This is a genomic window from Synechococcus sp. L2F, from assembly GCF_024345695.1.
In the GTDB taxonomy this organism is placed as follows: Bacteria; Cyanobacteriota; Cyanobacteriia; order PCC-6307; family Cyanobiaceae; genus MW101C3.
This window is the reverse complement of sequence record NZ_JAGQBP010000001.1, coordinates 613,985-667,388: the sequence shown is the minus strand read 5'-3', so window position 1 is coordinate 667,388 and position 53,404 is coordinate 613,985. Positions and strand designations below refer to the sequence as shown.

Below are 53,404 nucleotides of genomic sequence, written 5' to 3'. Positions count from 1 at the left end.
CACCGGATCCCCGCAGGGGAGTCCGGTTTTTTTCTGCCCATCCGCGCAGGCCGCCGCCGCTTCCGCCTCCCCCAACAGCGCCGTGTTGAGCGCTACGGCCCGCACCCGCACCGGCGGCAGGCCGCCCGGACGGCCCAGCGCCGCCAACTGCTCCACCGCCGCGATCAGCTGAGGCAGCGGGGGGATGGGGATGGTCGGATGCCGCGAGATCGCCCGCTGACCGGCGCGATGCACCAACAGCAGACCGGTGGGCTGGCTGCCGCGCAGCAGCGGCAGGGTGGCGGTGGAGCCCGGATGACAGAGCGAGCCCTGGCCTTCCACCAGCACCAGGGTGGCGTCGTTGCAGGCCGCCACGGCCGGGTCGCCGCCCCCACCGGCCTGGCAGGCCTCCAGCACCGCCCCCTCCACGGCCCCGGCGGCGTAATCCACGCGCACGGCATCGAGCGGCACCCCGCCGCCGCTGATCAGGATGCCCGCCTGGCCGGTGCCCACGAAGCGGGCGTCGAGGCCTTGGCGGCGGGCGGCGGCCACCAGCTCCAGGCAGGCGCTCATCTTGCCCACGGCCATGTCGGTGCCCACAGCGAGCAGACGCTGGCCGGGCAGGGCTGCGCAGCGTGCCGCAGCCACCTGCAGTCCTGGCGGCTCCTGCCGCAGGTCCCAGATCCACTGCTGGGGACCGCGCAGGGCCGCCAGCGCGGGGTCGTCGGCCAGGCGAGTGTGCAGCCCGCTAGCCACATGCAGACCGGCCTGCAGGGCGGCGGCCACATCGCGGCGCAGTGCTTCCGGCAGCAGGCCGCCCGAAGGCGCCAGCCCCACCACGGCCACCTCCGGGCCGTAGGGGAGAGCCTCCGCCAGGCTGGCCACCACCGGAATGGCGCGGGGGATGCCGGTGACCTGCTCCAGCGGCAGACCTGCCTGCGCCGGATCGATCACCGCCACGATCGGCCCGCTGCGGTAGCGCAACAGCGCCAGGCCCGTCTTGCCGGACAGATTGTCGAGGCCATCGTGCTGCAGCAGCACCACCCGGGCCGAGGCGCTCAGCACCGTGGCGGCTCCGGCGGGGAAGGGCCGGCGGCGGTCCCATCGGGGACGGCACCCTCTGAGGGGGGCTGACCCAGGCCCGGCCGGGAGCTGGGGCGCAGGATGTCGCCATCCCGCTCCGGCTCGCTGAAGGGGTCGTCCACCAGATTGAGGTGGCTGTCCAGATCGGGCCAGCGCACCAGCGGCAGCAGCTGGGCGGCGGCCCCGTTGAGCAGGGCGCTGTCCGAGTAGCAGCCGAGCATCAGATCGAGGCCGAGGCGTCGGGCGGTCTGCGCCATCAGCCAGGCCTCCGACAGCCCGCCCGTCTTGAGCAGCTTCAGGTTCACCCCATCGACATGGGGAGCCAGCCGCAGCAGGTCCTGCAGATCCCAGCAGCTCTCGTCGGCCACGAGCGGGATCGGGCAGTGCAGGTCGAGAGCGGCGAAGGCGGCGGCATCGGCCTCCGGATCCTGCAGGGCGGGCAGCGGCTGCTCCACCAGCACCACCCCCTGCTGCGCCAGCCAGGGAATCAGCTGGCGCGCCGTGGGCAGGTCCCAGCCGCCGTTGGCATCCACCTGCAGCTCGGCGCCGGGGAACCCTGTGAGAGTGGTGGCCACCGCCTGCACCAGGGCCCGGTCGTGGTCGGCACCATCAGGGCTGCCGAGCTTGAGCTTCACCCGCCGCGGCCTGACACCGAGCCGCTCCTGCCAGCCCACCAGCCGGGCGCGCACCTGCTCCACCGTGCCCAGCCCCAGGGTGACGCTCGTGGGGGTACAGGCCTGGCGATCGAGACCCCAGAGGCGCCAGAGCGGCTCGCCCAGACGGCGGCCCCACCAGTCGTGCAGAGCCAGATCGACGGCGCAGCGGGCCGGCGGCGAAAGCCCCGCGAGCAGGGGCTGAAGGGCCTGCCGCTCGCTCGGATCGCGGGGGCGGCCGAGGGCGTCGGGGCTTTCCAGGCGCGGCAACAGGGCGTCCAGTTCCGCCGCCACGTCATCGGTGCTGAACCGTCGATGGCCGGTGTCGAAGCCGCCGGCCTCGCCCTGGCCGATGGTGCCGTCGTGCTCGATCTCCACCAGCACACGCTCCACCCCACGCGAGGTGCCGCGGCTGATCGTGAGCGGCACGGCCTTGGTAAGGGAAAAGCGGCGAAGACGAGCGTGCATGCTCGGAAAGGGGCGTGCATCGGTTCCCCCCACCGGCAGTCTCCGCCATGGCCGGTGGTTTGCGCCATCCCCGGCTCCTCGCGCCGTGATCCGCAGACGCACCCTGCCCAGGGATCCATGCCATGGCCGAAACTGGTGCGATGAGCGCGACCCCACCCACCAAAGGCAGCTACTGGATCACCACCTTCGGCTGCCAGATGAACAAGGCCGATTCCGAGCGCATGGCCGGAATCCTCGAAGCCATGGGCTACGCCGCAGGCAGCGATGAACATTCCGCTGATCTGGTGCTCTACAACACCTGCACGATCCGCGACAACGCAGAACAGAAGGTCTACAGCTATCTGGGCCGCCAGGCCCAGCGCAAACGCACCAATCCCCACCTGACCCTGGTGGTGGCGGGCTGCGTGGCCCAGCAGGAGGGAGCGGCGCTGCTGAGGCGCGTGCCCGAGCTTGATCTGGTGATGGGCCCCCAGCACGCCAACCGGCTCGGCACCCTGCTGGAGCAGGTGGCCAGCGGTCAGCAGGTGGTCGCCACCGACGACCACCACATCCTCGAAGACATCACCACCGCCCGCCGCGACAGCGCCGTCTGCGGCTGGGTCAACGTGATCTACGGCTGCAACGAGCGCTGCACTTACTGCGTGGTGCCCGCGGTGCGGGGCCAGGAGCAGAGCCGCACCCCGCAGGCCATCCGGCTGGAGATCGAGGGGCTGGCGGCACGGGGCTTCAAGGAGATCACCCTGCTGGGCCAGAACATCGATGCCTATGGCCGCGATCTGCCCGGCATCACCCCGGAGGGCCGCCGCGCGCACACCCTCACCGACTTGCTGCACGCGGTGCACGACGTGGAGGGGATCGAGCGGATCCGCTTCGCCACCAGCCACCCCCGCTACTTCACCGAACGGTTGATCGAGGCCTGTGCCGTGCTGCCCAAGGTGTGCGAGCACTTCCACATCCCCTTCCAGAGCGGCGACGACGACGTGCTCAAGGCGATGGCGCGGGGCTACACGGTGGAGCGCTACCGCCGCATCCTTGAGCGCATACGGGAACGCATGCCCGATGCGGCGATCAGTGCCGACGTGATCGTGGCCTTCCCCGGCGAAACCGATGCCCAGTTCCGCCGCACCCTGGCCCTGATCGAGGAGATCGGCTTCGACCAGGTCAACACCGCCGCTTACTCGCCCCGCCCCGGCACCCCCGCCGCTGACTGGCCCGGCCAGCTGAGTGAAGGCGTGAAGGTGGAACGGCTCCAGGAGATCAATGCCCTGGTGGAGACCACCGCCCGGGCGCGGAGCCTGCGTTATCTGGGCCGCACCGAAGAGGTGCTGGTGGAGGGGCGCAACCCCAGGCATCCCGATCAGTGGATGGGCCGCACCCGCACCAATCGGCTCACCTTTTTCCCCGCCGCTGCGGCTGACCCTGCGGCAGCCCGGGCACAGCAGGGAGCAGCACCGGGGGCAGGGACGATCCAACCGGGGTCGCTGGTGCCGGTCAAGATTGAGTCGGTGCGGGCGTTTTCGCTCTCCGGCCTGCCGCGTGTGCCGGCACTGAGCTGTTGAGCCGGCGGGCCGCGTCTTCCCAGCACTGATACGTTTGGCCTCTCGCTTTCGGCCCTGCGGCCTGACTGACGCCATGCCCTCAGCCCCGTGCACGATCGGACTGGTGTTCGGAGGGGTCTCCGGGGAGCACGCGGTCTCGATCCGCTCGGCGGTCACGGTGGCCGGTGCCCTGCGCCGTGGCGCCAACGTCGGCCGTTACCGCCTCTGCTGCTTCTACATCGACCTGCAGGGCCACTGGTGGCCGCCGGCGGTGGCCGATGCGGTGCTGGCCCAGGGCGTGCCACCGGCGGCCGACCAGTTGCCGGCCACCCCGGTGCGCGCCGGCTTCCAGGGCCTGCCCACCGGCGCCGCTGATATGGAGGTGTGGTTTCCGGTGCTGCATGGCCCCAACGGCGAGGACGGCACCATCCAGGGGCTGTTCAGCCTTATGCAGGTGCCCTTCGTGGGATCCGGCGTGCTCGGCTCCGCCGTGGGCATGGACAAGCTGGCGATGAAGGCCGCCTTCGCCGCCGCCGGTCTGCCCCAGGTGGCTTACCAGGGCGTGGATGCCGCAGAACTGGAGGGCCAGGGTGTTCCCCTGAAGCTGCTCGAGCGACTGGAGCACCATCTTGGCTACCCCTGCTTCATCAAACCGGCCAACCTCGGCTCTTCCGTGGGCATCAGCAAGGCGATCGACCGTCCCAGCCTGCTGGCCGGGCTGCGGGAAGCGGCCCGCCATGACCACCGCCTGGTGGTGGAACGGGGCGTGAAGGTGCGGGAGCTGGAGTGCGCCGTGCTGGGCAAACGCCAGCTGCGCGCCTCGGTGGTGGGCGAGATCCGCTTCGACGCCGACTGGTACGACTACACCGCCAAGTACAGCGAAGGGCTCAGCCACACCCTGATCCCGGCGCCGGTGGCGGAGCCGGTGAGCGAGCGGGCGCGGGCCATGGCCATCGAGGCCTGCCGGGCGGTGGCGGCCGAGGGGCTCGCCCGGGTGGATTTCTTCTACGACGAGGCCAGCGGCGATCTCTGGCTCAACGAGATCAACACGCTGCCGGGCTTCACCTCCCAGAGCATGTATCCGATGCTCTGGGAGGCCACTGACCTTCCACTGGAGGGTCTGGTGCACGAGTTGGTTCAGTTGGCGAGAGAATCACGCCGTGATCTGCAGGCAGGAGCTCAGGCGGCATGACGCACGGATTGCTCTGGCTCCCGCTGCTGCTGGTGTTTGTATTGCTCACGGCGCTGGGCTGGCTGGAGCGCCGGCGGCAGCGTCTCTTCCGCGACTGGGCCTTGGGGGCGGAGCTGGCCAAGCTCGATGGCTGTGGGGCGGCGCTCCTGCGCGACGGCCAGCTGATCTGGAGCACGTTTGAAGCGGGGCAACTCAAGCCCCAGGGCGAGTTCCAGATCAGCAAGCTGGAATTGCTTGAGCTGATGGCGCTTGGATCCGGTGATGCGCCGCTCACCGAAGAAAGCCAGGGCAGCTGCCGGCTCAGGCTGGTGGGCAACGGGGTGCAGAAGGATGTGCCCTTCTCCGATGCCGAGCGTGCACGCCGCTGGATGCACGACCTGATGGCCCGCTCCCGTTGCGAGCTGTGAGCCAGGCCCCTCTGCCTCCTGGGGTGGAGCGGCGCCGCCAGTTGCGCCTTCAGCGCCGCAATGAACGCCTGCGCAATGTCTGGCGTCTGCTGCTGCTCTCCGCTGGTGCCGCCGGTCTGGGGTACGGGCTGCTGCGCCAGGGCTGGTCGTTGCGGGGGCCGGATCAGGTGCTGGTGATCGGCAGTGAGCAGGTGAGCCGCGAGGAGGTGATCCGCGCCGCCCAGCTGCGCTTTCCACTCACCCTGTTGAGCCTGCAGCCACGGGAGCTCAAGGACCGGCTGGCGGCGACGTTGCCGGTGGAGCAGGTGGGCGTCCAGCGCCTGATGCTGCCGCCCCGTCTGCGCATCGATCTGGTCGATCGCCAGGCGGTGGCCATGGCTGAACGGCGCACCCCTGCCGGCCTCCAGCGGGGCTGTGTGGACCGGCTCGGCAACTGGATGAACTGCGGCCCCCACCAGCTGACGGCCAAATCCGGCGGCGTCTCACCCAGCAGCCTGCTGGTGCTGGGCTGGCAGCCGGCCTACCGAGCGCCCCTGGCCCAGGTGTTGGCTGAACGGGAACAGCTGGGTGGAAACCTCAGCCAGATCCGCTTCGAGCCCACCGGCACAATCGTGCTGCTCACCCGCAACCTGGGCGAGGTGCGCCTGGGGCCCCCAGATGGCCAGCTCACCCGTCGCCTCGAGGTGCTGGAGCATCTGGAAGAGGAGCTTCCCGCCCGGGTGAAGGGCAAGCCGGTGAACACGATCGATCTGAGCGATCCCGACCGACCGGAACTGGGCCTCAGCGTGCGCACGCCTGCGTCTGCCGCCCCTCGCCGTACCCCACCCACTACCAACTGAGACCACCGATGCCGTTGCAGCTGCCAGCCCGTGCGCTCAGGCCTTTCTCCTCACCTGACGGGCTCGGTTGCGAGAATGGAAGATTCGGGCGAATGTGTGGGATCAGACAATCCTTTTCCCGCACCTGAAGGACATAATGCTGTCCGAGATGAACGGTTCAGCGCGCTTGATGGAGACTGCACCGGAAGGCCTCCCCCTCGTCGACCACGTTGGCTCCAACGGACACGCCGTGACTTCTTCTCATCCCAGCAGCAACGGCATCGTTCCCAGCCAGACGGCCCGCATCGAGGTGATCGGCGTCGGTGGTGGAGGAAGCAACGCCGTGAACCGGATGATCGCTTCCGATCTGCAGGGGGTGGGCTTCCGAGTGCTCAACACCGACGCCCAGGCCCTGCTCCTCTCCCAGGCCCAGAACCGGCTGCAGCTCGGCCAGAAACTCACCCGCGGCCTCGGTGCCGGTGGCAACCCTGCCATCGGTCAGAAAGCGGCGGAAGAGTCCCGCAATGAGCTCCAGGAAGCGATGCAGGGTGCCGATCTGGTGTTCATCGCCGCAGGCATGGGGGGTGGCACGGGCACCGGTGCGGCACCGATCCTTGCCGAGGTGGCCAAGGAGTGCGGCGCCCTCACCGTGGGGATCGTCACCAAGCCATTCAGTTTCGAGGGTCGCAAGCGGCTGCGCCAGGCTGAGGAGGGCATTGCCCGTCTGGCGGAGCACGTCGACACCCTGATCGTCATCCCCAACGACCGCCTGCGCGATGCCATTGCCGGCGCTCCCCTTCAGGAAGCCTTCCGTCACGCCGACGACGTCCTGCGCCAGGGCGTCAAGGGCATCAGCGACATCATCACCAAACCGGGCCTGGTGAACGTCGACTTCGCTGACGTGCGCTCGGTGATGACCCTTGCGGGCACCGCTCTGCTGGGCATCGGCGTGGGCTCGGGGCGCTCCCGCGCGATCGAGGCCGCTCAGGCGGCGATGAGCAGCCCGCTGCTGGAATCGGCCCGCATCGACGGCGCCAAGGGCTGTGTCATCAATGTGAGCGGCGGCAAGGACATGACCCTTGAGGACATGACCACCGCGGCGGAGGTCATCTACGACATGGTCGACCCCGACGCCAACATCATCATCGGTGCCGTCGTCGACGACCTCCTCGAGGGCGAGATCCACGTGACCGTGATCGCCACTGGCTTTGAGAGTGGTGCTCCTTACCGCTCAGAACGCTCCACCCCCTCCTTCGCCACGCCGCCAGCCGCCGAATCCCCCGCCGATCACCGCGGCGCCAAGATTCCTCCCTTCCTGCTCAACCGCCAGTCCCACCTCCGCGAGGAGTGAAGCGTCAGCCAGCTCGAGGGTTCCTTAGGGCGTCTGGCGATGAGCTACGGCCTGTGCGCGGATCTCAGTCGAGCTGATCCCGTTCTATCGAGAGCTAGCGGCGTAGCAGCTTGGCCGGCGGGTCTCAGCGGCGGAAGGCCTGCGTTGAAAGCCGAAAAGCCTGTGTTGAAGAGGGTGACCCGGAGACCACGCCTGCCTGGAGCATCCCGTGTGGCTGCTCCCTTCCAGGCCTGACCAGATTTGGGCGTCCGGGCCGCGTGGGTCCGAGTCGTGGCGATGCTAGCAAGGGGGTGCCTGCGCCCTAGCTCGCGTGCCCCTGCGCCCTGCAGATCTGATCCAACGCAAGCAGGCCGGTCTGCCGATCCGGGTGCTCACTGCCTGGGATGCCCTCTCGGCGGCGCTGGTGCAGGCCGCCGGCGTGGAAGCGGTGCTTGTGGGCGATTCGCTGGCGATGGTGGTGCTCGGCCACGCCACCACCTTGCCGGTCACGCTGGAGGAAATGATCCACCACACCAAGGCGGTGGGCCGCGGCTTACAGGGCGCTGCGGCGGAGCGGCCCATGGTGATCTGTGATCTGCCCTTTCTCAGTTATCAGTGCGGCGGTGATCTGGCCATGGCTGCCGCCGGCCGGGTGCTGAAGGAAACCGAGGCGGCGGCGGTGAAGCTGGAAGGCGGTGAGGCGGAAACCGTGCAGGTGGTGGACCGGCTGGTGCGCAGTGGCGTGCCGGTGATGGGGCACCTCGGTCTCACCCCCCAGTCGGTGCACCAGCTGGGCTACCGGCGCCAGGCGAACGATCCGATCAGCCAGGAACGGTTGCGGCGCCAGGCCAGGGATCTGGAGGCGGCCGGCTGCTTCGCCCTGGTGCTGGAGCATGTGCCTGCCCCGCTGGCTTCCAGCCTGCGGAGCCAGCTCGCGATTCCTGTGATCGGCATCGGTGCCGGCGACGACTGCGACGGCCAGGTGCGGGTCACGGCCGATCTGCTCGGACTGACCAGCCGGCAGCCGCCGTTCAGTCCGCCACTGATCGATGGGCGCCAGCTGGCGGTGCAGGCCCTGCGCCAATGGACGGAAGACTGGACGCCCGCTGCTCCCACCATTCGACCATCACCCGCAGCACCGCATTGCTGAGGGCGAGGCCGGCGGGATCGCTGAGCCGCCAGCGCCCCCCCTCGATCCGCAACAGTTCGCGGCAGTGGGCGCCTGAGAGCTGGGCCAGCAGATCCTCGAGGTCGGCGTTGCTGAGGCCATGGCGGCTGGCCAGCTCGGCCATGGCCACCCCCTCGCGCCGCCGCAGCCCCACGATCATCAGTTCATCGAACGCCATGCCGCCACCGCTGGGCTCAGTTGCCGGCTGGTCTGTTTCTGTGGCTTTGGGCTGTTCCATCCCCTCTGTCAACCAGGCGGCATAGGCCGCGCGGGTACGGGGCCGGGCCAGCCGCAGGCCGTAAGGCGCCGAGGTGGCACCCATGCCGAAGCCCCACCAGCCCGCGCCGCTCCAGTACACGCGGTTATGGCGGGAAGCGTGGCCAGGCCTGGCGTAGTTGGAGATCTCGTAGTGGCCGTAGCCAGCCGCGCGCAGGCGCTCCCCGGTGAGATCCATCAGGTCGGCGCCCAGATCCGGCTCCGGCAGCTCCAGCTGGCCCTGCTGTTGCCGCCGGGCGAACACGGTGCCGGGCTCCACGATCAGGTCGTAGACCGAGAGGTGGGGCGGGCTCAGGGCGAGGGCCTGCTCCAGTTGCCCGCGCCAGTGGGCCAGGTCCTGCTGCGGCAGGCCCTGAATCAGATCCAGGCTCCAGCTGCGCAGGTCACCGTGCTGGCGCGCCTGCTGCAACCAGCTGGCCGCTTCCAAAAGATCCCGGCGCCGGTGGCGCCGCCCCAGCCGCTCCAGCACCCCGTCATCGAAGCTCTGGCCCCCCAGGCTGACGCGGTTCACCCCCGCCGCCAGCACACCATCGAGCCGAGGGTGATCAAAACTGGCGGGATCCATCTCCAGGGTGATCTCGGCCCCGGCGGCGATGCCGTAGCGCTGCTTCAACGCCTCCAGCACGGTGCGGATCTGGCCAGGGGTGAGCAGCGAAGGTGTGCCACCCCCCAGATACACCGTGGAGAGCGGCGGGCCGGCGGGGCTGGCGGCGATTTCGCTCAGCAGCAGCTTCAGGTAGGCCTGGATCGAGCCGGAGCTGGCACCATCGGCCCGATCGCCGAGCGGCACCACGGCGAAGTCGCAGTAGAAGCAGCGCCGCTGACAGAACGGGATATGCACATAGGCGCTGCGCGGCCCCCGGGATTCACCTGTGGTGGGGATGTCCATCGCCAAATGGTCGGTTACGACGCCCGGTCAAAGCGACCGGAATCGGGCATGCTGCAGGTCCTGAGCCGAGGGACCCCACAACCGAACCCATGGTGGATCCGCTCATCCTGCTGCTGTTTCTGATCTCCGGCGCCGCCACCGGCTGGCTGGGGGTGGATCTGCTGCCGGAAAACCTGCTGATCCAGGTCACCAATCTGGAGGGCCTGCGCTGGGTGCTGGGCGGTTTCGGTGCCTTCTTCGGTCTGTTGGCGGGCTTCTTCTTCCAGCTGCTGCGCCGCCGGCTGATGCGGCAGGTGCGCACCATGCCCACCGACCTGCTGGTGAGCCGGGCGGTGGGCTTGATCCTGGGGCTGCTGGTGGCCAACCTGCTGCTGGCGCCGATCCTGCTGCTGCCGCTTCCCTGGGAGGTGGTGTTCGTCAAGCCGTTGGCGGCGATCCTCAGCAACGTGTTCTTCGGCGTGCTGGGCTACAACCTGGCCGAGGTGCACGGCCGCACCCTGCTGCGCCTGTTCAACCCCTCCAGCGCCGAGGCGTTGCTGGTGGCCGAAGGGGTGCTGCAGCCCGCCACCGCCAAGATCCTCGACACCAGCGTGATCATCGACGGCCGCATCCGGGGGCTGCTGGAGTCGGGATTGCTGGAGGGCCAGGTGATCGTGGCCCAGGCGGTGATCGACGAACTGCAGCAACTGGCCGATTCCGGCAACGCCGAGAAACGGGGCAAGGGCCGGCGCGGCCTCAACCTGCTGGCGGCGCTGCGGGAAACCTACGGCCGCCGCCTGGTGGTGAACAGCACCCGCTACGAGGGCAGCGGCGCCGACGAGAAGCTGCTCAAGCTCACCGCCGACACCGGCGGCACCCTGCTCACCGCCGACTACAACCTGGCCAAGGTGGCCCAGGTGCAGGAGCTCAAGGTGATGAACCTCAGCGCCCTGGTGGTGGCCCTGCGGCCTGAGGTGCAACCAGGCGATGCCCTGCAGCTCAAGATCGTGCGTGAAGGCAAGGAGGCCGACCAGGGCGTGGGTTACCTGGAAGACGGCACCATGGTGGTGGTGGAGGCTGCCCGCAAGCGCATCGGCCAGCGGCTGCCGGTCACCGTCACGGGCGCCCTGCAGACGCCCACCGGCCGCATGGTGTTCGCCCGCTGCGACCATGAGGATCCCCGACCTGCCGCCGAGGTCCGTCAGCCCGCAGGCCCCCGCTAGGCTCCCAAGAGGTTTTCCGGGCGTTCCCTGATGTCGGTGTCGGCTCCCTACTACGGCGATTCCGCCGTGATGCGCACACCGCCGCCCGACCTGCCGTCGCTGCTGCTCAAGGAACGCATCGTTTACCTGGGCCTGCCCCTCTTCTCCGACGACGACGCCAAGCGCCAGATGGGCGTGGACGTGACTGAGCTGATCATCGCCCAGATGCTTTATCTGGAGTTCGATAATCCCGAGAAGCCGATCTTCTTCTATATCAATTCCACCGGCACCAGCTGGTATTCCGGTGACGCGATCGGCTTTGAAACCGAGGCCTTCGCTATCTGCGACACGATCCGCTACGTGAAGCCGCCGGTGCACACGATCTGCATCGGCCAGGCGATGGGCACCGCCGCGATGATCCTCTCGGCTGGGGCCAAGGGGCACCGGGCGGCCCTGCCCCATGCTTCGATCGTGCTGCACCAGCCCCGCTCCGGCGCCCGCGGCCAGGCCAGCGACATCCAGATCCGTGCCCAGGAAGTGCTCACCAACAAGCGCACCATGCTGGAGATGCTTTCGGAAACCACCGGCCGCAGCGTGGAGCAGCTCAGCAAGGACTCCGACCGCATGACCTACCTCACCCCCCGCGAGGCCCTGGAATACGGCCTGATCGACCGCATCCTCACCACCCAGAAGGTGCCGGTGCCGCTGGCTGGCGCCGTCTGATGCCGCGCGGGCCGGCCACTTCTGCCTGCTTGTTTCCGCCTTCCTGTTCCCGCAACGTTTTCCGCACCCTCACCACTCTCTCGCCATGCCCATCGGCACCCCCAGCGTTCCTTACCGTCTCCCCGGCAGCCAGTACGAGCGCTGGGTGGACATCTACACGCGGCTCGGCGTGGAGCGCATTCTCTTTCTGGGCTCGGAGGTGAACGACGGCATCGCCAACAGCCTGGTGGCGCAGATGCTCTACCTCGATTCCGACGACAACAGCAAACCGATCTACCTCTACATCAACTCGCCGGGTGGCTCGGTCACGGCGGGTCTGGCGATCTTCGACACCATCCAGTATGTGAAGTCGGAGGTGATCACCATCTGCGTGGGTCTGGCGGCCAGTATGGGCGCCTTCCTGTTGGCGGCAGGCACCAAGGGCAAACGGCTCGCCCTGCCGCACGCGCGGATCATGATCCACCAGCCCCTTGGCGGCACCAGCCAGCGCCAGGCCAGCGACATCGAGATCGAGGCGCGCGAGATCCTGCGCATCAAGGACATGCTCAACCAGAGTCTGGCGGACATGTCCGGCCAGAGCCTGGAGAAGATCGCCAAAGACACCGACCGCGACTACTTCCTCAGTGCCGCCGAGGCCAAGGCTTACGGGCTGATCGATCGGGTGATCGACCACCCCAGCGAGGTCTGAGCCCAAGGTCGGGTGGGGCGCGACCGTAAAGTCGCTGTTTGCCCTGCCCGATTCGCCGGATGGCCCAGCTTTTCTACGACCCCGACGCCGATCTGAGCCTGCTTGACGGCAAAACGGTGGCCATCATCGGCTATGGCTCCCAGGGCCACGCCCATGCCCTGAACCTCAAGGACAGTGGGGTGAATGTGGTGGTGGGCCTTTATGAAGGCAGCCGCTCGGCCGAGAAGGCCAAAGCCGATGGCTTGGAAGTGCTCAGGGTGGCCGAGGCGGCCGAGCGGGCCGACTGGATCATGGTGCTCCTGCCCGACGAAACCCAGAAGAAGGTCTACGACGCCGAAATCGCGCCCCATCTGAGCGCCGGCAAGATCCTCAGCTTCGCCCACGGCTTCAACATCCGCTTCGGCCTGGTGGTGCCTCCCAAGGACGTTGACGTGGTGATGATCGCCCCCAAGGGTCCCGGCCACACCGTGCGCTGGGAATACCAGAACGGCCAGGGCGTGCCCGCCCTGTTCGCGATCGAGCAGGACGCCAGCGGCCAGGCCCGGCCCCTGGCCATGGCCTACGCCAAGGCGATCGGCGGCACCCGCGCCGGCATCCTTGAAACCAACTTCAAGGAGGAAACCGAAACCGACCTGTTCGGCGAACAGGCCGTGCTCTGCGGTGGCCTCAGCGAACTGGTGAAAGCAGGCTTCGAAACCCTGGTGGATGCCGGCTATCAGCCCGAGCTGGCCTATTTCGAGTGCCTGCACGAAGTGAAGCTGATCGTGGATCTGATGGTGAAGGGCGGTCTCACCGCCATGCGCGATTCGATCTCCAATACCGCCGAATACGGCGATTACGTGAGCGGCCCGCGCCTGATCACCGACGACACCAAAGCGGAGATGAAGCGCATCCTCGCCGACATCCAGGACGGCACCTTCGCCCGCAATTTCGTGGCCGAATGTGAGGCGGGCAAGCCCGCCATGACCGCCGCCCGCGAGCGCGATGCCCACCATCCGATCGAGAAGGTCGGCAAGGGGCTGCGCGCCATGTTCAGCTGGCTCAAAGTGGCCTGATCCTGAGCAGCCAGCCATGCGCCGCGGCCTGCTTTCCCTGGCCTGGGGAAGTGCCCAGGCAAGCGCCAGCCTCACCCTGGCGTCCGCGGCCTGGCTGGTGAGCGGCCTCACGGCCTCGCCGCTGATCAACAGCCTCCTGCCCGTGCTGGCCACGGCGGCGGCACTTATGCCGTTACCGCAGCAGCCGTTGCTGGGCAGCCTGTTGCAGCTGCTCGCCACCCTGCTGCTGCTGGCCATCGGGCTGCACGGCCAGAACCTCGACCCTGCCACGGCTACTGCCTCAGCCACTGGCGCAGCCTCTGCTGCGGTCGGCGGCGGTGTTGTCCTGCCCCTGGCGCTGGCCTTGCTGGCGGTGCTGCTGTTCGGACTGGGCCTGCAGATCGGCCAGCTGCCGCTGCAGCGGTTCCTGGTGGGAGTCCAGGGGATTTCCATGCGGCGTCTGCGCTCCGGCTCCGAGCTCGGCGCCCTGCTGGGCCACCTGCTCACGGCCCTGCTGTTTCCGATCGGCAAGGCGGTGCTGCAGTTCTCGCAGGCACTCGTGCTGCTGCTGCCGCTGCTGCCTGCTGCCCTGCTCTCGCGCCGCCCGGGTCGTCGCCACCTCCCCCCTCGCTCAGGCCCAGATCTCGCCTCAGTAGGATCCTCTACGGCCTTAACAGCTTCCGCCGTAGCCGCTTCCACCGCAGTGGCGGCGGCCGCTGGGGCCAACCCTGGCGGCGGCGTGTCCTTGAACTGGCGCTGCTGCCTGCAGGGGATTCTGTTCGGCAGCCTGTTCGGCTTGCTGCCCCTCTGGGTGCGTCAGCTCGGGGGGGGCAGCTGCTTCGATTTCGGCATGGTGCTCACCGCCTACGGGCTGGGACGCCTCCTCGCCGCCGCAGGACCCGCTGGCTCCCTGCCGTCCCCGCCTGCCCTCGTTGCCGCAGCGGCGCACCCCGGGCCGTGGCGGCTGCATCCGGCCCGGGGCCTTCCCTACCTCCTGCTGGCCTTCACGCTGGCGGCCACCCAGTGGCTGCCGGGCTGGGGCCCCCTGGTGCTGTTCCTGCCGATGGGGGCCCTGGCCGCTTTGAGCGATGCCCGGCTGGTGGCCACGCTGGACACTCATCCAGATGACTCCGCCACGGACGAGCCGCTGCGGTGGCAGATCCTGGCGCGCTCCAGTGGTGTCGGAGCCCTGGCCGGCAGCCTGCTGATGGGCGGCACCGCCCAGTTGCTTGGTCTGCCTCTGGCGCTGCCCCTGCAGGTGCTGGCGTTCGCCGCCGCCGCCTTGCCCCTGTCACTGGCGGGCCGCCGCCGAGGACTGGCTTGAGCAGCAGCGGTGCAGCTGCTGCCCTGCTGGCCTGGCTGACCGTGGCAGCGGCCTGCGGCCTTGACCGCTGGCTCGGCGATCCCGCCGGCTGGCTGCATCCGGTGCAGGTGATGGGTTGGTGGATCAGCGTCTTGCGCCGGAGCGCCGAAGCCTGGGCCGGCGATCGGCCTGGGCGGCTTCGCCTGGCCGGTGCCTGCATCACCGTGCTCTTGGTGGGCGGCAGTGCTGGAGCCGGTTGGCTGCTGGAGGCGCTGGCCTGGCGCCAGCCGGCGCTGGGTCTGCCGTTGCTCTGGCTGGGCCTGACCAGCTGCCTGGCGGGAGCAAGCCTGGAGCAGGCGGTGCGGGCGGCGGTGGCGCCGCTGGAGCGGCATCCGGCCGAGGCCCCGCCCTCTCCCGAGGCACTGGCGGAGGCCAGGGGTCGCCTGGCGTGGATCGTGGGCCGTGACGTCGACCAGCTGGACGAGGCCGGCATCCTGCGGGCAGCCGCAGAAACCGCCGCCGAAAACAGCGTGGACGGGCTGTTTGCCCCGCTCTTCTGGCTGCTTGTGGGCGCCGGCCTCTGGCTGACGGCTGGATTGATGCCGCCCGCAGCGGGCCTGATGGTCTCCGCAGACGGTCTGATCGTGACTGGGCACACCCTGGCCCACGGTGTGCCCCCTGTGCCCGGGCCGCTGGCGCTCGGCTGGGCCTTCAAGGCCAGCAGCACGCTGGATTCGATGCTGGGGTACCGGCGTGGGCGGCTGCGCTGGCTGGGCACCGCCGGCGCCCGGCTCGACGACCTGCTCACCTGGTTGCCCTGCCGTCTGGTGGCACTCACCCTCCCGCTGTTGCAGGCCGGCCGTTCGCAGGCCGTGGCCCAGCTGCGGCTGGCCTTGCGGGAGGGCGGCCCCGACCCGTCGCCGAATGCGGGCGTGTCGCAGGCGGCCTTCGCTGCCGCCGCCCACCTGCGCCTTGGCGGCGCCAATCACTACGGCGGTGTGCGGATCGACAAACCGTTGCTCGGGGCGGGCTGGCCGGCAGCAGACCAGGCAGGCGTGGAGCGCCTGTTGCGGCTGTCCCGGCAACTGGAGCTGCTGTGGCTGCTCGTGGCGTTGCCGCTGCTGGTGCTCATCGCGGACCTGAGACCGCGTTGACTCCTGGTTGTCCACGCGCGGCTTGACTCTGGCTGCCTGCGACTGATTGGCTTCCAATGCCGTCAGACGCGGCTGGCTGCGCTCGGAAAACTCGGTTTGCCGAACGCCAACCAGTCTGCGTTGCTCAGTATGCGCCGCGGTCTCTCGGGAAGAGGACCACGCCCACAGTGCGCAGAATGATCGAAAGATCGGCGCGGAAGCTGCGGTGGCGGGCATAGGCCACATCCATCCGCACCCGTTCGGCGTAGCGGAGATTGTTGCGCCCCGACACCTGCCAGAGGCCGGTAATCCCGGGCCTTACTGCCAGCACCTCATTCATGCGGCGCCCGTAGCGCCTGAGCTCGTCCCTGACGATCGGCCGGGGACCCACCACGCTCATTTCACCTCGAAGCACATTGAGGAATTGGGGCAGCTCATCAAGGCTGGAGCGACGCAGAAAGCGGCCAATCGGTGTGATCCTGGGATCGGCCTTGAGTTTGAAATCCTTGCCGTATTCGCGTTTGAGTTCAGGGGATTGCTCGAGCAACGCCTGAAGCATGAGGTCAGCATCTTTACGCATGGTGCGGAATTTGATGCAACCGAAATCGCGGAAGCCCCGTCCGATGCGCCGCTGCACGTAGAACACCGGCCCAGGCGAACTCACCTTTACTAGGGCTGCCAACATCAGGAACAACGGGCTACCGAGCCCTAGCACCGCCAGCGAAAAGACGATGTCACCGGTCCGCTTGACCACCCGGGATGTGGTGCTCTGGGCTTCGATCAATTGCGCCGCGGTGGGCCGATCGCGGGAAGTCGGCACGGCAGTGAGTGCGGATCTCCTGCCTGGCAGCGGGGTGATGGCGGAGGAAGTGGCGGACAGGGCGGCGGAGTGGGAAAGGGTGGAAGGGGTCGCTGATGCGGACAGGAACGGTGGCAGGGTGGCGGGTCTGTAGGGGTTGCTGCTGGCGTTCACCATCTCGCCCCTTGGTGTTGAAACTCTAAAAATCGTTTTGTTCTCCCACAAGCCAGCAAGGTCACTCAGACCAGAGGCACAGCCAGGGCCTCTCAGCACCCTTGAGGTCCACAGTTCTGGACGCAAACTGCCGCACGACGCAGCGCCCTGCTCACCATGGGGCTCTGTTCAACTCTGAGCGATGCTTACCTTTGCGCGCTCTGGCAAGCCGCTCGGCTCCGGCAGGCTCAACTCAGAGTGTGCGTTCCCCTGGAGCCGTGGCTCAGCCCTGGGGCCATGGAAGGGGCTGACGGCCCTGACTCAGGCGGACCCCGTGCTGCTGCCAGTAGCGCTCCAGTAAGCCCAGCAGCCGCTCCCGGAAGCGCTCGGGGGCGAAGGTCTCGGCCCATGCCCGTTGCCGCTCGGGCGGGAACCGGGACCAGAGGCGTTGCTGTTCGAACTGCTCCAGGGCTGCCACGAGGCTGGAGCTGGTGGGCGCGTCGAACAACAGGCCGGTGGGGTGCGCGCTGCCGCTGTTGAGGCAACGGACACTGTCGAGCAGGCCCCCCTGCCCCAGACCGATCACTGGCGCTCCCGCCGCCATGGCCTCCACCGGCGCGATGCCGAAATCCTCCAGGCCGGCATGCAGAAATGCTCGGCAGCGACCCATCAGGCCGTTCACCTCCTCCTCCGAACAGCGCCCGAGGAAACGCACGCTCGGACCCGCCAGCTGCTCCAGGCGCTGCCGTTCCGGCCCGTCACCCACCAGCCACAACGGCAGACCGGTGCGGTTGAAGGCCTCCACCATCAGGTCCACCCGCTTGTAGGGCACCAACCGGCAGACGGAGAGATAGAAGTCGTCGCGGGGCAGATGGCAATCGAAGCGATCGACCGCCACCGGTGGGTGCAGCACCGCACTACGGCGGCCCCAGTAGCGCCGGATGCGGCGTGCGGTGAAGCGGGAGTTGGCGAGGATCCGATCGACGCGACCGGCACTGACCACGTCCCACTGACGCAGTTGGTGCAGCTGCCAGCGCAGCAGCGGCCCCAGCGGACTGCGGGCGATGGCGGAGCGCGACAGGTAGGCGTGCATCTGGTCCCAGGCGTAGCGCACCGGGGTGTGCACGTAACTGACGTGCAGCTGTTCGGGGTCGGTGAGCACGCCCTTGGCCACCAGATGGGAGCTGCTCAGCACCAGCGGATAGCCCCGCAGGTCGAGCTGTTCGATCGCCAGGGGCAGCAGGGGCAGATACTGCTGCACGTGACTGACCCCCCAGGGCAGTTGCTGGATGAAGGAGGTGCGGATCGTGCGCCTGTGCAGCCAGCTCTGGGGCCGGCGGCTTTCCCCGTCCACAAGCGCGAACAGGTGCGGATGCAGCAGGGCGTCCATTTCCTGGACCACTAGCTCCGAGCCGCCCACGGACCGGGGGGTGAACCACTCGTGAACGAGAGCGATCTGGTCGGGCACCCTGGGCATGGCGGCACGGTAGGCGCTCCGATGGCCTGCGAGGTCACGAAAGCTCTCAGTGGATTGCCATCCCTGCCGCTGGTCTGGATGCTGAACCCAGTCCATGGTCGCCATGCCGATTCGCGATCTGCTTGAAGACGCCCTCGAGGAACCCTCGATCGGCGAGACCGACTGCTTCCAGTGGCATGCCACGGCTGTAGGCATCGCCGCGCTTTGGCGAGCGGGACAACCGCCAGCTGTACCTCCCTTCGAGGTGGCACTGAAGGAAGGCCTGCTGGTGGGTCTGGATCTGAGCCGGGAGGAGCGCGAGTTTCACCAGCTCCGTAAGGGCCTGGTGCTGCTGTTCCATTCCTGAGGCCTGCGGAAAGCTACCGAGTCATTTCTCCGTCGGCGCAGCCAGCCGGATTGGTCTTAGTGCTCATAAGCCGGGGCTACCACGACACTGTTGCGTCCGCTGCGTTTTGCCGTGTAAAGCGCTTTGTCCATGCGTGCCAGGAAGGTATCCGCGTCGTCTTCCTCAAGGTGCAGCGAAGCGACTCCGAGACTCATGCTCACCGAGGTGGCAACATCTCCGCTAGAGATCCTTAGCTCCTGCACTTTGAACCGTAAAGATTCAGCGATCACCAGAGCTCGGTCCTGTGGGCAGTCAATCAACAGGATCACAAACTCCTCGCCTCCATAGCGAAAACAATAGTCAGTCGCCCGTATGCCGGTGCTGACCGCATGGGCTACGGCCTGAAGAGCTTTGTCTCCAAAGGGGTGTCCGAAGCGATCGTTAATCTCCTTGAAGTGATCGATATCAAGAAGAATCCCCGTCAAGGGATGCTGACTTCGCTTGGCTCTGGCCACTTCCTCTCCTAAACGCAAATGAAAATCACGCCGATTTCTGCAGCCAGTGAGCGCATCTGTCATGCTCAGCTCGGCCATCTGATCGCGAGAGCGAGCGAGCTCAAGCGTAAGCTGATTGATTCGTTGAATTCGCATGTTGATCAGATTGATCATTGTGGCGAATTCGCTGATTGCGGTTACCGCCAAGGTTGGCATCAGCATGCTCGATTCTCCTGAGAGTTCGGCCCGTGGCTCGGATGTCAATGGCTTCAATAGCTTCTGTATTTCATTCTCAAACATCCTGGCAAGCTGTTCGGTGATCAAGACCCCCACAAGCAACAACAAGCCAAGAAGGCCAAAAGTATGCAAGGATTCCCTCTGTAGCTTCCTGATGAGTGGGGCCGCTGGAGAGACAACGCGTGTGATCACCTCATTGGAGGCAAGGGGAGAAGTCCCTTGGGAATCCTGATTTAGCATTTGAACTTTTGTTTCCCAGTAGCTATTCAGTAGCTTCATGAGGGGAACATCGCCGTCTTGAGGGATCAAGATCGTGAGTCCATTCTGAGTGATGAATTTTGCGCTGCCATTCAGGTACTGGTGATCCAGGATGTGGAAAAGAGCTGGGTTTGAATTGACTCTGCTGACTTTGGTCTTGCTGTATTGGGTGGTGACTTTGCGTTCTCTTTCAATTGCAACGCGCTCTCTGCCAATCCAAAAATCTGATCCTTTGTCTTTCAAAAAGGAATCGGGAAGGGATCGGGAGGCATGAGCAATGTTGACCAAGTTGTTCAGTTCATCGCGTTGCGAGACTTTGACGAGTTGATTCGCAGACAGCCCCCATGTGATCAGTGAAGGCGTGAGCAAGGAGAGAAGGCCAAAGGCGAATATTGCCGTTCGTATGGAAACGCTCTGATCCGGCCTTGGTCGGATCCACAGCCGATAAACCAGGACCAGCAACACGGCCATCAAGGTATTGAGGACCCCATTGACGGCCTGTTTGAGAGCGATAAGGGTAGTAGGGGTAAGATCAACTCCCAGGAATAGGTGATAGAAAACGAATGTAAGTGGGATGCCAGCAAGAAGCCAAAACGTCAGATCGTGAAGGATGATGCGATCGTTGATAACGCGTTCCTGGGCCTTGGACTCCCTGTTTGTGGCAACCGATAGCCAGGTGATTTCAAGAACATAAATAATTGTTCCCCACGGATGCCCCCATGTGGCCCAGGTGACAAGTGCTGCGAGCCCGCCGATGGCCAATCCCCACCACTGCTGCCAGATGAGGAGTGCAAGAACGGCAAAGATCGAGCCAAAAAAGATATGAATGCCAATTGTAATTGGAACATTGATTAGGGTGCCAAAGATGGCCCCCCAGAGGAGTATGGCAAAGGCCGGGATCGTGGGATGTGGTTGGCGGGCCGGCAAAAAGTGTGTTCCGGAAGGAAATGGCTCCAAACTTAATATACATGCTTAATGATTGATGCGCCTGCCAAGTTTCGTATGGATCGTTACTGGGCCTCTTCTGCCGGCTGATTTTGTGCGCTCGCTTGCCTCCTCAGGAAGGCTTGTATGCCGTCAACAGGGCTTGTTGTTCGCCCTGTCCCCCGAAGCGCCTCTGCCCGTGAGCGCGTGCCTATGACCATTCCCTGAGAATGTGATCGGTGGCCTCCGTCAGAATGGAGAAACATGTCTCTTGGGCTTTCTGATGACCCCATCTGCCCAGTTCTGGAGCCACAAGCCCTGGTGGTGCCAGCCTTGGTCGATCGTCGGCACCGGCCTTGCTATAGGCGCGGCCAGCCTTGTGCTGCTGCCTCGTTGGTGGATCTCCGCACCGGTGGTGGCCGCCGTACTGGCGTGGTGGTGGCTGTTCCTGGTGCTGGTGCCTGCTGCTGCCGAAGATGGCCAGCTCATGGACGCTGGTGGTGTGACTGATCCGGGCGTCAATGAATCCCCGGACCTGGACCCGTGACCGGGTGTGACCAGCGGACGAACAGCTGTGGAAATGGCAACCGATCTGACAGCAGGGGAGTGCCCAGACCCTTGAATAGGGTGTCTCTCATGGCGCTAACGCAGGGACCCTGCCGATGGCGATCCGCATGAGCCCTGATCAGAGAACGACACCATGAGCTACGAACCGGGTACGAACGAGTGCCGGTTGCTGATCGACAGCAAAGCCCAGATTGAGCTGGCTCTGGCCAGCCTCGCCAAACTCGAGAACACTGATCACATCCGCCTGCAACTGCTGGCGGTGTACAACCAGCTCGAAGGCCTCCACGACCTCAGGCGGGCCAAGCGCCCGGGGCCGATTCCTGCTGGAGCTCTCCCGGATGAAACCGATTGACAAAGTCCTCCAGGGGCATCGGGCCGCAATGTCGGCTCCAAATGGACTCATCCTCGGAGCGCGACCACATCGAGATCCGCAGGGGCCAGCGGCCTGAGGCCCGGAACACGATCCGATAGCGGTAGAGGCAGCCAAGACAGTGATCAGGGGAGGGCACGGGCTCTCCTTCCCCATAGCGACGCAGAAAGCCCGTGAGCAGCCCACCGCCGCCGCCTCCTGCTCCTGGGTGTTCGGCTTCGCCGTCGAGGCTTGCCGTTTCCAACCGCAGAGCAGCGGCGGCCGGGTTGCCCGCGTGGGGCAGGTGCAGATGAAGGGCTCCCCAGCCAGGGAATCCCAGGAAGGAAAAAACGGCTCGGGTGGCCATCACGGCATGCGCAGAAGATCCACCCCTCCATTTCCCGCCCTGTCCCAGGGGATCGCGCGCCGGTGCTCCTCCTGTGCGTTCGTTCTGCTGCCGGGGGGGTTGGCAGGCCTGCTGGGTGCTGCCCTGCTCACTGGCTCGGCTCCCCCAGTTCCCTCGCCGCCGGCGTTGGCGGGTCTGCTGCGGGTGGGCTGGCCGGTATTGGCCGCCGACAGGCATCTGCGCAGGCTCGGCTGGCGCCCGGCCCCCGGGCGCCAGCCGGATGCGCTTGATCGCAAGCTGGCCGGCAACAGCCTGGCCAGCCTGAGTGACTGCTCGGGCACGGGCCTGGGTTTCTGCCGCTACGACTACCGCCGCGATGCCGTGAACCTCAGCGTGATCACGCTGCCAGAGCAGGCGATCTTGCGGCAGGTGATGCCGGCGCAGAAGCTGATCGAGGCGGGACAGGTTGAGCCGAAACCGCCAGGTGCAACAGGTGGTGCTCGCGTGGTGCGCTGGCTGCATGCCGATTCCGGGCGCACCTGGGGGCTGTGTCCCGGCAGCGAGCTGCCTCACCGGCTGGTGTCCTGCCCCGAGCCCTGAGCTCGCTCCTGCCGCATGGGCCCTGGCTTCACAGCGCCTGCGATGATCGCCTCAGTGGGGACGGCGGAGATGATTCCGGAAAACAAGCGCCGGCCGGCCTGGCTCAACTGGCTCTTCCTGCTGGCGTTCCTCTGGTCGTCGTGGCAGCTGGCCGGGCTCTGGCTGGCCCGGCTGAGCTGAGGCGGAGTCAGGCCAGAGCCCGGCCAGTCCTGTCCAGACCGGCCGCTCACGTCGATGCTCAAGTGGATTCGTCGGCAGGATCAGCCCCATCGCCCAGTGCCTGCCTCAACCGGCCCAGCAACACCTCGGTGGCCTGCTCCTGGCTGAGGCCGCGGCCACAGGCGGCATCCCGCCAGCTCCGGCTGGCCTGGATCAGTTCCTCCAGCGGACCTGCTCCAGCCCGCAGCGCTTCGAAGGCACCCAGAAGCCGTGCGCGCTCCGCCGCATCGGGGTCGCCGCAGACGATGTACTGCATTCCATCGCTGCCGGTGTAAAGCAGCGTTCCATCAGGCCCCAGTAACGGCGCGGTGGCTGGAATCGCCGGAGTGGGATCGGCCCCGTCCCGTTCCTGCAGATCGTCTTCCCATGCATCGCCATTTTGGTCATCGCCATCGGGGGCTTCGCCATCGGGGAGATCGGACGACCGGGGTGGGGACATGGGGAAGGCAGCAGGGGGACAGCGGTGCGGAGGCAGGCAGTCGATGGTCTGCCCATCATCACCGCCCCGTCACGGCCAGGAATCAGCTCGCCTGACGCGGGTTCAGCGAATGCCCCGTGAAGCGCACACAGAAACCGGTGGGCTCGCCGGTGACCAGCGACACGTCGCCGCCATGGGCGCGGGCGACCCGCTGGGCGATCGCCAGGCCCAGGCCGCAGTGCCCGTGGCCGCCGCGGGCCTGATCGAGCCGTTGGAACGGTAGGAGGGCCTGGGAGCGCTGGCTTTCGGCGATGCCCTTCCCCTGATCCCAGACCTCCATCTCGAAACCCTGCCGCGGCAAAGGGCGCAGCCGGAGCCGCACCGGCGGCTCCCCGTAGCTGAGGGCGTTGTCGATCAGATTGGCGACGGCCCGGCCCAGGGCGATCGGTTGCACCCAGGCCTGCACGGGGGTCAGGTCGAGCTCGAGCGGGCGACCGTCGTAGCGCGCCGCCAGTTCCGCCAGCAGCTCTTCGAGCGGCACCTCCACGGCCAGCTCGCTGCCGCCGCCGCCAGCGAACAGCAGGAACTGGCCAGTGATCCGCTCGAGATCGTCGAGATCCGCCTCCGCTTTGGCCCGCTCGCTACTGACCAGATCCGGTCCCTTGCCCAGCGACAGGCGCAGCCGCAGGCGGGTGAGCGGACTCTTTAGATCGTGGGCAATGCCGGCCAGCATCGTGGCCCGGTCGCGTTCGCTGTTGTCCAGCCGTTCGAGCATGGCGTTGAAGTGCCCTGCCAGCCGCCGCACCTCCGGCGCTCCCCGCTGGGAGAGACGATCCGGTTGCGTTTCCAGGCCGACGCGGCCGAGCGCCCGCTCGAGCTGCCGCAGAGGCCGCTGCACTTCGAGCAGCAGAAACAAGGCGCCCGCCATGATGCTGCCGCTCACCAGCGAGAGTGTGACCAGCTGCGGATCGGGCGGCCAACCGAGCTGGGGACGGATAGCGGCATAGAGCCACACCGGCTCCAGCGGTGAGGCCAGCTCGATCCACACCCCGCGGTTCTCGCCCTCGGTGGGTACCACCACCGGACAGCGTGGCAGGCGGCGGCAGAGTTCGAGCTGCAGTTGGGCGGCCTGGCGGTCGAGCAGGGCATCGCTGGCCTGGCCCTGCCACCAGGGCCGACGCCGCGGCCGGGGTGGTTGCCCCACCCCGAGCTGCAGGCCGCTGAGCTGGGAAACCGTGGACGGTGGAAAACGCTCCAGTGCCAGCTCCGAAAGGCGCAGATTCAGGGCCACCTGCGGACCCATCTGGTCGATCTGAGAGCGGCCGAGGGTGGAGCCGAGCAACATCTGCAGCAGCAGCAGACTGAGCCCCCAGCCGCCGAGAAAGAAGCCCCCCAGGCGCCAGAGCAGCGCCGCCGAACGCAGGGAGGCCGCCATGACTCAGCGGCCCCGCGGGGCCCCATCCGGCACGAACACGTAGCCGTAGCCCCACACCGTCTGAAGGTAGCGAGGGCGGCTGGCATCAGGTTCGATCAGGCGGCGAACACGTGACACCTGCACGTCCATGCTGCGGCTGTCGGTGTCGCTGTCTGGACCGCGGGCCAGTTCGATCAGGCGTTCACGTGACAGTGGGCGGTGGGGATGCTGCACGAAAGCGGCCAGCAGGCTGAATTCCCCGCTGGTGATCGTGATGCTCTTGCCTTCCCGTTCAAGCGTTCGCGCCGAAAGATCCAGCACGTTGTCGCCGAATTCCACCAGCTCACCGCCGGCCACCGGAGTGCCGGCCGGCAGGTTGCCGCGGCGCCGCAGCACCGCCTCGATCCGGGCGGTGAGCTCCCGCGGCAGGAACGGCTTGGCGAGGTAATCATCGGCTCCCTGTTCAAGGCCGATGATCCGGTCCACGGCCTCGCCCTTGGCCGTGAGCATCACCACCGGCAGGTCGTCCTGGTTGTCGCGCAGACGGCGCAGCAGGGTGAGCCCGTCCTCGCCCGGCAGCATCAGATCGAGCACCACCAGATCGGGGCGCTGGAATTCGAGGCGCGCGATCAGCTGGCGGCCATCGTTGAGGCAGCGCACCTCGTAACCCTGATCGGTGAGATAGCTGCTGAGCAGCTGGCGAAGTTCGGGGTCGTCATCCACCACCCAGATGGTGTGGGCTCGGCTCATGGCTGGGAGAAGTCCCGTTCTGCACCGACTGTATGGAGGAATGACCAGAGCAAGCCTGAGGACACGGGCGAGGGACATGTTCAAAGATGACCCAAGCCGGGAACGGTCGGATCCGGTCATGGCTTGCTCAGAATCAGCTGGCTCGCGGTCACCCCATGACGCCACCTTCTCCATAAGGTGCTCGCATGCCACGGCCAGGCCCTCGATCCCGCCCCCAGCGCGCCGTTGTTCTGGCGCGATGCAACCCTGCGGCGCAGTGGCCCATGGTGCGCCTGCTTTCCCTGCTTGCCTTGTGGTGCCTGGTGGTCAGCCCCGCTGCGGTGCAGTGCCAGGAGACCTTGCAACTGCTGAGGTATCAACAGAAGCTGGAAGCCTGGTTTCAGCGGCTGGATCGGGATGGCGATGGCCGCCTGACCCCGGCCGAAGTGAGGGGACATCCGTTTCTGGAAATCAATTTCAATCGGCTTGATCAGGGCCGGCGGGGGTACTTACTGCCCTCGGACTTGGCCCCGAACCAGCGTCACTTCCTCGGCAACCGCCTGCAGGACACCTTTCGGCGCGCCGACACCAACCGCGACGGCCAGCTCAGTCCTGCTGAGGCGGCGGGGTTCCCATGGCTGTGGCGGCAGTTCACCGAAGCGGATCGCAACCGCGATCGCAGCGTTTCGTTGGAGGAGCTGTGGTGGTTGCGCCGTTCACTGTCCCCAGGACATTGACGCCGGCAGGATATGAAGGCGGTTTGCGGGTTAGTGCGGCGGTCGCGTGGGCGGACGGATCGTGGTGAGCTTGGCCATGGCCCGGCCCATGCCCGGCGGTAGCCGCAGGCTGTTGCCCACACCCGGAACCAGCAGGCGCACCAGCCGGAACACTCCGTTGCCCATCAACCACAGGGCACCGACGGCCAGCGCCACCACCACCAGCAGGCCCAGCAGCTGGGCCAGCCCGGCGAGCAACTGCAGCAGGCCCAGCCCGATCTGGCCGAGGCCAGCGAGCACGGCACTGATGACCTTGCTCACCAGCAGAAGCGAATCCAGCCGAGAGGGAAGTTGCAGCAGCGCCACCAGCAACCCCAGCCCGATAGTCGCGTTGAGCAAGGCGAGCAGGCACTCGCGCAAGGTTGAACGGGTGCGTCGCTTGCGAAACACCTTGCGAACCGTCTTGGGGGTGAACCCGGGATCGGGTTTGCGGTTCATCGCCACAGGCTCAGGTGTCGAAGGAGTACCCAGCGCCTCGCATCCAGCGCTCGAACTCAATCAACACCAGTTCGTTCGGACAATCCACCAGGCTGAGCCCTTCCACGGTGCAGTCGCCCTGGCCGCCGTGGTGAAGCGACAGGTGGAAGTCCTTGCCGCTGAGGCCGCACACTTCCGGATCGCTGCGCACCACCACATCCAAGGAGGCTCCGAGGCGAATCACGCGGCGCCGCAATTCCGACCAGCTCTTTGTCATCGGGCAGTGTTCAAGGCTTGGTTCTTTCCTTCAACGGATGGGATCCCGCCGGCGGAGTGTGCCAGTTCCGGCCATGGGACCTAGCCGTCTCCCCATGTGCCGTTGATCACACATTGAAAGAGTAATGGGTGTTCTGGGGGCCAGGTGTTGGGATCGCAACGCTCGGTGCTGGTTCAGGGGGCGGTTTGGGCCGGTGGGGTCATCGGTGCACTGGTGGCGGCCGGTCGGGTCTCTCCTCCCGGGGCGACAGGCTTGGGCAGCGGCACCAGCAGGCTGAGCGAGGAGGTGATCACCAGCGCTGCCAACCCTGCCGCCGGGGAGAGCAACCGTCGCCGCAGCGGTACCCGCTCGAGGATTTCGCGGCGCTGCAGCGGCAGCTCGGTGGGAATTGTGAAGCCGAGCTGCACACGTGGATCGAGCCGCAACTGGTCGAGGCAGCGCACGAGATCTGCCAGCTCGGCGTCGTCGAAGTCGAGTTCGAGGGGAGGCGTGTCCGGCTGGCTGCTGAACAGCCGCAGGCGGTGCCGGCTCTGTTCGCCAGAGCCGAGGGGCTCGATCTGCACCGGTGAACCTTCACCACCGAAGCGGCGCGGCACCCCGCTCACCAGGTGGCGGGCATAGGGCAACACCACGCTCAGCAGGGCCTCAAGGTGGTTGCGTTTTCCCTCCAGCGACGGCCGCCCGATCAGGTCGAGTTCCCAGCCCGTCAGGATGCCGATCGCATCGCCGTCCTGGGAGGCGGACAGATCCGGAAGGCCATCAAGGCGCAGGCGGCAGCTTGTCTGCTCGTAGCGATAACTCTGTTTCATGCCGCGGCATCCATAAGGCTGGCCTTGAGACGGTCAAATCCCCCCGCGCCGGCGCCGAGGGCCAGACCCTGCACGAGCTGAAGACGGCGACGGGCACCCTCCGCGGGGTCAAGGAGCTTCTGAACCCCCCCGCGGCGGGGGTTCAGCCGTTCCCGCACCAGCTCCTCGAGGCGCTGGCGGAACAATTCCCAGCGCTGGACGCTCACCACATCCGGCTCAGACGATGACAGCAGCTGGCGGAGCATGGGATAGATGCGCTCGGCGAGGGCGCACAGCACCGAGATCAGCGCGTCGGTTTCGGTTTCGCTCAGTTCGCCCCGGCGGCAGGCCAGGCGCAGTGGGTTGTAGCAACGCCGTTTCCACAGCTCCACCCGGTTGGGGAAGAGGTCGCCGAAGCCCAGCTGGCGGGCCATGAACACCATCGCTTCCCCCCCGTTGAGATCGAGGGCTTCCACGCTCAACAGCATCAGATCCAGCCGTTCCAGTCCGCGCCGGTTGAGCCGGCTGGGGGATCGGGATTCAGTCAGGGTTGCATCGGCCATGGCTGCGATGATGCCAGCGCCTGAGCCGATCCGTCATCCGCCCCCGCCATGGCCGCCCTATCTCCTTCGCTCGAAAGGGCACAGCCGCCCGATCTGCGCCAGCTGGTGCGAGACATTCCTGACTTCCCCAAGCCAGGCATCCTGTTCCGGGATCTCACCCCGTTGATGCGTGATCCGCTCGGCTGGCAGGAGGTGATGCGCCAGCTGAGTGAGGTGTGCGAGCGGTTGCAGCCCGAACTGATCGTGGGGATCGAATCTCGCGGCTTCATCGTGGGCACTGCCCTGGCCACCGTGGTGGAGCTGGGCTTCGTGCCGGTGCGCAAACCCGGCAAATTGCCCGGGCAGGTGCGTGGCGTGGATTATGCGCTGGAGTACGGCACCGATCGCCTGGAGATCCAGCACGATGCCCTCGCCGATGGCGCTCGTGTGCTGATCGTCGATGACCTGCTCGCCACCGGTGGCACCGCCGCCGCCTGCGCTCAGTTGGTGGAGGAGGCCGGTGGGGCGCTCTGCGGCTTCGGGTTCGTGGCCGAGCTGGCCGGCCTGGAGGGCCGCCGGCGGCTGCCCGGTGGACATCCGGTGGAGTCGCTGATCATTTACAGCTGAGGGACGGCGGCAGGTCTGAACCGTCCTTAATCCTGGCTGTCCTGCCAGCCGAGCACCTGATCGAGCTGCTCCAGGCTGATCAGCCCGAACCGCCAGAGAATCACCGGCAGCGGCGCCTGCTCCAGCTGGGCCTGCTTGACACCCAGGGCCAGGGCGTTTTCGCTCAGACCCAGCTCCCGGCGCAGGTAACGCACCAGCGCGGACGACGGCACCGGTTGGGGGGAGGTGCTCTTCACCATGGCCCGGAAGGGAAGCACCGGCTGGAGTTCGCTATCACTCTGACCAGCGCGCCAGTAGCTGGCAAGGACCGAGGGTCATGGTCCGGAGACTGAGGCGCCGCAGCAGCGGCAGCCGGCCCAGCAGGCCCAGGCCGATCTGGCGCACGCTGCGCTGTGGCCACTGCCGGTTCGAGAACAGCCGCACCAGGGCGTCGGTGGCCAGCAGGGTGAGCAGCACATCGGGCCAACGGCGACGGCCGTAGGCCGCCGGCAGCCGGCTGAGGCGCAGCCTGCCCCGGGCGGTGCGGGCCGCCAGTTTGTGCAGCACGGCCACATCTCGCCAGCAGAGGTTGAGGCCCTGCCCCCCCACCGGGTGGCAGCGGTGCATGGTCTCGCCCACCAGCACGGTGTTGCCCCGGTGAAAGCCCCCGCTCAGCTCCAGGGCGGCGGGGAATGCCCGCGGCGCGTCCAGGAGAGCGTCGGCCTGCAGGCCATCGGGCAGGGCGCCGGCCAGCCGGTCGAGAAAGGCCACGGGGTCGAGGCTCTCCAGCCGCCGCATGCGCTGGGCCGGGCCGCTCCACACCAGCTGAAAGCGATCGCCGCCCAGGGGCAGCACGGCGAAGGGGCCCTCGGCGCGGAACAGCTCCCAGGCCTGATCGCTGGCGGAGCCGCGCAGGCGCACCCGCACGCTCAGACACGACTGGCTGTAAGGAAGGCGCCAGTGGGCCAGACCCAGGCCCTGACGGGTGGAGGAGGCGGCGCCCTCGGCCGCCACCAGCAGATCCACCGGTGTCTGGCTGCCGGGGCTGCCGAGCGCCAGCTGCACGCGCCCATCACCCTCCAGCCGCCTCAGCAGCAGCTCCATCAGGGGCGTGTGGCGCACCACCCAGCCCACGGCGTCGCCGCTGGAGGCTGAACATGTGGACGCCGGGGCGGTGGAGGGTGACGCTGCCCGGCGGCCGAGATCGCGGGCGGTGAAGGGCACCTGTAGGCCCAGCTCGAGGTCGTGGAGTTCCAGGGCTCGGAACGGCGCCAGCGCCGGAGCGAGCTCCTCCCACAGCTGCAGGCGCTCCAGCAGTCGGCGGCTGGAATGGGTGAGCGCGTAGGCGCGGTTGCGGGCCAGCAGCTGGCTGGCGGTGAGCGGATCCTCCAGCTCCACCTGCCAGCCGGCCTCGGCCAGGGCCAGGGCGGCCAGGGCGCCGGTGGGACCGGCGCCGCGGACCCGGGCCTGCAGCTCGCTGGTCAGATGGTCGGAATGCCGGTCCAGGGAATCGCCCATGAAAAAGCCGCAGCAGGATTCTGCTGCGGCTGGTTGAGGGGTCGTGGCCGGTGATCCCCACCGGCCCGTGCGGGCCGGCGATCAGCCGATGCCGAGCAGGCCGCGGGTGAAGGCCTCACCGCCGAGGGCGAATTCAGTGGCGAGCAGGGCGATGAAGCCGAGCATGGCCATACGGCCGTTGAGTTTCTCGGCGCGCTCATGGAAGCCCCAGCCGCTCTCGGCGCTCACCACTTCCATGCGGGGCTCGGTGGCGAAGGCATTGAGGCGGCCGCCGTCTTCGGTGGTGACGGTGGCGCCGCGAATGGTGGCGCGCTCAGTGGCGGAGACGGGGGCGGTGGTGGTGGCCTGGGCCATGGGGCTCCTCGGTGGTGATGGGATCAATGTAACAGAATATTGCGCAACGTAAACGGATGTCGCGAATGCTCAGGCGCATGCCCTCCCCAGTCCAAGCACCCCGGTGGAGGCGACCCGGTGTCTGCGCGGCCACGGCGCTGGCTGCCGGCGGGCTTCAGCGCAGGCGCCGCAGGCAGAGCTCCTCGAAGGCTGGGCGCAGCAGATAGGGGTACTCGCCGACCCAGAGCTTCAGCTGCGGCAACCAGGCGTCGGTGAGGGCGCCGATGCGCACGAAATCGGGCCGCTCGCTCAGGGCAAGGCAACGGATCACCATGCCCCGGCGGATCACCTTGTGCTTCTTTTCCATCGGGAAGCGGATCTGGCCCAGGTAACCGTCGTCGTCTTCCAGCTCCAGGCACAGCCAGGTGCGACGGTTCTCCACCAGCTCCAGCCTTCCGCGGGCATCGGCCTGCTCCTTCCGTTCCTCCACCAGCTCGCGGGTGAACAGATCGGCCACCACCCCTTCGAAGATCGCCCCTGCCGGGTAGCGGCGCAGCACGCTGTTCTTGCGCCCCGCCTCCAGGATCGGGCCCCAGAGCACATAGAGCAGGAACACGAAGCCCGCCACCAGCCACACCGGCCCGAAGCGGTAGGAGAACTGGCTCTGGGCGATCAGCAGCGAGATCACCCCACCGATCACGGCGATCAGCACCCGCTGCAGGATCTTGCGGGGGTTGCCGCTGCAGGCGTTGAACTGCGGACCGCTGGCCACCGCCGGGATCAGTTTCTGGAGCTCAGCGGGCTTGACGGGAACCAGCATGGCCTCAGAGCAGACGTTCGAGGCCGTAGACGAGCCCCTGCAGTTGCCGCACCCGGCGCACGGTGAGCAGCACGCCGGGCATGTAGGCGGAGCGGTCGATCGTGTCGTGGCGAAGGGTATAGGTTTCGCCCGCCGCGCCGAACATCACCTCCTGGTGGGCCACCAGACCGGGCAGGCGCACCGAATGGAGCCGCAGGCCGCTCACGCGCCGGCCGCCGCGGCAGCCCGCCAGGGTTTCGGTCTCCTCCACCTGGGCGGCATTGAAGGATTTCCCCAGCTCCTCGATCAGCTCGGCGGTCTTGATGCAGGTGCCGCTGGGGGCATCGGCCTTGCGGTTGTGGTGCAGTTCGGTGAGTTCGGCGAAGTCGTAGTAGCGGGCGGCGGCCGCGGCGGCCTGCTGCAGCAGCACCATGCCCACCGAGAAGTTGGGGATCACGGCACCGCCGACGCCCGCCTTGGCGGCAAAACTGGCCAGATCCTCCAGCTGCGTGGGGGAGAGGCCCGTGGTGCCGATCACCGGGTGCACCCCGTAGGCGATGGCGGCGCGGGTGTGCTCGTACACCACCTTCGGATGGGTGAAGTCCACCAGCACGGCGCCGGCGCTCTGGTGGCGGGCCGCCTGGCTGGCCTGGCAGAGGCAACCTTCCAGATCGGCCGTGACCGCCAGCTCCAGCGGCCCCAGGCCCAGCCGCTCGCCCACGTCGTCGCCCTCGGCCCCGGGGGTGGTGTCGATGGCTCCCACCAAGGCGCAATCGGGGGCGGCCAGCACGGCCCTGATCACCTCCGCGCCCATGCGGCCGAGGGCGCCGGCCACCAGCACGGGGATCGGCTCCGCCGAAGTGGCGGGCGGCATCGCAGGCGCCGGTGGTGGGGTGGCGGTCATGGGCGCAGACAGGCTCTTCGCTGGGGCGAGCCTATGGCCGTCGCGGGGCAGGCCGGCTGGGTACGGGCCTGTTACGCCTTGGCCGGAAACCCCACCTGCCGCCGCCGCTTTCCGTAGGCTCCTTCACATTGCTCAATCTGCACGCCCATGTTCACGCAGGTCCGCTCCGCCAGCCGTCGGGTCAGCCCGGCCGGATGCGCCGCCCCTGCGGGCTCGGACGGCCGCCCGGTGATGAAGGCGGTGTATGTGGTGCTCGAACCCCAGTACCAGAACGCCCTCACCACGGCCGCCACCAGCCTCAACGAACACAACCCGGCCCTGGCGGTGGAGCTGTGCGGCTACCTGATCGAGGAGCTGCGTGATCCGGAGAACTACGCCGCCTTCTGCGCCGATGTGGCGGCAGCCGACGTGTTCATCGCCTCGCTGATCTTCATCGAGGACCTGGCCCAGAAGGTGGTGGAGGCCGTGGCCCCCCACCGCGACCGGCTCAAAGCCGTGGTGGTGTTCCCCTCGATGCCCGAGGTGATGCGCCTCAACAAGCTGGGCACCTTCTCGATGGCGCAGCTGGGCCAGAGCAAGAGCGCCATCGCCAGCTTCATGAAGAAGCGGAAGGAGGCCAATGGGGCCGGCTTCCAGGACGCGATGTTGAAACTGCTCAACACCCTGCCGACGGTGCTCAAGTACCTGCCGGTGGAGAAGGCGCAGGATGCCCGCTCCTTCATGCTGAGTTTTCAGTACTGGCTGGGCGGCACGCCGGACAACCTGCGCAACTTCCTGTTGATGCTGGCCGACAAGTACGCCTTTCCCCGCGGCGAAAGCGACCGCCCGTTGCTGGAGGTGGCCGAACCGGTGGTGTTCCCCGACCTCGGCATCTGGCACCCGATGGCGCCGGGGATGTTCGAAGACCTCAAGGAATACCTCAACTGGCAGGCCAGCCGTCAGGATCTGAGCGACAAGGCCCGCAGTGGCCCGGTGATCGGCCTGGTGCTGCAGCGCAGCCATATCGTCACCGGCGACGACGCCCACTACGTGGCGGTGATTCAGGAGCTCGAATACCGCGGCGCCACCGTGATCCCGGTGTTCTGCGGTGGTCTCGACTTCTCCAAACCGGTGAAGGCCTTCTTCTACGACCCGCTCAATCCCGAGCAGCCGATCGTGGATGGGGTGGTGAGCCTCACCGGCTTCGCCCTGATCGGCGGCCCGGCCCGCCAGGACCATCCCCGCGCGATTGAGGCGCTCTCCAAGCTCAACCGGCCCTATATGGTGGCCCTGCCCCTGGTGTTCCAGACCACCCAGGAGTGGGAAGAAAGTGACCTGGGCCTGCACCCGGTCCAGGTGGCCCTGCAGATCGCCATCCCTGAACTGGATGGCGCGATCGAGCCGATCGTGCTCAGCGGCCGCGACGACGCCACTGGCAAGGCCCACACCCTGCAGGACCGGGTGGAGGCGATCGCCGAACGGGTGATCCGCTGGGCTTCGCTGCGCACCAAGCCGCGCATCGACAAGAAGCTGGCGATCACGGTGTTCAGCTTCCCGCCCGACAAGGGAAATGTGGGCACCGCCGCCTACCTCGACGTGTTCGGCTCGATTCACCGCGTGCTGGAGGAGATGAAGCGCAAGGGCTACGACGTGCAGAACCTGCCGCGGGATGCCAAGGCGCTGATGGAAGCGGTGATCAACGACCCCGAAGCGCTGCAGGGTGCTCCGGAGCTGGCGATCGCCCACCGCATGAGCGTGGAGGAGTACGAGCGCCTCACCCCCTATTCCGAGCGGCTCGAGGAGAACTGGGGCAAGCCGCCCGGCAACCTCAACTCCGATGGCACCAACCTGCTGATCTACGGCCGCCACTTCGGCAACGTGTTCGTGGGGGTGCAGCCCACCTTCGGCTACGAGGGCGATCCGATGCGGCTGCTCTATTCCCGCAGCGCCAGCCCCCATCACGGTTTTGCCGCCTACTACACCTACCTGGAGAAGGTGTGGGGCGCCGATGCGGTGCTGCACTTCGGCACCCACGGCTCGCTGGAGTTCATGCCCGGCAAGCAGATGGGCATGAGCGAAACCTGCTACCCCGATTCGTTGATCGGTGCCCTGCCCAACCTCTACTACTACGCGGCCAACAACCCTTCGGAGGCCACGATCGCCAAGCGGCGCGGCTACGCCGCCACGATCAGCTACCTCACCCCTCCAGCTGAAAACGCCGGCCTCTACAAGGGGCTCAAGGAGCTGGGCGAGCTGGTGGGTTCCTACCAGCAGCTGCGTGAGAGCTCCAGGGGTGTGCAGATCGTCAACGCGATCGTGGAAACGGCGCGTCAGTGCAACCTCGACAAGGACGTGACCCTGCCGGAGGGGGAAGCCAGCGCGCTCGATCTCGATGGCCGTGACGCCGTGGTGGGGGCGGTGTACCGCCAGCTGATGGAGATCGAGAGCCGGCTGCTACCCTGTGGCCTGCACACGATCGGCAAGCCCCCCACCGCCGAGGAGGCGATCGCCACCCTGGTGAACATCGCCGCCCTTGAGCGGGAAGAGGAGGGCTACCGCAGCCTGCCGGCCCTGCTGGCCGAAAGCCTCGGCCGCACGATCACCGATGTCTACAAAGGCAATGACGCCGGTGTGCTGGCGGATGTGGAGCTCAACCAGACGATCACCGAGGCGTGCCGCAAGGCGGTGGCCTCGATGGTGCGTTCCGTCACCGGCAGCGATGGCCGCGTCAACCTGCGCGGCAACTTCGGCTGGTTCTTCGATCTGCTGGAGCGTTTCGGAGTGCGGCTGCCCAGCCCCTGGCTGAGCGCCTGCCGGGCGGCGGGTTTTCCCGGGGTGGATGCCGCCGAGCTCGACAACCTGTTCGGCTATCTGCGCTTCTGCCTCGAGCAGATCTGCGCCGACATGGAAATGGAGAGCCTGCTGCGGGCTCTTGATGGCGAATATGTGATCCCAGGCCCCGGCGGTGATCCGATCCGCAATCCCGGCGTGCTGCCCAGTGGCAAGAACATCCACGCCCTTGATCCCCAGGCGATTCCCACCCGCGCCGCGATCGCGGCAGCCAAGGTGGTGGTCGACCGGCTGATCGAACGCCAGCGAGCCGAACAGGGAACCTGGCCGGAGACGATCGCCTGCGTGCTCTGGGGCACCGACAACATCAAGACCTACGGCGAATCGCTGGCGCAGATCCTCTGGTTCATCGGTGTGCGCCCCGTGCCCGATTCCCTCGGCCGCGTGAACAAGCTGGAGCTGATCTCGCTGGAGGAGCTGGGGCGCCCCCGCATCGATGTGGTGGTGAACTGCTCCGGGGTGTTTCGCGATCTCTTCATCAATCAGATGGGGCTGATCGATCAGGGCGTGAAGATGGCCGCCGAGGCCGATGAGCCCATGGAGATGAACTTTGTGCGCAAGCACAGCAAGGAGCAGGCTGCGGCCCAGGGCATCAGCCTGCGCGAGGCGGCCACCCGGGTGTTTTCCAATGCCAGCGGCAGCTACAGCTCCAACGTGAACCTGGCGGTGGAGAACAGCACCTGGGAGGAGGAGGGCGAGCTGCAGGAGATGTACCTCTCGCGCAAAACCTTCGCCTTCAATGCCGACAACCCCGGGGAGATGAACCAGAACCGGGAGGTGTTCGAGTCGGCGATGAAAACCGCCGACGTAACCTTCCAGAACCTGGATTCGGCGGAGATCTCGCTCACCGACGTGAGCCACTACTTCGACTCCGACCCCACCAAGCTGATCGCTGGCCTGCGCGACGACGGCAAGGCCCCCACCAGCTACATCGCCGATACCACCACCGCCAACGCCCAGGTGCGCTCCCTGAGCGAAACCATCCGCCTCGATTCACGCACCAAGCTGCTCAACCCCAAGTGGTATGAGGGCATGCTCAACTCCGGCTACGAGGGTGTGCGTGAGGTGGCGAAGCGGCTCAACTTCACCCTGGGCTGGAGTGCCACCAGCGGCGCTGTCGACAACTTCGTCTACGAGGAGGCCAACGACACCTTCATCAACGATGAGGAGATGCGCAAGCGGCTGATGGAGCTCAACCCCCACAGCTTCCGCCGCATCGTGGGCACGCTGCTGGAAGTCAACGGCCGCGGCTACTGGGAGACCAGCGATGAAAACATCGCCCAACTGCAGGAGATCTACCAGGAGATCGAAGATCGCATTGAAGGGGTCACCACCGCTTAAGGTCAACCCATCGCGGTCCTCTTTTATGTCTCCAGCCCTCAAAGGTGTGGCTTACGTGAGCGTCTGGGTGCTGCTCTGGGGCACGGCGTCTTCCCTGGCCGATTTCGTGCTGCTGGAGCGCGGCGCGTATGACGCCGGCACGGTTGCTCAGGCGATCACGTTCACCTCGTACGGGATCGCGGCGGTGGTGTTGGCGGTGCGCCTCTCCGGCCGCTTCCTCACCCCTCAAGACTGAGCCCCTGCGACCTCATGACGGCGTCCACCATGCGGGCCGTCTGGGCGATCGGGCCCACATCATGCACACGCAGCACATCGGCTCCCTGGCTGATGGCCAAGGCGCTCACCGCCGCCGTTCCCCACAGGCGTGCCCGCGGCCGTGGCTCCTCCAGGACAGCGCCGATGAAGCGTTTGCGTGAAGGGCCCACCAGCAGGGGGAAGCCTGCGGCACGCAACTGGCTCAACTCACGCACCAGGGTGAGGTTGTGTTCGGTTGTCTTGGCGAAGCCCAAGCCCGGATCCCAGATCACCTGCGCGGTGTTCACTCCGGCGGCCACGGCCCGCTCCGTGGCCCGCAGCAGCTCCTCGCCCACCTCTGCCGTCACAGCCTTGTAGGTGGCGAGCTGGTCCATGGTGCGGCTGTCGCCGCGGCTGTGCATCAGCACGTAGGGGCAGCCGGCCGCCGCCACCACCTGTAACAGCTCCGGCTCGCGCCGCCCACCGCTGACGTCGTTGATCCAGTGGGCACCGGCGGCCAGGGCCGCCTCGGCCACCGCAGCGCGAAAGGTGTCGACCGACAGCAACGGCCCTCTGCCGTCCGGAAAGGCGGCACGGATCAGCGCGAGCACCGGCAGCACCCGGGCCATTTCTTCGCTGGCGCTGATCTCGGCGGCGCCGGGGCGTGTGCTCTGACCGCCCAGGTCGAGCAGATCGGCGCCCGCCACCACCATGCGCCGGGCCTGGCGCAGCGCCGCCTCCGGCGTGGGATAGCGCCCCCCGTCGCTGAAGGAATCGGGGGTGAGGTTGAGCACCCCCATCACATAGGTGCGCGTTCCCCAGGCCAGGGCCGGAGCCGAGGACGTTGCCATTGCCGTGTTCACCGCCGCCACAAGCCCAGCCACTCATGATCGCGTGGTTGCCCGTTGCGGCCACTGGCGGAGCCCACAGCCGCTTCCCAGCAGGCCTTGGTGAAGCCTGCCTGCTCAACCTGCCGAGCCAGGGCGCCGGCCTCGGCGCCGTAGGGCGGCCCGCCCGGGCGCGGGTGACACCAGAACAGACCCAGCAGCCAGCCGCCGAGAGCCAGCAACTCCCGCACCGTGGTGAGGTAGGTGCTCCGCTGTGAAGGATCAATGGCGCAGAAGCAGGTGTGCTCCAGCACCCCTTCAAGGCTGCCGGCCGTGAGCCCTGCAGCGGCAAGCGCCGGAGGATCGAACAGGTCGGCCTGCAGCCATTGCAGCGCGGGGCTGCTGCCGTGCAGCCGCTCGGCCTCTGCCAGCGCCGCTGCGCTGAAATCGAGGCCAACCGCGGCAAAGCCGGAGGCAGCGAGCAGGGCCGCCTCGTGGCCGCGCCCACAGCCCGGCACCAGCACCCTCCCCGGAGCTTCTGGAGCCAGCGCGTGGTGCTGAAGAAACGCCTGCAGCGGTGGCGCCGGCTGACCCAGCTCCCAGGCATCGGTTCCCTCCCGGTAGCGATGGTCCCAGGCAAGGGCGCCCTGCGGTGGCTCAGGCGGGCTCATGGTTCCGGCTCCGCCAGCAAGACCTCGATCTGATCGGCGAGCTGCAGGCAGCGATCCATCTCCTCCCACAGCAACTCCCGACGCACGGCATCCACCGCGTAGGAGCGATGGTGCAGGTCGCGGGCCTGGTAGCGGAGAGCCTCACGGATGCGCCGCCATTCATCCGGATGCAAGGGGAAGGAAAGAGTGCTCATCGCGTTGTCATTCATGCCAATGGTTGTAGGAAAGGCCGCTGTTTCCATGTGAATTCTGTGTAGCGAGCCTGCGCGGTTGCTGCCGGAGTCGTGAGCTCCATGTCTGTGGGTTGTGGGTTCCACCGTTGTGGGTCGTGGGTTTGCATGAGTATTTCTGCTGGCCTGCTTCATATGTCGTGATGTAGAGCATGAAGCTTGATGTCGGGCCTCCCTGGCGACCGCAGTGGTGCGTGGGTCGCCGTAGGGTCGTGCAGGGAGCAGAACGTTCGCTTCAGCCATTGCATTGATGTTGGCGTTTCTTTCCCTCCATGTCCGCCACAAACATGCCCCGGGCCCATGGCAGGGTTGAATGAACACAGTGGCCTGCGGAGCACAATGCCGCTGAGGACAATGCCCCTACGGCCCTTGTGGTATGGCCTCCGCAAGGAGTGTTCCCCGCCTGAGTTTTTCATGAGGGATGGCCACGTGGTTGAGAGCGGTTAGTGGAGAGGCCATCCAGCCACAACGCTACGGATGGCAGGCGGTAAGTCTTTTTTCTCATCCACGCCAGTTGGCGTGAATCCCCAGGAGTTCACCACATGACCGAAGCGCGCGCGGCCAATCTCACCGTTGGCGAACTCGAAGCGAATTATCATCTCTATTGCAAGGCCCTCCGCATCCTGGTGAGAGAGGGAAAATCCCTCGTCAAGATCCAACGAACCGTCTGCTGGGATCGCCTCGAAACCATCTTTCACTGCTACCCCTCCCGCTATAAGTCGCCCGATTACCTCTACGTGCTGCTGAAGCGTGAATACGGCGACCTGCCAAACAACGGCTCGCTCGGCACCAGCGGCTCCCCCGCTCCCAGCACCTGATTCTGATGTCCAGCTGAGCAGCGCCAGATTGCGCGTTGCCGCTCCCGGACTTCAAGCCTGCACGATGGCGAGCGGATTCCCATAACCAGCCGTGGCTTGCTGAGCCATGGCTTGAACATCCGAGGCCTGGGCCGCGATGGCTTGCACTTCCATGGCTGTTCCGCCGGCAACTGTCGCCGCAACTCGATCTGGCCGAGAGCGGCGCATCCATCCGGATCGGCCCGATCCGATGCTCCAGGCCAGGGCTCAGATGGTGACCGGCACGCGGTACTGGGCGATGCGGGCAAAGCTGATCGGGTCGAGCGAAGCGCCCCCCACCAGCACACCGTCAATGTCGCTCTGAGCCATCAGTTGGTCGATGTTGTCGGCTTTCACCGAGCCGCCGTACTGAATCACCACATCCGGATAACCCACCCAGCTGCGGATCAGGCCACAAATACGGTTGGCCTCAGCGGCGTCGCAGGTCTTGCCGGTGCCGATTGCCCAGATCGGCTCATAGGCCACGACCATTCGGCTGGGATCAAGATCCTCCAGGCTCTGCTCCACCTGGCGGCGGATCACCCGCTCGGTCTCGCGAGCGCTGCGCTGGCTGTCGGTTTCACCCACACACACGATCGGGATCAGGTCGGCCGCCTGGGCGCTGAGGGCGCGGCGATTGATCTGCTCATCGCTCTCGGAGTGGTACTTGCGGGGCTCGCTGTGGCCCACGATCGCGTACGAAACCCCGTGCTCCTTGAGCATGTCTGCCGAGATGGAGCCTGTGTAGGCGCCGCCGTTGTCCCAATGGACGTTCTGGCTGGAGAGCTTGATGTCGCTCCCTGCCAGGGCTTCGCTCAGCGCGGCGATGGCGGTGAAGGGCGGCGCCAGCACCACCACCCGATCCTCAGGAAGATCGGCCATCAACGGCACGAAGCTTCCGGCGTAGGCCCGCGCCTCTGCGCAGGTCATGTGCATTTTCCAGTTGCCTGCAATCACCGCCTTGCGCACCGCCTTCTCTCGCTGAGGTGCCCAACAACCTAGGCCGAGGGGGGTACCTCCAACTCAATGCCCTGCCACTCCACCCGGTCGCCAGCCACCAGCTGGCGGCCGCGGCGCAGCTCGATAGCGCCGTTCACGCGCACCTCACCGTTCTGCACCCGCAGCTTGGCCTCGCCACCTGTGGCCATCACGCCCTGCCATTTGAGGAACTGGTCAAGCCGCACCCAGGGAGGCGCCGAAAGGGCGCTGATAAGGTTCGCCGATGCTCGCACCCCCACCGGCCGGTTTTCGCGGGCTGCTGCCGCTGCTCGGGCCCCATCGCCGCAATCTGATCGCCGGCGGGGTCTGCATGGTGATCTTCGTGGCCTGCTGGCCCCTGCTCGCCTGGCTGGCCGGTCAGCTGATCCCCTCTATCGGCGCCGGTGATTTCCCGGCGGTGCTGCGGGCGATCGGCCTGGCCCTGCTGGTGTTTCTGGTGCAGAAGCTGGCCCAGTTCGGCCAGGACACCCTGCTGGCCTCCCCGGCCCTGCAGGTAGGCCAGGCGCTGCGCAGCCAGCTGTTCGCGCGCCTGCAGCGCCTGGAATTCGCCTCCCTGGAGAAGCTCTCCGCCGGCGATCTCACCTACCGCCTCACCGAAGACGCCGACCGGGTGGCGGAGGTGATCTACAAGACGATTCAGGACACCACCCCCAGCCTGCTGCAGCTGATCGTGGTGTTCGGCTACATGGTCTTCCTCGATTGGAAGTTGTCGCTCGCCACCTTGTTGCTGGCGCCGCTGGTGGCCGTGCTGGTGAGCGCCTTCGGAGCCAAGGTGATGGGGGCGGCCGAACGCAGCCAGAAGCAGGTGAGCGAACTGGCCGGCCTGCTGGGAGAAGCGATCGGAGGCCTGCCCCTGGTGCGCGCCTTCGCCGCCGAGACCTGGCTGCAGCAGCGCTTCGAGCAGGAGATCGACCTGCACCGCCGCGCCCGCTACCGCACCATGCGACTGCTGGCGCTCCAGCATCCGGTGGTGGGCTTCATCGAAGCGGCCGGGATCCTTTCGGTGCTGCTGATCGGCGCTTCGCGGATTCAGGCGGGCGGCCTCACCAGCCAGGGTTTCAGCAGCTATGTGGCAGCCCTGCTGATGCTGATCGATCCGATCTCCCACCTCACGACCAACTACAACGAACTCCAGCAGGGCCAGGCCTCGCTCAAGCGGCTGCGGGCGATCGAGCAGGAGCCGATTGAACCTCCCGACGATGCAGGCGCCCTGCCCCTGGGCCCCGTGCGTGGGGAGGTGCGTCTGGAGGGCGTCTGGTTCGGCTACGACCCCGAGCGCCCTGTGCTCCAGGGCCTTGAGCTTTGTGCTGAGCCCGGGCAGCTGGTGGCGCTGGTGGGACCGTCCGGCGCGGGCAAGAGCACGCTCTTTTCATTACTGCTGCGCTTCAACACCGCCCAGCGGGGCAGGGTGCTGCTGGACGGCCAGGATCTGGCCCGGCTGCGCTCCGGCGACCTGCGCCGCGCCGTGGCCCTGGTGCCCCAGCAGAGCAGTGTGTTCTCCGGCACGGTGGCCGAGGCGATCCGCTTCGGACGTGTCGCCTCCGATGCACAGGTGCATCAGGCTGCCGCACTGGCCAACGCGGCCGGTTTCATCGAAGCTCTGCCGGGCGGCTACGACGCCCGTATCGAGGAGCGGGGCAGCAATTTCTCCGGTGGTCAGCTGCAGCGCCTGGCCATCGCCCGGGCGGTGCTTGGCGATCCGGCGGTGTTGCTTCTCGATGAAGCCACCAGTGCCCTGGATGCGGAGGCAGAGGAGGCGGTGCAGCAGGGCCTGCGCCAGGCGATGGCCGGCCGCACCGTCCTGGTGATCGCCCACCGCCTGGCAACAGTGCAGGAGGCCGATCAGATCCTGGTGCTCGAGTCCGGCAGCATCGTCGAGTCGGGCAGCCATGATCAGTTGATGGCCCGGGGCGGGCGTTACCGCGAGCTGTGCCAGCGTCAGCTGATTCGCGTGGCGGACTGAGCAGGTCCCGGATCGCCGGGCTCAAGCCCGGCCTGCCGCTTGGCTGGCCTCCCTTCCCGCTTTCTGCTGGTCTGGCTCCCACCCGGCTCTTCTCCCCACGCCGCTCGCTCCCCCTTCGCACCGCCGGCCATGACCGATCTGCCTCTGTGGGAATACCGGGTCATCCACATCAACCTGGAGAGTGGCACCCCTCCCGAACCCCCCAGCGCGGAAGCCGCCAGTGAGCGGCTGCGAGGTGCCTTGAGCCCAGAATTCATCGCCAGCGAATTTCCGGAGTTCTACGGCGCCCCGCCGCCGCCGCGCCATCCGGCTGGGCAGCTGCAGTTCTTCCTCAATTTGCTGGGCGCGGAAGGGTGGGAGATGGTGGAAGCCTCGCAGGTGGGGCCCCTGCTGATGTTCTTCTTCAAACGGCGGCGCCAGCCGGCCTAAAATGAGCGATCCACTTTGTGCTGGCTTTGACAGACGCCGCTTCCAACCCACCCGTGCTCACCTTCGAGGGCAAGCGCTACGACCTGAACACGCTGCCCGACGACCTCAAGGAACTGGTGCGCGGCATGCAGGTGGCCGACAACCAGCTCCGCCTGCACGAAGACACCCTGAAGGTGCTGGCGGTGGGGCGCCAGTCGATGGCCCATCAGCTCAACGAGCGCCTCAAAACCGTCCCGCCCCTGCCGGAGCCCTTTTGAGCGCAGTGGGCTCCAGTACCTGGAGTCCCTAACCCCGAGCGTCGCCCCCCGGCCCGTGGCTGCAGAAGGGCCGGGGTTTGCGGCTGCGATCAGAACGGCTGGTATCAGACCGGCTGCAGGTCTTCAAAGCGGAAGCGTTGCTCGCCCGCCTCACCCTCTGCTGCTGAGGCGCCGCTCCCTGCGTCGCTGGCGATCACGCGCTCGCTCAGCACCCAGGGGCCGATGCCGGCCAGGGGCACGAAGGTGTCGGTGAAGTGGCTGGTGCCACCACGGGCGACGCCGGTGGCAGGTTCGCTGTAGGCGCTGCTGTAGCGGCGGCTCAGGTAGCCGGCGCCCGTGTCGGTGGTTTCCAGCGTGAAGATCGTCACCACCGTGCCGTGGATGTGGCGGTGCACCATCGTCACCACGTTGTCCTTGATGCGGTAGCGGTCGCCGCTGCCCTTGCCACCCACGATCACCTCCAGGCCCACCGCATCGGTGTCGCCGGCGGTGAAGGTGTTGGCGCTGTGGGTTTGCTCGAAGGTGCGGCGCACCCGGTGGATGCACACCTCCCAGAGCTGCGAGGCCACGGCCTTGTTGATTTCGGCGTCGTCGATCCCCTCCACGCTGGCCTTGAGGTCAGCGCCCACCACGAAGCGGCCTTCCACCCGACGGTCGCCCTGCTCCCACACGCAGCGGCCCTGGTAACCGGCGAAGCCGGGTTCCCAGGTGTAGCGGTTCTCGTAGGCGGCGCGGAACAGGTCGGTGATGTCGGTGCCGGGAGCCACGACGGAGCTGGGGGGAGCGGTGGTGGTCAATGGTTTCGGGCAGGGGCCCTTCACCGTAGCGATCAGCGGCCGGCCGGGGTGTGGATGTCCTGCAGGGCGGCCACGGTGAGCTCCTGGCTCTGCAGGGTGGTGATCGCCTCCACCGCCGCGCGCGCTCCCGCCAGGGTGGTGACCGTGGGCACCGCGTAGTCGAGGGCGGCGCGGCGCAGGTACTTGTCGTCGTGGGCGGCCTGCCGGCCGATCGGGGTGTTGATGATCAGCTGGATGCGGTCCGAGCGGATGGCGTCCTCCACGTTCGGGCGGCCTTCATGCACCTTGAGGATGGCCTCCACCTCGAGGCCGTGGGCGCGCAGCAGCGAGGCTGTGCCGGTGGTGGCGATCAGCCGGAAGCCCAGCGCGGCCAGGTTGCGGGCCACCGGTACCAGCGCCGCCTTGTCGCGGTCGTGGGTGGAGAGGAACACCATGCCTGCGGTGGGCAATGCTTCGCCGGCGGCCAGTTCCGCCTTGGCGTAGGCCATGCCGAAATCGGCGCCGCTGCCCATGACCTCGCCCGTGGAGCGCATCTCCGGTCCCAGCAGGGTGTCCGCACCGGGGAAGCGCTTGAAGGGCAGCACCGCCTCCTTGACGTTCTGAAGCGGCGGCTGAGGTTCGGCGGTGAGGCCCAGCTCCGCCAGCGTGCGCCCCGCCATCAGGCGGCTGGCGATCTTGGCCAGGGGCACGCCGGTGGCCTTGGCCACGAACGGCACCGTGCGGGAGGCACGCGGGTTGGCTTCGATGATGAACACCTGCTCCCGCTGCACGGCGAACTGCAGGTTGATCAGGCCGCACACATCAAGAGCCAGGGCCAGCGCTTCGGTCCACTGGCGGATCGTGGCCAGCGCGGCGGGCGAGAGCGACACTGCCGGCAGGCAGCAGGCCGAATCACCGGAGTGGATGCCGGCCGGCTCGATGTGCTCCATCAGCCCGCCGATCACCACCCGGCCCTCGCGATCGGCCAGGGCATCAACATCCACCTCGATCGCGTCTTCCAGGTACTGGTCGATCAGCACTGGATGGTCGGGCTCCACCTGCACCGCCTCCACCATGTAGCGGTTGAGTTCTTCTTCGTCGAACACCACCTCCATCGCCCGGCCGCCGAGCACGTAGCTGGGCCGCACCACCACGGGATAGCCCACCCGGGCGGCGACGGCACGGGCCTCCGTCTCGCTGCGGGCCAGGCCGTTGCGCGGCTGGCGGATGTCGAGCCGCCGCAGGATCGCCTCGAACTGCTCGCGGTCTTCGGCGCTGTCGATCGATTCCGGTGACGTGCCCCAGAGGCGGGTGCCGGTGGCCATGCCCTCCGGCGTGGACAGCCAGCGCAGCAGTGGCAGCGCCAGCTTCAGGGGCGTCTGGCCGCCGAACTGCACGATCACCCCGGCGGGCTTCTCGGCCTCGATCACGTTCAGCACGTCTTCGAGCGTGAGCGGCTCGAAGTAGAGGCGGTCGGAGGTGTCGTAGTCGGTGGAGACCGTTTCCGGGTTGCTGTTGACCATCACCGTGGCCAGGCCTTCCTCCTGCAGGGCGAAGGAGGCGTGGCAGCAGCAGTAGTCGAACTCGATGCCCTGCCCGATGCGGTTCGGCCCACCGCCCAGGATCATCACCTTGCGGCGACTTTCGGGTTGCACCTCGTCCTGCGGCGGCAGTGGCGCCAGGCTGCCGTCCGCGTTCAACCGCTCCAGCGGCCGCTCGTAGGTGGCGTAGTGGTACGGCGTGGTGGAGGCGAATTCCGCCGCGCAGGTGTCCACGGTCTTGAACACGGCATTGATCCCCAGGGCCTGGCGATGGCGGCGCACGCTGAGTTCGTCGCTGCCGGTGGCCCAGGCGATCTGGCGATCGGAGAAGCCCAGCTGTTTGAGCGCCAGCAATGTGTCGCTGGTCAGGTCGTTGAGCGCACGCCCCTGCAGCAGGGCCTGCTCGGCGTTGAAGATGCCGCGCAGCTTGGCCAGGAACCAGGGGTCGATCGCACTGAGCGCGTGGATGTCGGTGTCGCTGCGGCCGGCCACCATGGCGGCACGCACCGCAAAGATCCGCTCAGGCGCGGGGGTACGCAGCTGGCGTTCCAGGTCGCTGGGCTCCACCTCGGCATCGGGTCGGTCGCCGCCCCAGCCGGCGTGGCCGGTTTCCAGCGAGCGCAGGGCCTTCTGGAACGATTCCTCGAAGCAGCGGCCGATCGCCATGGCCTCGCCCACCGATTTCATCGAGGTGGTGAGCACCGCCGGGCTGCCGCGGAACTTCTCGAAGGCGAAGCGGGGAATCTTGGTGACCACGTAGTCGATCGTGGGCTCGAAGCAGGCCGGCGTCGCTCCGGTGATGTCGTTGAGGATTTCGTCGAGGGTGTAGCCCACCGCCAGCCGGGCGGCGATCTTGGCGATCGGAAAGCCGGTGGCCTTGGAGGCGAGGGCCGAGCTGCGGCTCACGCGCGGGTTCATCTCAATCACCACCACGTCGCCATTGGCGGGGTTGATCGCGAACTGGATGTTGCTGCCGCCGGTTTCCACGCCGATCTCGCGGATGATCGCGATCGACTGGTCGCGCAGGCGCTGGTACTCGCGGTCGGTGAGGGTTTGGGCAGGGGCCACGGTGATCGAGTCGCCCGTGTGCACCCCCATCGGATCGAGGTTCTCGATGCTGCAGATGATCACCACGTTGTCGGCCAGGTCGCGCATGACCTCCAGCTCGAACTCCTTCCAGCCGATCAGCGACTGCTCGATCAGGATCTGGGAGACGGGACTGGCCTCCAGACCGCTCTTGCAGAAGGCCCGGAACTCCTCGGGGTTGTAGGCGATGCCGCCGCCGGAGCCGCCGAGGGTGAAGGCGGGCCGGATGATGCGCGGATACCCGCCCACCTCCTCTCCCACCCGTTCGGCCTCGGCGAGCGAACTGGCGATGCCGGATGGACACACCGCCACGCCGATCCGTTCCATCGCCTGTTTGAACAGGAGGCGGTCTTCCGCTTTCTTGATCGAGGCCAGGTTGGCGCCGATCAGCTCGACGCCGTAGCGCTCGAGCGTGCCGTCTTCCGCCAGGGCCACCGCCAGGTTGAGAGCGGTCTGACCGCCCATGGTGGGCAGCAGGGCATCCGGGCGCTCGATGGCGATCACCCGCGCCACCACTTCAGGGGTGAGCGGCTCGATATAGGTGCGATCCGCCATTTCCGGATCGGTCATGATCGAGGCCGGATTCGAATTGATCAGCACCACCTCGAAACCCTCGGCCCGTAGGGCCTTGCAGGCCTGGGTGCCTGAGTAATCGAATTCGCAGGCCTGGCCGATCACGATCGGTCCGGAGCCCAGCAGCAGGATGCGGCGCAGATCCGTGCGGCGGGGCATGGGCGGTGTTCGAAGCCAAACGGCCTCAGCCTCTCACGCCCACTGCCCGCTGGCTGGCCTCCGGGGCGTGTGTCCTCGCTAACGTGGCGGTTTCCTATCCATTGCCGGTTCGATGAGCGAACTCCAGCGCCTCAAGGGGCTGCTTCCTCCGGAGATGCAGAGCTGGGTGTTCGTGGAAGCCGCCGCCTCCGCCGACCCGCCCCTGGTCACGATCGAGGAGATCGGCCGTGATGAGGTGGAGATCCAGGTGGATCTCGAAGCCTGGGATCAGCTGGCCCTCGACCACCGCAACCTGCTCTTCTGGCATGAGGTGGGCCGCATCCAGAACGATGCGGTGCCCCGCGACGGCTGGGAGATGGCGGCCTTGGCCATCGGCCTTGGCGGCGCCATCGGCGAGCTATGGGTGCAGGACGGCCTGCTGCTGATGATGGCGCTGGGGTTGTCGGGCTTCGCCGGCTACCGGCTCTACCTCAAGAACAACTCAGAGAAACGTTTGCAGGATGCGATCGCCGCCGATGAGCGGGCCATTGCCCTGGCCACCCGCTTCGGCTACACCCTGCCCAATGCCTACAAGAGTTTGGGTGGCGCCTTGAAGGAACTGGTCGAGCAGACCCGCAAGAAGAAGAAACGCGCCTTCTACGAAGACCGCCTGGAGGCCCTGCGCAAGAGTGCGGCCACCGCTCGTGCCGAGATGGCCCAGCAACAAGGCAGCCGCCAGTCCGTCACCAGCGAGAACGTCTATGGATAGTGATCGCCTCACCAGGCTTGCCGCCGAGGCCTGCGACGACCGCAAGGCCGTGGACATCCGTCTGATCCGGGTCGATGAGGTGTCCTCCCTGGCCGATTGGTTCGTGATCTGCTCGGGCCTCTCCGATGTGCAGGTGCGGGCCATCGCCCGTTCGGTCGAAGACCGCCTGCTCTCTGATGCGGGCCGGCTGCCGCTGCGCAAGGAGGGCCAGAACGAAGGGCGCTGGGTGCTGCTCGATTACGGCGAGCTGATCGTGCATGTGCTCACCCCCAGCGAACGGCGCTACTACGACCTGGAAGCCTTCTGGGGACACGGCGAGCAGGTGCCTTTCCTAGGCTCAGAGGAGTCTGTTTCCCTCTGACCGTCCGGCGTCTTCCATGGCTCAGGTCTCCCCCCTCTCGACCTGTCCGGTGCCCGTCGAACAGCAGCCCCTGGAGGAATACCGCCAGCTGCTCGCCTCCTGGTTCTTCGCCTGGCCGGTGCAGAGCTCACGGCAGTTGCTCAAGCCCCTGGCGATCAGCTGGCTGCTTGCACTGCCGCTGTGTCTGCTGATCGCCTACGGCAGCTGGCCCCTGCGCCACGCGCCGTTGCGCTTGGTGCTGGCGGCGGCGGTGGCGGCAGTGCTGCCCTCGCTGCTGCTGCTGATCCGCCAGTGGCTGGGCTGGAGCTATGTGAGCCGGCGCCTCACCTCCGAGCGGGTGGAATACGAGGAATCCGGCTGGTACGACGGCCAGGTGTGGGAGAAGCCCCTCTCCTGGCGCCAGCAGGACCTGCTGGTGGCCCGCCATGAAGTGCGTCCGGTGCTGGAGCGTCTCCGCCAGGGCCTGCTCCTGGCCGCTGCACTGCTGCTGGGTGGAGCCGGGCTCTGCCAGGCTCTTTGAATCCTGGCCCCGGTCGTTTCCGGGGCGCCGAACCCTCTGCGATGTCCCTGTCCTCCAGTTTCGGCTCCTCCCAGCGGCCCGGCGTGCCCCCCCTGGAGGTGCGGCTGCTGCGCGCCGGTATCACCGAGTCGGTGCACCGCGTTCACGCCGTTGTCTGCGACAAGCGCGGGCGGGTGTTGATGCGCGCCGGTGATCCCCAGCAGCTCAGCTTCATGCGCTCGGCGCTGAAGCCCTTCCAGGCCCAGGCCTATGTGAGCAGCGGTGCCGCCGACCTGGCCGGTGCCGACAGCCGCAGCCTGGCGATCGCCTGTGCATCCCATGCCGGCACGCCGGCCCATGCCCGCGAAGCGTTCAAGATCCTCTGGAGCGCCGATCTGGAAGCCGAACGGCTGCAGTGCCCGCCGCCGCAGCCCGACGCCAGCCCGCTGCAGCACAACTGTTCGGGCAAGCACGCCGCGTTTCTTGCCACCTGCCGCCGCATGAACTGGGCACTGGACACCTACCTCCAGCCCGACCACCCGCTGCAGCAGCAGGTGTTCAAGGGGGTGGGGGAACTGCTGGGCCTGCCCGGAGCGGAGCTGCTCACGGCGCGCGACGACTGCGGCGCTCCCACCGTGCAGATCCAGCTGGCCCAGATGGCGCTGCTGTTCGCCCACCTGGGCGGTTCGGAGCAGCCCGATCTGGAGCGGCTGAGTCGGGCGATGCTGGCCCACCCGGAGCTGGTGGCTGGCGAGGGACGCTTCGACACTGAGCTGATGCGGCGGGGTCATGGCCTGGTGCTGAGCAAGGGGGGCGCCGAAGGGATCCAGTGCCTGGCCCGCATGGGCGAGGGGCTGGGAGTGGCGATCAAGGTGGAGGACGGCGCCAGCCGTGCCAAGCACGCGGTGACGCTGCACCTGCTGCGGCAGCTCGACTGGCTCACGGCGCTCACCCTCGAAGAGCTCGAGGATCAGTTCCTCGCGCCAGGCCTTGGCCTGCGGCTGGAGGTGAGCGGCGAGCTGCGCTTTGACGCCATGGCGCGCTGAAGCCGGCGCCCAGGGCCCCGCCCATTGCCGGAAGGCACCCCCGGCTTGTAGTGTGTCTGAGGCGACGCGGGGTAGAGCAGTCTGGTAGCTCGTCGGGCTCATAACCCGAAGGTCAGGAGTTCAAATCTCCTCCCCGCCACCACTTTTCATCCCCCGGTTGCGGATCTGCAGCCGGTTTTTTTATGGGCAACTGTCTGGGCAGAGGCCGGGCCCTGCGTCGCTGGTTCGACGCCCGGCTGTCGCCGCCTAAGGTCGCCACGCCACGCCCGTTGCTGGCCAGCCGATGCCTCTCGCTGATCCCGGACCCCTGTTTGATGCGGTGGTGGTGGGGTCCGGCGCCACCGGCGGAGTTGCCGCCATGGTGCTGGCGAGCGCTGGCCTGCGGGTGCTGGTGCTGGACGCCGGCCCCGCGCTCAGCGCCCGCCAGGCTTTCGGCAGCGAGCCCCTGAACAGCCTCAGGCGGGTGGCCAACATCAGCAGCGGCCGGCAGTGGCGGCAGGTGCAGCATCCGGGCTACTGGAAGGCCAACCCGGAGCTGTATGTGGATGAGCGAGAGAACCCTTACAGCACGCCTCCCGATCGCCCCTTCCTCTGGAGCCGGGGGCGTCAGGTGGGCGGCAAGAGTCTCACCTGGGGCGGCATCACCCTGCGCCTCTCCGACCACGAGTTCAAGGCGGGCGAGCGGGATGGCCACGGTCCGTCCTGGCCGCTTTCCCACGCCGACCTGGCCCCTTACTACGCCCGACTCGAGCGCTTCCACGGCGTGCACGGCCACTGCGATGGCCTGCCCCAGCTGCCGGATGGGGAGTTTCAGCCGCCGCTGCCGTTCACGCCAGCGGAGCGCCACCTTCAGCAGGCGATCGCCCGGGAGCTGAATCTGCCGCTGATCCACTCCCGTGGCTTCGCGTTGCACCGCCCCGGCAGCGGCCCCTGGCCCCGCTCCTGCTCCCAGGGAGGGGCGCTGGCCCAGGCCCTGGCCACGGGCCGGGTGACGCTGCGTCCGGGGGCGGTGGTGAGCCATGTGGAGTTTGATCGCACCCGCCGCCGCGCCGAAGCGGTGGTGTACGTGGAGCGGGCCAGCGGTGCGCGGCAGCGGGTGCAGGCCCAGCTGGTGGTGCTCTGCGCCTCCACGCTGGAAACGGTGCGGATCCTGCTCCATTCCGGAGAGCCGCATCAGCCGCATGGGCTGGCGGACCCCTCCGGCAGTCTCGGGTGCCACCTGATGGATCACATCTCCAGCTGCCGGTTCTTCGCGTTGCCCGATCAGCCGGCCCCGACCGGCCCCAGCGAACTGTCGGGGGCGGGCAGTGCCTTCATCCCCAACACCGTGAACCTCGGCGCCGATGACCAGCCTCTGCCCTTCCGCCGCGGCTACGGCATCTGGGCCGGCGTGCAGCGCTTCGATCCGCCGGCTCCGTTCAAGCGGCGCCAGCGGGAGGCGGTGGGCTTCCTGATCGGCCAGGGGGAAGTGCTGCCCCAGGCCCACAACCGGCTCACCCTTTCAGCCACTGCCACCGATGCCTGGGGCCTGCCGGCCCCCCACATCGACGTGCATTGGGGCGAGAACGAAACGCAGATGGTGGCCCACATGCAGGCGCGTATGACGGCAGTGGTGGCTGCCGCCGGTGGCTGCATCCGGCCGCTGGAGGATCTGTTCCTGATTCCGCTGGCCGAGCCGCTGCTGCGCCTTGGGGTGGCGTTGTCAACGGAGGCGGCGCCGCCGGGCTACTTCATCCATGAACTGGGCGGAGCCCGCATGGCGGCCGGCCCTGACCACGGGGTGGTGGACCCCTTGAACCGCTGCTGGCAGGCCCCCAATCTGCTGGTCACCGATGGGGCCTGCTGGCCCAGTGCCGGCTGGCAGAGCCCCACCCTCACGGAGATGGCAATCACCTGGCGGGCCTGCGCCCATGCCGCCCACAGGTTGCGCACTGGCGCGATCGATGAGGCTGTGAGCGCGTCCTGACCGGACCACGCGGGCGGTGTCAACGACCACAAAAGCGATCTGGACCCTCCTGCACAATTTGGAGGCGACCTTTAACCGGGTCGGGCAAGGGAGATTCCAAAGCGGGGGCCTTAGGGTTTCCGCTTTTTTATTGCTGGCGCCACAGGCAGCGGGCCTGTGATTCGGTGGTGTTCCGCTGCGCAGGACCTCTCCTTCACCCGGTTGTTTGCTGTTCGGTGGCCGACAAACCCTTACCGAGTGAAGCCGCGACGCGTAAAGCTGCAACCTGCCAATCAGCAGCTTGAGCAGCCACTGCGAGTCAGCAACGTGTGACGCAGCAACCTTCGAGTCAGCAGGTTTCGAGTCAGCAGGATTCGAGACAGCAACGCGCGAGACAGCGGCTTGGGAACGACAACGGCTGGAACAGCAAGGTGAGATCCAGTGAAACCATCAAGGTGGGATCCTGTGATCAGCGGCCTGTGAATCGGCAGCCAGCCATCGTGCAGGACTTGATGGTGCGTTGCTTGGCGCCCACGTGCTTGCAGCTTGCGTGCTCGCTGGCGTTGTTCAGAGCAATGGGCCTGGAGGACACGTGCTCACGGAACCACCGAGTGGCTGAATCGCGCGTGCAATAAACGACGCGTGGATCAGAAGGCGCGTGGATCAACAGCCGAAGCGGCTGCGAGGAGGACCTTGGGTGGATCAGGAGCGCGAGCTTTACAGGCCGTTCTTCAGCATGGGCGGCCTGTCTCCATTCACGCGTGCCTGTCTCCGGCTTCACTGGCGCCCATCGGCCATGGCTGCTGGTCTCGGGCGATGACGGCTGATCTCGCGTCAGGCCCGCTGGACTCCGGGCAAGCTGCCGTCAGACGAGGCGGCCTTCGGGCGGCTGGTTGCGCATGAACAGACCGTTGAGGTAGTGCTGGGTGACGCAGCCGTCGGTGCAGCCGTTCTGGAACAGGAAGCTGGCCAGGGCTGAACTGACCAGCTGGTACTGGTCCCAGTGGGGATGGCTGCGGATGAAGTCGCGCATGCCGTCGAACAGCAGCTCAGGGATCTCCGCCTCAAGACTCACGCGGCTTTCTGCAGCCACCCCGGCTTCGCCTGGATAGGCCTCACTCCGTCCTGAGCCACTGGCGGCCTCGCTGCTGCGCATGCCGTTGCGTCCTTGGCCTGTGGTCCTGTTCAGCGCGTCGCTCAATGCCGTGGCTCCCTGGTCCTGCCCAGATAGCCACAGCGACGGCAGGCCCGTCAAAGCGGGGGGCCTGGGTGAAACCCATGCCGGCTCGCCTTGAGAAAGTCAGCTGCGGTGCCTCTTCGTCGCTGGCCATCGGCAATCGGTCTGGCGGGTGATGCCACTGAGAACGTTTGTCAAGAAGGCTGCCTGGAAACCCGCGTAATCCCCAGATTCAAGGGCTTGAAAGGCCATTCTCCGACCTCGCCTGTGGAAAAACCCCTCCCGTTCTGGGGAAAACCATGGGTGCCTGGGGAAATCGGTGACACATCAGCAGGGCTTATGCCCCGTGGATCTCTTGAGTCCCGGGGGTCGGCGAGACGGCTGGGTCTCCCTTGGTGGGGGGTGCTGCCGTCAGGCTGCGAGGCCCGAGCGGGTGGTCAGCGTGGGGGTAACGGGTGTGGCCGTGGTCGTGGGGCTGACCCTGGTGATGCGCGTGGTCGTGAACGGGGCCATGCTCCGTCTGGTCCGGGCCGTGCACGTGGCTGTGGGCCGGCCCGCTGCCTAGGGGAATCGGCACCCCATCGGGCTGGCAGGCGCCGGTGCATTCGCGTTCGCACAACGTGCAGGATTCGATCAACCCCTCGACATGGTGGTGGTGACTCCGCTGCGGATCACCCACCTCCGCTTCGAAGCCCAGCACCTGCGCCCGGTACTTACAAAGCGAACAGTTCATCTGGGTGTCCCC

57 protein-coding genes, 1 tRNA gene and 1 other RNA gene (2 of these 59 cut by a window edge) are annotated in these 53,404 nt (G+C 67.2%); 31 read left to right on the top strand and 28 right to left on the bottom strand.

Annotation, left to right across the window (positions count from 1 at the left end):
- Both KBZ19_RS03295 and KBZ19_RS03290 read right to left on the bottom strand, forming a co-directional pair.
- Window positions 1–1,044: the 5' portion of a DUF1611 domain-containing protein gene (locus KBZ19_RS03295; protein ID WP_094510343.1), read on the bottom strand. It extends 60 nt beyond the left edge of the window; only the first 1,044 of its 1,104 coding nucleotides appear in the window; its start codon is at window positions 1,042–1,044; its stop codon lies off the left edge, out of view.
- Window positions 1,038–2,183, bottom strand: a complete 1,146-nt coding sequence (locus KBZ19_RS03290) for a dipeptide epimerase (protein WP_255099745.1) — start codon at window positions 2,181–2,183, stop codon at window positions 1,038–1,040. The genes KBZ19_RS03295 and KBZ19_RS03290 overlap by 7 nt, the downstream gene beginning before the upstream one ends.
- A 122-nt stretch (window positions 2,184–2,305) precedes the next feature.
- On the opposite strand from KBZ19_RS03290, the gene miaB reads away from it, so the two are divergent.
- The 5 genes from miaB to ftsZ all read left to right on the top strand — a co-directional run bounded on the left by miaB (window position 2,306) and on the right by ftsZ (window position 7,489).
- On the top strand, window positions 2,306–3,742 hold the full coding sequence (miaB, locus tag KBZ19_RS03285) for a tRNA (N6-isopentenyl adenosine(37)-C2)-methylthiotransferase MiaB (RefSeq protein ID WP_315855839.1): 1,437 nt from the start codon (window positions 2,306–2,308) through the stop codon (window positions 3,740–3,742).
- Between the two features lie 73 nt (window positions 3,743–3,815).
- On the top strand, window positions 3,816–4,913 hold the full coding sequence (locus tag KBZ19_RS03280) for a D-alanine--D-alanine ligase family protein (protein WP_255099743.1): 1,098 nt from the start codon (window positions 3,816–3,818) through the stop codon (window positions 4,911–4,913).
- The gene (locus KBZ19_RS03275; RefSeq protein ID WP_094510347.1) at window positions 4,910–5,320 is read left to right on the top strand and encodes a hypothetical protein; all 411 of its coding nucleotides are present in this window, start codon (window positions 4,910–4,912) and stop codon (window positions 5,318–5,320) included. The genes KBZ19_RS03280 and KBZ19_RS03275 overlap by 4 nt, the downstream gene beginning before the upstream one ends.
- Window positions 5,317–6,159, top strand: a complete 843-nt coding sequence (locus KBZ19_RS03270; protein ID WP_233132719.1) for a cell division protein FtsQ/DivIB — start codon at window positions 5,317–5,319, stop codon at window positions 6,157–6,159. Before KBZ19_RS03275 ends, KBZ19_RS03270 begins: the two co-directional genes overlap by 4 nt.
- Before the next feature lie 169 nt (window positions 6,160–6,328).
- Window positions 6,329–7,489, top strand: coding sequence for a cell division protein FtsZ (gene ftsZ / locus KBZ19_RS03265; protein ID WP_399220081.1), 1,161 nt, complete (start codon window positions 6,329–6,331; stop codon window positions 7,487–7,489).
- 173 nt (window positions 7,490–7,662) lie between these two features.
- On the opposite strand, the gene ffs is transcribed toward ftsZ, so the two are convergent.
- An RNA gene (gene ffs / locus KBZ19_RS03260) (signal recognition particle sRNA small type) lies at window positions 7,663–7,759 on the bottom strand.
- Window positions 7,760–7,805: 46 nt separating this feature from the next.
- Between ffs and panB the strand changes: the two genes are divergently transcribed.
- Complete coding sequence (gene panB, locus KBZ19_RS03255; protein WP_094510463.1) at window positions 7,806–8,618, top strand: 3-methyl-2-oxobutanoate hydroxymethyltransferase; 813 nt, start codon at window positions 7,806–7,808, stop codon at window positions 8,616–8,618.
- Here panB and hemW read toward each other — a convergent pair.
- Complete coding sequence (gene hemW, locus KBZ19_RS03250) at window positions 8,500–9,801, bottom strand: radical SAM family heme chaperone HemW (RefSeq protein WP_255099741.1); 1,302 nt, start codon at window positions 9,799–9,801, stop codon at window positions 8,500–8,502. The genes panB and hemW overlap by 119 nt on opposite strands.
- An 89-nt stretch (window positions 9,802–9,890) precedes the next feature.
- Between hemW and KBZ19_RS03245 the strand changes: the two genes are divergently transcribed.
- The 6 genes from KBZ19_RS03245 to KBZ19_RS03220 all read left to right on the top strand — a co-directional run bounded on the left by KBZ19_RS03245 (window position 9,891) and on the right by KBZ19_RS03220 (window position 15,884).
- Window positions 9,891–11,003, top strand: coding sequence for a PIN/TRAM domain-containing protein (locus KBZ19_RS03245; protein ID WP_094510350.1), 1,113 nt, complete (start codon window positions 9,891–9,893; stop codon window positions 11,001–11,003).
- 30 nt (window positions 11,004–11,033) lie between these two features.
- Window positions 11,034–11,705, top strand: coding sequence for an ATP-dependent Clp protease proteolytic subunit (locus KBZ19_RS03240; protein ID WP_094510351.1), 672 nt, complete (start codon window positions 11,034–11,036; stop codon window positions 11,703–11,705).
- 85 nt (window positions 11,706–11,790) lie between these two features.
- On the top strand, window positions 11,791–12,393 hold the full coding sequence (locus KBZ19_RS03235; protein ID WP_094510352.1) for an ATP-dependent Clp protease proteolytic subunit: 603 nt from the start codon (window positions 11,791–11,793) through the stop codon (window positions 12,391–12,393).
- Window positions 12,394–12,452: 59 nt separating this feature from the next.
- The gene (gene ilvC / locus KBZ19_RS03230) at window positions 12,453–13,448 is read left to right on the top strand and encodes a ketol-acid reductoisomerase (protein ID WP_255099740.1); all 996 of its coding nucleotides are present in this window, start codon (window positions 12,453–12,455) and stop codon (window positions 13,446–13,448) included.
- 16 nt (window positions 13,449–13,464) lie between these two features.
- Window positions 13,465–14,751, top strand: a complete 1,287-nt coding sequence (locus KBZ19_RS03225; protein WP_255099739.1) for a hypothetical protein — start codon at window positions 13,465–13,467, stop codon at window positions 14,749–14,751.
- Window positions 14,748–15,884: a CobD/CbiB family cobalamin biosynthesis protein gene (locus tag KBZ19_RS03220; protein WP_255099738.1), complete on the top strand. Its 1,137-nt coding sequence runs from the start codon at window positions 14,748–14,750 to the stop codon at window positions 15,882–15,884. Before KBZ19_RS03225 ends, KBZ19_RS03220 begins: the two co-directional genes overlap by 4 nt.
- Before the next feature lie 124 nt (window positions 15,885–16,008).
- On the opposite strand, the gene KBZ19_RS03215 is transcribed toward KBZ19_RS03220, so the two are convergent.
- Both KBZ19_RS03215 and KBZ19_RS03210 read right to left on the bottom strand, forming a co-directional pair.
- Window positions 16,009–16,839: a sugar transferase gene (locus KBZ19_RS03215; RefSeq protein ID WP_255099737.1), complete on the bottom strand. Its 831-nt coding sequence runs from the start codon at window positions 16,837–16,839 to the stop codon at window positions 16,009–16,011.
- A gap of 259 nt (window positions 16,840–17,098) precedes the next feature.
- Complete coding sequence (locus KBZ19_RS03210) at window positions 17,099–18,292, bottom strand: glycosyltransferase (protein ID WP_255099736.1); 1,194 nt, start codon at window positions 18,290–18,292, stop codon at window positions 17,099–17,101.
- A gap of 103 nt (window positions 18,293–18,395) precedes the next feature.
- On the opposite strand from KBZ19_RS03210, the gene KBZ19_RS03205 reads away from it, so the two are divergent.
- A complete protein-coding gene (locus KBZ19_RS03205) occupies window positions 18,396–18,638 on the top strand; it encodes a hypothetical protein (RefSeq protein WP_094510467.1) in 243 nt (80 codons plus the stop codon).
- A 56-nt stretch (window positions 18,639–18,694) separates the two neighbouring features.
- On the opposite strand, the gene KBZ19_RS03200 is transcribed toward KBZ19_RS03205, so the two are convergent.
- On the bottom strand, window positions 18,695–20,563 hold the full coding sequence (locus KBZ19_RS03200; protein ID WP_255099735.1) for a GGDEF domain-containing protein: 1,869 nt from the start codon (window positions 20,561–20,563) through the stop codon (window positions 18,695–18,697).
- 250 nt (window positions 20,564–20,813) lie between these two features.
- On the opposite strand from KBZ19_RS03200, the gene KBZ19_RS03195 reads away from it, so the two are divergent.
- The 4 genes from KBZ19_RS03195 (at window position 20,814) to KBZ19_RS03180 (ending at window position 22,572) form a co-directional block, all read left to right on the top strand.
- Window positions 20,814–21,077, top strand: a complete 264-nt coding sequence (locus tag KBZ19_RS03195; protein ID WP_233132723.1) for a DUF6737 family protein — start codon at window positions 20,814–20,816, stop codon at window positions 21,075–21,077.
- 153 nt (window positions 21,078–21,230) lie between these two features.
- A complete protein-coding gene (locus tag KBZ19_RS03190) occupies window positions 21,231–21,449 on the top strand; it encodes a hypothetical protein (protein ID WP_094510356.1) in 219 nt (72 codons plus the stop codon).
- A 463-nt stretch (window positions 21,450–21,912) separates the two neighbouring features.
- The gene (locus KBZ19_RS03185; RefSeq protein WP_255099734.1) at window positions 21,913–22,392 is read left to right on the top strand and encodes a hypothetical protein; all 480 of its coding nucleotides are present in this window, start codon (window positions 21,913–21,915) and stop codon (window positions 22,390–22,392) included.
- A gap of 42 nt (window positions 22,393–22,434) precedes the next feature.
- On the top strand, window positions 22,435–22,572 hold the full coding sequence (locus KBZ19_RS03180) for a hypothetical protein (RefSeq protein ID WP_158217395.1): 138 nt from the start codon (window positions 22,435–22,437) through the stop codon (window positions 22,570–22,572).
- Window positions 22,573–22,630: 58 nt separating this feature from the next.
- Here KBZ19_RS03180 and KBZ19_RS03175 read toward each other — a convergent pair whose 3' ends face one another.
- From KBZ19_RS03175 to KBZ19_RS03165, 3 genes are all read right to left on the bottom strand, one after another.
- Window positions 22,631–23,050 (bottom strand): hypothetical protein, encoded by a 420-nt coding sequence (locus tag KBZ19_RS03175; RefSeq protein ID WP_094510357.1) that lies wholly within the window; start codon window positions 23,048–23,050, stop codon window positions 22,631–22,633.
- Window positions 23,051–23,132: 82 nt separating this feature from the next.
- Window positions 23,133–24,464: an ATP-binding protein gene (locus tag KBZ19_RS03170; protein ID WP_094510358.1), complete on the bottom strand. Its 1,332-nt coding sequence runs from the start codon at window positions 24,462–24,464 to the stop codon at window positions 23,133–23,135.
- Window positions 24,465–24,467: 3 nt separating this feature from the next.
- On the bottom strand, window positions 24,468–25,193 hold the full coding sequence (locus KBZ19_RS03165; protein ID WP_094510359.1) for a response regulator: 726 nt from the start codon (window positions 25,191–25,193) through the stop codon (window positions 24,468–24,470).
- A gap of 263 nt (window positions 25,194–25,456) precedes the next feature.
- Between KBZ19_RS03165 and KBZ19_RS03160 the strand changes: the two genes are divergently transcribed.
- Complete coding sequence (locus tag KBZ19_RS03160; protein WP_158217396.1) at window positions 25,457–25,909, top strand: EF-hand domain-containing protein; 453 nt, start codon at window positions 25,457–25,459, stop codon at window positions 25,907–25,909.
- 30 nt (window positions 25,910–25,939) lie between these two features.
- On the opposite strand, the gene KBZ19_RS03155 is transcribed toward KBZ19_RS03160, so the two are convergent.
- From KBZ19_RS03155 to KBZ19_RS03140, 4 genes are all read right to left on the bottom strand, one after another.
- Window positions 25,940–26,386, bottom strand: a complete 447-nt coding sequence (locus KBZ19_RS03155) for a hypothetical protein (RefSeq protein WP_198948199.1) — start codon at window positions 26,384–26,386, stop codon at window positions 25,940–25,942.
- 10 nt (window positions 26,387–26,396) lie between these two features.
- Window positions 26,397–26,642, bottom strand: a complete 246-nt coding sequence (locus tag KBZ19_RS03150) for a hypothetical protein (protein ID WP_094510361.1) — start codon at window positions 26,640–26,642, stop codon at window positions 26,397–26,399.
- A gap of 173 nt (window positions 26,643–26,815) precedes the next feature.
- The gene (locus KBZ19_RS03145; RefSeq protein ID WP_255099732.1) at window positions 26,816–27,451 is read right to left on the bottom strand and encodes a DUF4335 domain-containing protein; all 636 of its coding nucleotides are present in this window, start codon (window positions 27,449–27,451) and stop codon (window positions 26,816–26,818) included.
- The gene (locus KBZ19_RS03140) at window positions 27,448–27,993 is read right to left on the bottom strand and encodes a DUF3038 domain-containing protein (RefSeq protein WP_255099731.1); all 546 of its coding nucleotides are present in this window, start codon (window positions 27,991–27,993) and stop codon (window positions 27,448–27,450) included. Before KBZ19_RS03140 ends, KBZ19_RS03145 begins: the two co-directional genes overlap by 4 nt.
- Window positions 27,994–28,041: 48 nt before the next feature.
- On the opposite strand from KBZ19_RS03140, the gene KBZ19_RS03135 reads away from it, so the two are divergent.
- Complete coding sequence (locus tag KBZ19_RS03135) at window positions 28,042–28,599, top strand: adenine phosphoribosyltransferase (protein WP_255099730.1); 558 nt, start codon at window positions 28,042–28,044, stop codon at window positions 28,597–28,599.
- Between the two features lie 26 nt (window positions 28,600–28,625).
- Here KBZ19_RS03135 and KBZ19_RS03130 read toward each other — a convergent pair whose 3' ends face one another.
- The 5 genes from KBZ19_RS03130 to dapB all read right to left on the bottom strand — a co-directional run bounded on the left by KBZ19_RS03130 (window position 28,626) and on the right by dapB (window position 32,132).
- Window positions 28,626–28,838, bottom strand: a complete 213-nt coding sequence (locus KBZ19_RS03130; protein WP_094510365.1) for a DUF2949 domain-containing protein — start codon at window positions 28,836–28,838, stop codon at window positions 28,626–28,628.
- A 34-nt stretch (window positions 28,839–28,872) separates the two neighbouring features.
- Complete coding sequence (locus KBZ19_RS03125) at window positions 28,873–30,096, bottom strand: FAD-dependent monooxygenase (protein WP_255099729.1); 1,224 nt, start codon at window positions 30,094–30,096, stop codon at window positions 28,873–28,875.
- Between the two features lie 81 nt (window positions 30,097–30,177).
- Window positions 30,178–30,450, bottom strand: a complete 273-nt coding sequence (locus KBZ19_RS03120) for a high light inducible protein (protein WP_094510367.1) — start codon at window positions 30,448–30,450, stop codon at window positions 30,178–30,180.
- 154 nt (window positions 30,451–30,604) lie between these two features.
- Window positions 30,605–31,249 carry a hypothetical protein gene (locus KBZ19_RS03115; protein WP_094510368.1) on the bottom strand — a complete coding sequence of 215 codons (645 nt, stop codon included), beginning with the start codon at window positions 31,247–31,249 and terminating at the stop codon, window positions 30,605–30,607.
- Between the two features lie 4 nt (window positions 31,250–31,253).
- On the bottom strand, window positions 31,254–32,132 hold the full coding sequence (gene dapB, locus KBZ19_RS03110) for a 4-hydroxy-tetrahydrodipicolinate reductase (RefSeq protein ID WP_399220079.1): 879 nt from the start codon (window positions 32,130–32,132) through the stop codon (window positions 31,254–31,256).
- A gap of 147 nt (window positions 32,133–32,279) precedes the next feature.
- Here dapB and KBZ19_RS03105 point away from each other — a divergent pair, with 147 nt between their 5' ends.
- Together KBZ19_RS03105 and KBZ19_RS03100 are read left to right on the top strand one after the other, a co-directional pair.
- Window positions 32,280–36,302 (top strand): magnesium chelatase subunit H, encoded by a 4,023-nt coding sequence (locus KBZ19_RS03105; RefSeq protein ID WP_094510369.1) that lies wholly within the window; start codon window positions 32,280–32,282, stop codon window positions 36,300–36,302.
- A 25-nt stretch (window positions 36,303–36,327) separates the two neighbouring features.
- Entirely contained in the window at window positions 36,328–36,537 is a 210-nt protein-coding gene (locus tag KBZ19_RS03100; protein WP_255099728.1) for a hypothetical protein, read from the top strand.
- On the opposite strand, the gene folP is transcribed toward KBZ19_RS03100, so the two are convergent.
- From folP to KBZ19_RS03085, 3 genes are read right to left on the bottom strand one after another with little or no spacing between them, the layout of a single operon-like run.
- Window positions 36,521–37,387, bottom strand: a complete 867-nt coding sequence (gene folP / locus KBZ19_RS03095; protein ID WP_255100036.1) for a dihydropteroate synthase — start codon at window positions 37,385–37,387, stop codon at window positions 36,521–36,523. The two genes, KBZ19_RS03100 and folP, sit on opposite strands and share 17 nt — an antisense overlap.
- 8 nt (window positions 37,388–37,395) lie before the next feature.
- Window positions 37,396–38,034, bottom strand: coding sequence for a methyltransferase domain-containing protein (locus tag KBZ19_RS03090; protein ID WP_255099727.1), 639 nt, complete (start codon window positions 38,032–38,034; stop codon window positions 37,396–37,398).
- Window positions 38,031–38,228 (bottom strand): hypothetical protein, encoded by a 198-nt coding sequence (locus KBZ19_RS03085; protein WP_255099726.1) that lies wholly within the window; start codon window positions 38,226–38,228, stop codon window positions 38,031–38,033. The genes KBZ19_RS03090 and KBZ19_RS03085 overlap by 4 nt, the downstream gene beginning before the upstream one ends.
- 578 nt (window positions 38,229–38,806) lie before the next feature.
- Here KBZ19_RS03085 and KBZ19_RS03080 point away from each other — a divergent pair.
- Window positions 38,807–39,082 (top strand): DUF3136 domain-containing protein, encoded by a 276-nt coding sequence (locus KBZ19_RS03080; RefSeq protein WP_094510373.1) that lies wholly within the window; start codon window positions 38,807–38,809, stop codon window positions 39,080–39,082.
- Between the two features lie 246 nt (window positions 39,083–39,328).
- Here the strand turns inward: KBZ19_RS03080 and tpiA are convergent, their stop codons facing one another.
- On the bottom strand, window positions 39,329–40,069 hold the full coding sequence (gene tpiA / locus KBZ19_RS03075; RefSeq protein ID WP_094510374.1) for a triose-phosphate isomerase: 741 nt from the start codon (window positions 40,067–40,069) through the stop codon (window positions 39,329–39,331).
- A 29-nt stretch (window positions 40,070–40,098) separates the two neighbouring features.
- Window positions 40,099–40,284, bottom strand: coding sequence for an RNA-binding S4 domain-containing protein (locus KBZ19_RS03070; protein WP_255099725.1), 186 nt, complete (start codon window positions 40,282–40,284; stop codon window positions 40,099–40,101).
- A 38-nt stretch (window positions 40,285–40,322) separates the two neighbouring features.
- On the opposite strand from KBZ19_RS03070, the gene KBZ19_RS03065 reads away from it, so the two are divergent.
- The 3 genes from KBZ19_RS03065 to KBZ19_RS03055 all read left to right on the top strand — a co-directional run bounded on the left by KBZ19_RS03065 (window position 40,323) and on the right by KBZ19_RS03055 (window position 42,748).
- Window positions 40,323–42,062, top strand: coding sequence for an ABC transporter ATP-binding protein (locus KBZ19_RS03065; RefSeq protein WP_255099724.1), 1,740 nt, complete (start codon window positions 40,323–40,325; stop codon window positions 42,060–42,062).
- 129 nt (window positions 42,063–42,191) lie between these two features.
- The gene (locus KBZ19_RS03060) at window positions 42,192–42,491 is read left to right on the top strand and encodes a hypothetical protein (protein WP_094510377.1); all 300 of its coding nucleotides are present in this window, start codon (window positions 42,192–42,194) and stop codon (window positions 42,489–42,491) included.
- Window positions 42,492–42,517: 26 nt separating this feature from the next.
- Window positions 42,518–42,748, top strand: coding sequence for a DUF6447 family protein (locus KBZ19_RS03055; protein WP_094510378.1), 231 nt, complete (start codon window positions 42,518–42,520; stop codon window positions 42,746–42,748).
- A 104-nt stretch (window positions 42,749–42,852) separates the two neighbouring features.
- Here the strand turns inward: KBZ19_RS03055 and KBZ19_RS03050 are convergent, their stop codons facing one another.
- Both KBZ19_RS03050 and carB read right to left on the bottom strand, forming a co-directional pair.
- Window positions 42,853–43,545, bottom strand: coding sequence for a DUF3386 domain-containing protein (locus KBZ19_RS03050; protein WP_255099723.1), 693 nt, complete (start codon window positions 43,543–43,545; stop codon window positions 42,853–42,855).
- A gap of 32 nt (window positions 43,546–43,577) precedes the next feature.
- Window positions 43,578–46,883: a carbamoyl-phosphate synthase large subunit gene (gene carB / locus KBZ19_RS03045; protein WP_255099721.1), complete on the bottom strand. Its 3,306-nt coding sequence runs from the start codon at window positions 46,881–46,883 to the stop codon at window positions 43,578–43,580.
- Between the two features lie 112 nt (window positions 46,884–46,995).
- Here carB and KBZ19_RS03040 point away from each other — a divergent pair, with 112 nt between their 5' ends.
- The 6 genes from KBZ19_RS03040 to KBZ19_RS03015 all read left to right on the top strand — a co-directional run bounded on the left by KBZ19_RS03040 (window position 46,996) and on the right by KBZ19_RS03015 (window position 51,503).
- The gene (locus KBZ19_RS03040; RefSeq protein WP_094510381.1) at window positions 46,996–47,631 is read left to right on the top strand and encodes a DUF3318 domain-containing protein; all 636 of its coding nucleotides are present in this window, start codon (window positions 46,996–46,998) and stop codon (window positions 47,629–47,631) included.
- On the top strand, window positions 47,624–47,992 hold the full coding sequence (gene rsfS / locus KBZ19_RS03035) for a ribosome silencing factor (RefSeq protein ID WP_255099720.1): 369 nt from the start codon (window positions 47,624–47,626) through the stop codon (window positions 47,990–47,992). Before KBZ19_RS03040 ends, rsfS begins: the two co-directional genes overlap by 8 nt.
- Window positions 47,993–48,008: 16 nt before the next feature.
- Window positions 48,009–48,512, top strand: a complete 504-nt coding sequence (locus KBZ19_RS03030) for a CGLD27 family protein (protein WP_094510383.1) — start codon at window positions 48,009–48,011, stop codon at window positions 48,510–48,512.
- Between the two features lie 41 nt (window positions 48,513–48,553).
- Entirely contained in the window at window positions 48,554–49,537 is a 984-nt protein-coding gene (locus KBZ19_RS03025; protein WP_094510384.1) for an asparaginase, read from the top strand.
- Window positions 49,538–49,602: 65 nt separating this feature from the next.
- A tRNA-Met gene (locus KBZ19_RS03020) sits at window positions 49,603–49,679 on the top strand.
- 141 nt (window positions 49,680–49,820) lie between these two features.
- Window positions 49,821–51,503, top strand: a complete 1,683-nt coding sequence (locus tag KBZ19_RS03015; protein ID WP_255099719.1) for a GMC oxidoreductase — start codon at window positions 49,821–49,823, stop codon at window positions 51,501–51,503.
- An 844-nt stretch (window positions 51,504–52,347) separates the two neighbouring features.
- Here KBZ19_RS03015 and KBZ19_RS03010 read toward each other — a convergent pair.
- Together KBZ19_RS03010 and KBZ19_RS03005 are read right to left on the bottom strand one after the other, a co-directional pair.
- Complete coding sequence (locus tag KBZ19_RS03010; RefSeq protein ID WP_094510386.1) at window positions 52,348–52,638, bottom strand: DUF2811 domain-containing protein; 291 nt, start codon at window positions 52,636–52,638, stop codon at window positions 52,348–52,350.
- A gap of 358 nt (window positions 52,639–52,996) precedes the next feature.
- On the bottom strand, window positions 52,997–53,404 hold the 3' end of the coding sequence (locus KBZ19_RS03005; RefSeq protein ID WP_255099718.1) for a sirohydrochlorin chelatase. Its footprint extends 819 nt past the window's final position; the window shows 408 of its 1,227 coding nt (coding positions 820–1,227); the start codon falls outside the window, past its right edge; it ends in the stop codon at window positions 52,997–52,999.

What these genes read in the sequence shown, in the direction of transcription:
- KBZ19_RS03065 (WP_255099724.1), top strand. Translation starts at nt 40,323, where the DNA reads ATGCTCGCACCCCCACCGGCCGGTTTTCGCGGGCTGCTGCCGCTGCTC.
- rsfS (WP_255099720.1), top strand. Translation starts at nt 47,624, where the DNA reads ATGGATAGTGATCGCCTCACCAGGCTTGCCGCCGAGGCCTGCGACGAC.
- KBZ19_RS03090 (WP_255099727.1), bottom strand. Translation starts at nt 38,034, where the DNA reads ATGAGCCCGCCTGAGCCACCGCAGGGCGCCCTTGCCTGGGACCATCGC.
- KBZ19_RS03290 (WP_255099745.1), bottom strand. Translation starts at nt 2,183, where the DNA reads ATGCACGCTCGTCTTCGCCGCTTTTCCCTTACCAAGGCCGTGCCGCTC.
- KBZ19_RS03120 (WP_094510367.1), bottom strand. Translation starts at nt 30,450, where the DNA reads ATGGCCCAGGCCACCACCACCGCCCCCGTCTCCGCCACTGAGCGCGCC.
- KBZ19_RS03160 (WP_158217396.1), top strand. Translation starts at nt 25,457, where the DNA reads ATGGTGCGCCTGCTTTCCCTGCTTGCCTTGTGGTGCCTGGTGGTCAGC.
- KBZ19_RS03205 (WP_094510467.1), top strand. Translation starts at nt 18,396, where the DNA reads ATGCCGATTCGCGATCTGCTTGAAGACGCCCTCGAGGAACCCTCGATC.
- KBZ19_RS03130 (WP_094510365.1), bottom strand. Translation starts at nt 28,838, where the DNA reads ATGGTGAAGAGCACCTCCCCCCAACCGGTGCCGTCGTCCGCGCTGGTG.
- KBZ19_RS03140 (WP_255099731.1), bottom strand. Translation starts at nt 27,993, where the DNA reads ATGGCCGATGCAACCCTGACTGAATCCCGATCCCCCAGCCGGCTCAAC.
- hemW (WP_255099741.1), bottom strand. Translation starts at nt 9,801, where the DNA reads ATGGACATCCCCACCACAGGTGAATCCCGGGGGCCGCGCAGCGCCTAT.
- KBZ19_RS03190 (WP_094510356.1), top strand. Translation starts at nt 21,231, where the DNA reads ATGAGCTACGAACCGGGTACGAACGAGTGCCGGTTGCTGATCGACAGC.
- KBZ19_RS03245 (WP_094510350.1), top strand. Translation starts at nt 9,891, where the DNA reads ATGGTGGATCCGCTCATCCTGCTGCTGTTTCTGATCTCCGGCGCCGCC.
- KBZ19_RS03135 (WP_255099730.1), top strand. Translation starts at nt 28,042, where the DNA reads ATGGCCGCCCTATCTCCTTCGCTCGAAAGGGCACAGCCGCCCGATCTG.
- KBZ19_RS03010 (WP_094510386.1), bottom strand. Translation starts at nt 52,638, where the DNA reads ATGCGCAGCAGCGAGGCCGCCAGTGGCTCAGGACGGAGTGAGGCCTAT.
- KBZ19_RS03280 (WP_255099743.1), top strand. Translation starts at nt 3,816, where the DNA reads ATGCCCTCAGCCCCGTGCACGATCGGACTGGTGTTCGGAGGGGTCTCC.
- miaB (WP_315855839.1), top strand. Translation starts at nt 2,306, where the DNA reads ATGGCCGAAACTGGTGCGATGAGCGCGACCCCACCCACCAAAGGCAGC.
- KBZ19_RS03225 (WP_255099739.1), top strand. Translation starts at nt 13,465, where the DNA reads ATGCGCCGCGGCCTGCTTTCCCTGGCCTGGGGAAGTGCCCAGGCAAGC.
- KBZ19_RS03080 (WP_094510373.1), top strand. Translation starts at nt 38,807, where the DNA reads ATGACCGAAGCGCGCGCGGCCAATCTCACCGTTGGCGAACTCGAAGCG.
- KBZ19_RS03115 (WP_094510368.1), bottom strand. Translation starts at nt 31,249, where the DNA reads ATGCTGGTTCCCGTCAAGCCCGCTGAGCTCCAGAAACTGATCCCGGCG.
- KBZ19_RS03275 (WP_094510347.1), top strand. Translation starts at nt 4,910, where the DNA reads ATGACGCACGGATTGCTCTGGCTCCCGCTGCTGCTGGTGTTTGTATTG.
- KBZ19_RS03180 (WP_158217395.1), top strand. Translation starts at nt 22,435, where the DNA reads ATGATCGCCTCAGTGGGGACGGCGGAGATGATTCCGGAAAACAAGCGC.
- KBZ19_RS03165 (WP_094510359.1), bottom strand. Translation starts at nt 25,193, where the DNA reads ATGAGCCGAGCCCACACCATCTGGGTGGTGGATGACGACCCCGAACTT.
- KBZ19_RS03030 (WP_094510383.1), top strand. Translation starts at nt 48,009, where the DNA reads ATGGCTCAGGTCTCCCCCCTCTCGACCTGTCCGGTGCCCGTCGAACAG.
- KBZ19_RS03060 (WP_094510377.1), top strand. Translation starts at nt 42,192, where the DNA reads ATGACCGATCTGCCTCTGTGGGAATACCGGGTCATCCACATCAACCTG.
- KBZ19_RS03210 (WP_255099736.1), bottom strand. Translation starts at nt 18,292, where the DNA reads ATGCCCAGGGTGCCCGACCAGATCGCTCTCGTTCACGAGTGGTTCACC.
- KBZ19_RS03015 (WP_255099719.1), top strand. Translation starts at nt 49,821, where the DNA reads ATGCCTCTCGCTGATCCCGGACCCCTGTTTGATGCGGTGGTGGTGGGG.
- KBZ19_RS03195 (WP_233132723.1), top strand. Translation starts at nt 20,814, where the DNA reads ATGACCCCATCTGCCCAGTTCTGGAGCCACAAGCCCTGGTGGTGCCAG.
- KBZ19_RS03125 (WP_255099729.1), bottom strand. Translation starts at nt 30,096, where the DNA reads ATGGGCGATTCCCTGGACCGGCATTCCGACCATCTGACCAGCGAGCTG.
- KBZ19_RS03235 (WP_094510352.1), top strand. Translation starts at nt 11,791, where the DNA reads ATGCCCATCGGCACCCCCAGCGTTCCTTACCGTCTCCCCGGCAGCCAG.
- dapB (WP_399220079.1), bottom strand. Translation starts at nt 32,132, where the DNA reads ATGACCGCCACCCCACCACCGGCGCCTGCGATGCCGCCCGCCACTTCG.
- KBZ19_RS03040 (WP_094510381.1), top strand. Translation starts at nt 46,996, where the DNA reads ATGAGCGAACTCCAGCGCCTCAAGGGGCTGCTTCCTCCGGAGATGCAG.
- KBZ19_RS03240 (WP_094510351.1), top strand. Translation starts at nt 11,034, where the DNA reads ATGTCGGTGTCGGCTCCCTACTACGGCGATTCCGCCGTGATGCGCACA.
- KBZ19_RS03025 (WP_094510384.1), top strand. Translation starts at nt 48,554, where the DNA reads ATGTCCCTGTCCTCCAGTTTCGGCTCCTCCCAGCGGCCCGGCGTGCCC.
- folP (WP_255100036.1), bottom strand. Translation starts at nt 37,387, where the DNA reads ATGGCAACGTCCTCGGCTCCGGCCCTGGCCTGGGGAACGCGCACCTAT.
- KBZ19_RS03085 (WP_255099726.1), bottom strand. Translation starts at nt 38,228, where the DNA reads ATGAGCACTCTTTCCTTCCCCTTGCATCCGGATGAATGGCGGCGCATC.
- KBZ19_RS03145 (WP_255099732.1), bottom strand. Translation starts at nt 27,451, where the DNA reads ATGAAACAGAGTTATCGCTACGAGCAGACAAGCTGCCGCCTGCGCCTT.
- KBZ19_RS03170 (WP_094510358.1), bottom strand. Translation starts at nt 24,464, where the DNA reads ATGGCGGCCTCCCTGCGTTCGGCGGCGCTGCTCTGGCGCCTGGGGGGC.
- KBZ19_RS03215 (WP_255099737.1), bottom strand. Translation starts at nt 16,839, where the DNA reads ATGGTGAACGCCAGCAGCAACCCCTACAGACCCGCCACCCTGCCACCG.
- KBZ19_RS03100 (WP_255099728.1), top strand. Translation starts at nt 36,328, where the DNA reads ATGTCTCCAGCCCTCAAAGGTGTGGCTTACGTGAGCGTCTGGGTGCTG.
- ilvC (WP_255099740.1), top strand. Translation starts at nt 12,453, where the DNA reads ATGGCCCAGCTTTTCTACGACCCCGACGCCGATCTGAGCCTGCTTGAC.
- KBZ19_RS03155 (WP_198948199.1), bottom strand. Translation starts at nt 26,386, where the DNA reads ATGAACCGCAAACCCGATCCCGGGTTCACCCCCAAGACGGTTCGCAAG.
- carB (WP_255099721.1), bottom strand. Translation starts at nt 46,883, where the DNA reads ATGCCCCGCCGCACGGATCTGCGCCGCATCCTGCTGCTGGGCTCCGGA.
- KBZ19_RS03150 (WP_094510361.1), bottom strand. Translation starts at nt 26,642, where the DNA reads ATGACAAAGAGCTGGTCGGAATTGCGGCGCCGCGTGATTCGCCTCGGA.
- KBZ19_RS03175 (WP_094510357.1), bottom strand. Translation starts at nt 23,050, where the DNA reads ATGTCCCCACCCCGGTCGTCCGATCTCCCCGATGGCGAAGCCCCCGAT.
- ftsZ (WP_399220081.1), top strand. Translation starts at nt 6,329, where the DNA reads ATGGAGACTGCACCGGAAGGCCTCCCCCTCGTCGACCACGTTGGCTCC.
- KBZ19_RS03105 (WP_094510369.1), top strand. Translation starts at nt 32,280, where the DNA reads ATGTTCACGCAGGTCCGCTCCGCCAGCCGTCGGGTCAGCCCGGCCGGA.